A 57671-nucleotide genomic window follows, 5' to 3' on the forward strand; every position below is an offset into this window, starting at 1 on the left:
ATATAGCTCAAAGGCGGTAAATCAGTTTCCTAAGCCAGGAAGTTCGCAGCTGCCCTCCCCTCTCTGCAGACCGTAAAAATGATTCATGTCCTTATCAATGCTTCTAAAAATGTAAATGGATTTTTATATTGTTATATATATTACAATATATTCCCATAAGTGACAACCTTAAATTTATTAATTTCATTACAAACACTAAATTGGTATAATTAGTAAAAAAGGAGTCTCTATGAAAAGTTTAAGCAATTGGTCTATCGTTTTTGCAGTGATTGGTACACTATCATTTTGCTGTTCCCTTGCTTTAGCAAAAGCCTCCGAGCTGCTTATGATTTCAGGATTCGGTGCGTTGCTTATTGGTATGTTTTGCAGTTTAGGGGCCATGTTTATCAATGAAAAAGGAAAGTTGAAGTTTTTGGCTGTGGCTGCATTCTTTCTTTTAAGTTTCATTCTCGTTTGGAATGAGCCATTTCAAATTGTCAGGCTCTTGACCTGGATGAAAAATTAATCGAAATGAAAAACCCGTTCTTCATGACGGGTTTTTTGATGAGTTCAATCTTCATCGGCTATCGTTCGACTTGAATTCTTTATTCCAAGCCATAGCGTAAGTCCAGTGGTCCAGAGAATTAGGGTACATCCGAAGCCGAGCAATGATAACGGTGCAAGGATTTGATGCTCCCCAAACATGACGGTGTCTGGCACAATAAGCAATGTGATAAGCGCCAATAAACAGAGAAGCACTCCTGTTGCATAGTAAACCTTGATTTTGAAAAGTGACGCCAAAGGTAAAAAATGAATCCCAACAATAATGGCGATGATGCCTGGTATAAGATCAATCTGATCTATCAAGTTACAGATGGCAATGGCAATTCCAATCAGCAAACCTTCGGCAATGAAAACCATATTAAACAAAAATCCGATACGCTTCAGACGCCTAGCCCCATTTTCTGAAACTTGATTGGACATTTTTTGTGATGCATGAATTAATGATATGCCTCCGATAACCATTATGATTCCGACCAATATGGCTGCGAGTTCCACGTAGGGAAACCCCCACCCCTGCAATCCCATTACACCGGTACCTGCCCATAGTGTACCGAAGAACGCCATGAAAATGACTCCAATTCCAGAACCGCGAAACGCCTCTTTCATCATCAGTTTCCTTTCATCCACAGTATAATCGTACATAGAATAATATTGCACCACTTCCCCAATTATTCAGCTTTTAAAAAATGATTTTATTGCAAAAATTACCATATCTCGAACTTTAATAGATAATTTCCGCTTTCGGAGATATAACTGGATTTTCGAAGATATAACTGGATTTTCGAAGATATAACTGGATTTTCGAAGATATATTCCTATTTTCGGAGATATACCTGGATTTTCATACAAATCCCCATAAAAAACCTGAGTCCCCAAAGGGGTCTCAGGTTTTTTCCATTGGTATCAAGCCACATCTGATTTATCGAATTGACAATCTTTTAGTGATATTAATTTGGTCTTGTGATAAAACTTGTATCCTAACCAGACTACCAGGAATATCGGCAATCCGATATAGGAGACAGCGACGCCATACCAGTCGATGCTGCCGCTTAGGAATGCTTCATAATTCTGTCCTGCAATGACAAGCATGCACAGTGCGAATGAAAGAATCGGACCGAATGGAAACCATTTTGCTTTATATTTCAATTCGTTTAGGTCACCACCTTGTGCAACATAGGCACGTCTAAAGCGATAATGGCTTATGGCGATTCCAATCCAGGCGATGAAGCCAGTCAGCCCGGATGCATTCAATAGCCATGTAAATACATGGTCCCCGAAAATGGAGGTCAAGAAGGCGAGTCCTCCAATTAAGGACGTGATGATCAAAGCATTCATCGGGATTCCCCTGCGGTTGACTTTGGCCAGGAATTTGGGAGCTTGTTTATCTTTTGCCATCGACCATAACATCCGCGTTGATGCATATAGCCCCGAGTTCCCTGCAGATAGTAAGGAGGTTAACACGACAGCATTCATGACTGATGCCGCAAATGCCAGTCCTGCCCGTTCAAAGACTAGTGTGAAAGGGCTTACAGAAATGTTTTCGACATCTCCGTTCAACAAACTTGGACTCGTATAAGGTATTAAGAGACCGAGTATCAGGATGGCCCCGATGTAAAATAAGAGGATGCGCCAAAATACTTGGCGGATCGCATTCGGAACATTTTTTTCGGGTTCTTCACTTTCTCCGGCAGCAATACCAACCAGTTCTGTGCCTTGAAAAGAAAATCCCGCGATTAGAAAGATTGAGATGATCGATAAAAATCCTCCCTTGAATGGTGCCTCATCCATGGTGAAGTTTTCAAATCCGATCACCTTTCCGCCAAAAACCCCCAATATGGTCAATAAACCAATAATGATAAAGCAAATGATGGCGACGACTTTTATTAAGGCAAACCAATATTCAGATTCACCATAGCTTTTAATGGATAGGGCGTTGAGGGTGAAGACGATTCCAAGAAACAATGCGCTCCATATAAGGCTGGGTACATCAGGGAGCCAAAATTTCATGATGATGGCTGCTGCAGCTATTTCCACAGCAAGGGTTACTGCCCAGTTAAACCAATAATTCCAGCCAAGTGCAAAGCCGAATGCGGGATCAACAAAGCGTGTGGCGTAGGTGGAAAATGATCCCGACACAGGCATATATGTCGCCATTTCCCCTAAGCTCGTCATCAGGAAATAAACCATGATTCCAATGCAGGCATATGCAGCGAGGGCACCACCGGGCCCTGCACTCTGGATGGTTGCCCCGCTTGCCAGAAATAATCCGGTTCCTATTGAACCGCCGATGGCAATCATGGTCATATGCCTTGCTTTCAGTTGCCTTTTAACTGTCGGTTCTTGATTATCAATGAGATTCATGTCCATATGGTTCCTACCTCATTTTCTTTTAAAGTTAAAAGTTCAAGAAATAGTAAAAAGTTTTTTTAATAACCGCTTTTCGCTTTACTTGCTGGAATACTATCCAGTTTAATTGCCATTGCCTGGTATCGTCTCCCTATTCCCTGCCTGTGTGACCCCATCCTGCTCAGTCTCCATTCCGCACCATTGAATTAAAGTAAGGGCAATGATCTCCGTTGTGGAGAATACGTTGTCCAGCAGGATATATTCATTTGGATAGTGGGCAACCTCGGTTACTCCTGGCCCGAAAACGATTGCAGGCGTTTCACCGACATGTGTCAGCAATCCCCCGTCCGTTCCCCAAGGGGATGCTTCAATGACCGGGTCCTGTCCGGCAACTTGCCGATATTGATGAACAAGCGCATTCATCAGTTCATGCTCTACATCAATTGCACCTGGTACCCAGCGTGCCCCGAACCATTCCAATACGGCCGGGTTTTCCTTGAACCATTGGTCCACTTCCTCCAGCTGCAATAACCAGGCGGCCATTTCTTCCTTCGCCTGCTCCATCGTTTCCTCTGGCGCAACGCCCATCCTTCCTTCGACCTTCACAAGGTCGGGAACGGATGACGGCCAATTACCGCCTTCAATGACACCAAGATTGATCGGAATCGGAATAGGCGTGTTCTGATAAAGCGGATCAATGATACGTGCATTTCGCTTTTCTTCCAAGGCACGGATATGATTGATTACGGTCATGCTTTTTTCAATCGCACTAACGCCTTCATACCTTGTTCCGCCATGGGCTGACCGTCCTTTAACAGAGATTCGGAACCACATCGAACCCTGCTGTTTCGGGAAAATCCTCATATTCGTCGGCTCAGGGATCAGGGCAGCATCGGCTTTATATCCCCTCAGGACGGCTGCTAATGTTCCGGCCCCGCCGCTTTCTTCTTCAATCACACTTTGAAAAATGACATCTCCCTTTAATTGGATGCCATTTTCCTTCAATGCCTGCATCGCAAGGATCAGCGATACATTTCCACCCTTCATATCGGTTACTCCGCGTCCAAACATTCTTCCATTCTTAATGGCTCCGCTATATGGGTCGTCGTCCCACTGATCCCGGTCTCCATCCGGAACCACATCGATGTGTCCGTTCAGTATGATGGAACGTCCGCCTCCAGTCCCTTTCATGATACCTACCACATTGGGGCTGTTGGAAAATTCACTGCGCGGAGAATAAAAATAAGAATGCTTTTTCAGCTCGCCGCCGTCAGGTTCCCAACTATCGATCTGCAAACCCATTCCCTGCAGCTTTTGGGCGACGATGGCTTGAGCCCCTGCTTCATTTCCTTGCGTACTCGGGGCTTGTACCATTTTTTGCAAAAGGTTTGTTCCTTCTTCCCGATTATCCTTGATCCATTGGTTTATCCGTTTTTTTATATCCGGCACGTTTATCCTCCTTAATTACACATAATCTTATTCAATGGTGGTGACGGCAGCATGGATTTTCAATGTTGCCTCTGTATTCCTTATCACATCATCCACGGTATATGGCGTCATGACTTCCTTCAGCACCAATCCCTCCGGTGTAACTTCCATGACTGCCATTTCCGTAATGATTAAATCCACACTCTGCTTTGCCGTCAATGGAAGCGTACATGTCTTCAAGATCTTCGATTCACCCTGCTTATTCACGTGATTCATCAGGACGATCACCTTTTTGGCTTTCTGGGCAAGTTCCATTGCCCCGCCCATCCCCGGCACCCGCTTTCCTGGGACGATCCAATTCGCCAAATCCCCTTTTTCACTCACTTCCAGGGCTCCAAGTATGGTGATGTCGATGTATCCTTTCCTGATCATTCCAAATGCCGTTGCACTGTCAAAGTAAGAAGCTCCCGGTACAGTGGTGATCGGGAAACCTCCCGCATTACAGAGGGCAGGATCTTCTTTCCCGGGATCAGGACTTGGACCGGTACCGAGAACTCCATTTTCCGCATGGAACAGCACAGAGATATCTTGAGGTATGTGATCTGCCACCAAGGTAGGGATGCCGATGCCTAAATTGACGATCAGTCCATCATGGATTTCCTTGGCGGCGCGTTTCGCGATGCGATTTCGTACATCTACTGCCATGCCCATTTCCAATTCACCCCTTTTGTCGGAATCACCATATCTACATAAATGCCTGGTGTGGCAATACATTCCGGATCCAATTCGCCTGCAGGAACGATTTCCTCCACTTCAGCAATCGTGAAGGCTCCAGCCATCGCGACCAGCGGATTGAAATTACATGCAGTCTTGTCGTACACTAAATTCCCCAGCGAATCAGCCTTTTTGGCATGGACGATGCTTACTTCAGCCGTCAAAGCGGTTTCCACCAAGTATTCTTTTCCTTCTATCACAATCTTGTTCTTGCCTTCTTCGGCTATCGTACCAATCCCGACATCGACAAAAATCCCGCCTAAGCCTACACCGCCAGCACGAATCCGTTCAGCCAATGTCCCTTGCGGTGAAAATTCGACTTGCAGCTTCCCTTCAGTCATGAGCCTGCCGGCATTAGGATTGGATCCGATATGCGAGGCAATCACTTTCTTTGCCCTTTCAGCAGTCACAAGCCGGCCTATGCCAATGTCAGGAAATCCTGTATCATTGCCAATCAAGGTCAAATCCTTAACACCCTTGGCCAGGATACCCTGCACGAGCGTGGGGGGAGTCCCCACTCCGCCAAATCCGCCATACATGAGTGTGCATCCATCGGAAATATGCTCCAGTGCTTCTTCCAGGGTCACAATTTTGTTTTTCTTCGTAATGACCTGCTTCATACCGTTCCTCCTAAATAGCCTGCATGTCCTCAATCAAACCTTCCGAGTGCAATTCACGCTGCAACTCTTCAAGGGAAGCTTCCAGTATCTTGACGAGGCGATCGATTTCTTCAGTCGTAATGATTAATGGCGGAGATAGGATAACCGCATCACCAGCGATTCCTTCAATCGCACCTGCAGCAGGATAGATCAACAATCCCTTCGCAAACGCCTTATTGACAAGCCTAGTGGTCAGGCCGATTTGCAAGTCGAATGGCGTTTTTGACATCCGATCTGAGACAAACTCAAGTCCGAGGAGAAGCCCTTTCCCCCGTACATCACCAATGATGTCGAATTTCCCAGCCAACCCTTGCAGCTTCTTAAATAGATATTGACCTTTCTCTTCCGCTGCCTGAACCAGGTCATTTCCCTCAATGTAGGAAAGCACTTCCAATGAAACGGCTGCAGATAGAGGATTTGCACTATATGTGTGTCCAGCCATGATTGAATTCGAGCCTTTTAAAATGGGCTCCATGACACGGTCACTAACCATTGTGGCTGCCATTGGAGTATAACCGGCGCTCATTCCTTTACCCAATGCGATGATATCCGGGTCGACTCCCCAATGTTCCATAGCGAACATTTTTCCTGTCCGTCCGATTCCCGTCATTACCTCATCGGCGATAAAGAGAATGTCATAGTTTTCGCAGATTTCCTTAATCCTTTGATAGTAACCATCCGGCGGTGTTACAGCACCAGCGGATGCCCCGATGATCGGTTCTGCGATGAAGGCTGCGATATTCTCTGAGCCGACCCTTTGAATGGCTGTTTCCAGTTCATTTGCACACTGAAGCTTGCAGTCGGAAAATTCATTATTATAAGGACATCGATAACAGTAGGGAGCGGAAATGCTAGGGAAATCTTCCAATAGCGGAACAAAACGCTTTCTCCTCGGTACATGACCTGACATCGATAAAGCGCCCATCGTAATCCCATGATAACTCGTCCATCTGGAGACGATACGATTTTTACGCTCATATCCTTTTTCTTGCCAATGCTGAATCGCTATCTTCATCGCCGTTTCGGTCGCTTCGGATCCGCTATTCACGAAAAATGACCAATTCAAATCCCCTGGAGCCAAATCACTTAGCTTTTTGGCCAATGCCTCTGCGGCTTCACTCGTAAAATGAGACCTGTATGCAAAAGAAACTTTGCGGGCCTGCTCCGTCATTGCATCGACAACGTCCATTACACCATGGCCAATACTTGCCGTAACAGCACCTGATGATCCGTCTATATACTGCTTTCCATCTGTATCATAAAGATAAATTCCATTCCCATGAGAGATAGTGGGATAGTCATGATCTAAAGTAGGCTTAATCAAATAATTGCGTGTCATGTCATCTCTCCTTTTTAACGTTCGTACACATTATCTATCAATATATTAAGTTTTTAAAAGGAACCTATCCTAAAAGGCTCATCCTGAATCAGGATGGATTCTGTAGGGCAGCCTTCCATAGCATCTTGCATGTCATCATGCAGAATCTCAGGAACCTCGGCAATCCCTTGATTATCGTCCAAGATGACGAAAGCGATCCCTTGATCGTCATAGTCATAAATCTCAGGACCTGTTGAACCGCATGCCCCGCACGCAATACAGGTTTCTTTATCGACCCAAGTGTATTTAGCCATAAAAATAATCCTCCTACTTGAGGGATAAATCTTTACCCCAAATATTCATGTCCTCATACTTATCCCAAATATTGCAATTCTTCGTTAATCTGCCGCCATATTCATATCCCAGCTGATGAAAGACGGCGTTCATGCCCATTGACAATGAACGCGCTAACGAATAAGAGCAATAAATGTTTTTCCTGAACAATTCTTGTTCCAAGGCGGAGATGAGCACCTTCATGAAACCATGCTTCCGATGTTGGGGAATTGTTGCACAGTCCGTTAATTCAGCATTGTGATACATCTCATTCACTTCAGCGGATGCAGCACTCACGATGGTTCCTTCATATTCGATAACACTAAAGATCGTGCCTTCCTCCATCACTTTCTTGATATATCGCTCATCATTCATCGGTGTAGGATAGGTTTCAAAGATGGCACCATATAAATTCGCCAGCTCTTTTGCATCTTCAACCGTAGCAAACCGGAGGATATAATCCTTAGGTATTTGCTGAGATTCAATCAGTCTAGAAATCTCACTTACATCTTGGATTACTTTATCTTCCTTGACCCAAAAGTCGCTTGTTCGCCTTTCATCCGTTAAATAGAAGGCCATGCAATAAGCATCATTCCCTTTGAAATACTTGCTCAATATTCCTTCCAGCATGAATCCTTTACCCAACGCTGCTGATAAATCTTCTTTCCTCGCTTTAAGTATCACTTTTGTAAAGCCCTGCTCCTTTGCAATGGCAAGGGCCCGATCGATCCCTTTTTTGATATTTCCCCGATAATCATCCATACGCAAGCGCTGATTGGCATGATCATGATAGAGCTCCATCGTATAACAATCCCCGGTCTCCATTTGGGTGAAAAAAGGCAGCTTTTGAACAGGCATTATGTACCCCCCTTATTTAAAGAATTCGGGAGAAGAGATGCATATCATCCGCTTCTCCCGGCATTTTATTTCCAATTGAATAATTTTTTGACAGGTGCCTGAAGAAGCTGATCATACGTAAATTCGTCAGGATATTCACTCACATCATATATGGATAAGGCTTCATCCACCTTTTGATTCATCGAATCAGATACATAAATTCCACATTCAGGACAGTTCAAGGCTGGAACTTGAAGGACTTTTATTGAGCGTTTCCCGTCAGGCATGATCCAGTAACAATCCTTCTTTTCACTTTCTTCTACGTTTGGGGCATTGCACCATAAGCAGTCCATCTTCATTCCTCCTTGCCATCAGATTTCACCGAGCCACTGGCGGCCATGGCGTTCTTTTTTTCTTGGGCTAACCTTAATTTTTCCTTCATTTCATCCCGTTTATCACGGCGATCCTTCAAGGAAGCATGTTCATCAGTGCTTTCATACGCTTTTCTCTTGTCAAGACGACGAAGGCCCTCCGGCACCAAGTTGAATTTCTCGTCCGTCATAAGAGCGGAAATCCCGACGGCTTCTTTCCTATCCGCAGTACCATACACTTCATCAAAGTAAGCATCCGCACTGCCGGCAACATAATTCTTCGGCTCCGGATAGCTTGTGATTACTCCTTCAAAGTTCCGTAAAACGACTTTATCCGGACTTTGCGAAAGAAGGTAATTCGGAGTCAAGGCAATCTTTCCGCCACCGCCAGGAGCATCCACCACAAAGGTTGGCACTGCATATCCTGATGTATGCCCGCGCAGCGCTTCAATGATTTCCAATCCTTTTGAAACCGGCGCCCGGAAATGGCCAATCCCTTCAGATAGATCACATTGATAAATGTAATAAGGTCTTACCCTTGCTTTTACACAGTCATGCATAAGCTTTTTCATGATATGGACACTATCGTTGATACCAGCCAGGATGACTGCCTGATTCCCAAGCGGCACTCCTGCCATCGAGAGCATATCACATGCTTTTTTCGCTTCATCCGTCAGTTCAAGTGAATGATTGAAATGCGTATTCAGCCAAACCGGATGGTATTTTTTCAGAATATTACATAAATTTTCAGTAATCCTCTGCGGGAAAACGACCGGTGCACGTGTGCCGATCCGAATGATTTCCACATGCGGGATGGCACGTAAGTTACTCAATACGTATTCAAGGATCTTATCATTGATCAACAGGCCGTCTCCTCCAGAGATCAGTACGTCCCTCACTTCCGGAGTGTTCCGGATATATTCAATCGCCCCGTCAAGCTGCTTCTTGGGAACACCCATGCCAACCTGACCTGAAAAACGGCGTCGCGTACAATATCTGCAGTACATGGAGCATTGGTTCGTTACAAGGAATAGAACGCGATCCGGATAACGATGCGTCAATCCTGGAACTGGGGAATCCTCATCCTCATGCAGCGGATCCTCCAAATCATATCTAGTCTTGTTCATTTCTGCCGAAAGCGGTACCGACTGTAAACGAATCGGACAGCGAGGATCATCGGGATTCATCAAAGATGCATAATAAGGTGTAATGTTCAATGGAATCGTTTGAGTCGAAATCCGGACTCCTTCTTCTTCATCAGGTGTCAGGTTGACGACCTTTTTCAGATCATCCAGTGTTTTAATCGTATTGGTCAATTGCCAGATCCAATCATTCCACTGCTCTTCCGTTACATCCTTCCACAATTCGATATCATTATAATGCCTGCGTCCACCTAGGTATTCTTTATGTTTTACATCCATTCCCATCAAATTCATTAATAATGCCCCCTTATTATAAGAACTTATCTATATACTCTCGCAAGAATGATGCCAACATTGATAACAAGGAAATCATAAGCAAATGGGGGTAAACCTAGCTGAAAATCGCAAGATATTTTTCATTATGCATAATTTTTTGCAGCCAGATTCTTTGCACCAGGCAATAAAAAAAGAAGGCTCTCTTTACACAAGAGCCCTCTTCACGTTACATCATGATCAAGAAAGTGACAGCGTTTCCAAAAAACCTGAATTCACTTGGTTTCCTTCGACCCTGCCGTATAAACTTTTTCAATGCCGTACTTGTTTAACTTATATTGCAATCCCTGCCTTTTAATATTGAGGGCTTCTGCCGTTTTGCTGATATTCCCGTTATATTTCTCGAACATATTGATGATCATTTCCCTTTCCATTTCTTCAAGAACGACAGGTAAATCAATCCTGTTTTTCAATGGGGAAGGCTGGCTCTGCGCATTTGCTGCAGCATAATTTCCTGACGGGAAAAGATAAGCAGGAAGATGATGTTCATCAATCATATCTTCCCCAGCGTCCATGACGTTAAAGGTTAACTCGATGGCATGTCCCAGCTCACGAATGTTCCCTGGCCATGGATATTGAAGAAGCCGCTGCATCGCCTTATGACTGATCCCGCGCACTTCCGTAAAAAATGATTTGTTGAATTTTAGAATAAAGTGATTGACGATTTCCGGAATATCCGTTTTACGCTCCGAAAGAGAAGGCATCTGGATCGTCACGACATTGAGGCGAAAGAATAAATCCGAGCGAATGATTCCCCGCTCCAACGCCTCTTCTGGAGAAATGTTCATCGCAGCAATGATTTTCACACTAATCTTTTGCTCTTTCGAACCTCCAACACGGCGCACCTCACCTTCCTGTAGCACTCGGAGCAATTTTGCCTGCAGGCCGAGGTCGAGGCTATTCAGCTCATCAAGGAAAAGGGTACCGCCATTTGCCTGTTCAAAAATGCCCATGCGATCCATCGCTCCGGTAAAAGCCCCTTTCGTCGTACCGAACAGCAGCCCCTCCATCAATTCCTTGGGAACAGCCGCACAGTTTTGCGCGATGAATGGCTGATTTCGCTGAGCACTTACATTATGTATACTTTGAGCGACAAGTTCCTTCCCTGTCCCTGTTGGTCCATAAATCATGACTGGGGAATGTGTACGGGCCGCTTTTTTCGCCAAGGAAATCGCTTGCTGAAAAGCAGGGCTATTACCAATCAAATCACTAAAATGATAGGTCGCCGTCCCTTCAGAGAACTTATTTTTCCTATGGGTCTCGGCCAGCTGGGAACGCAAATCGACAATTTGGTCATACATATTCATGACCTTCGTAATATCCTTTGCGATTTCCACTGCACCAATGATTTCACCATCCTCATACAAAGGATACGTACTATTGATGGACGTTATCTTTTTCTCCTTTAAGTTGACATATGTTTGAATGGACTCAATCGTTTCATTGCCTTTTTCCAATGCTACATGCAGCGTACTGGATTCATCAGTCAATGAAGGATAAAGCTGAAAAATATTCTCCCCCAGCACCTGCTCACGATCAAGCCCGTCGATATGTGCCATCATTTCATTGTAAAAAACCGTATCCCCATCTTTATTCACAATATGGACACCCACATTGATCACATTCAATATCCATTCAAATTGAGTGGAAAACTGATTTACTGAAGATTTCATTTCTTCATCTCCGTTCTCTGCCATTTGATAGAATCACCTGTAAATTATAGCATTTAATGGGAAACATTCATCTCTTTAATCTTATTAAAATCAAACTTCAACACAAAGGCAATAGAATACTAAGGTCAAATAAAGGAATCTCGCATTAAGCCAAGAAGATTATATAAGAAAATATAAAATTCTAGGGGTGAGTCGGATTACAGAACGAAGCAAAGAAACGAAAATAGAAATTAAACCGTGGGAAGATAAAGACCTTGAATTACTATTTCAACTAAATGCCCCAGAAATGATGGAACATCTTGGCGGACCAGAAAGTAATGAACAAATCCTGAAACGCCATCAACGGTATCTACAGATTGGAGATAAAGGGTGCATGTTTAGCATCAACTCATTTCCAGAAGCAGAGGCGGCCGGCTCCGTTGGCTACTGGCAAAAAGTGTGGAACGATGAAAATGTGTATGAAATCGGTTGGAGCGTCCTCCCTTCCTTCCAAGGAAAAGGAATCGCATCTCATGCCGTGAAGGCACTGATAGAGAAAATCATAGCCGAACGAAAATACAAATATATTCACGCTTTCCCTTCCATCAATAATCCTGCATCAAACGCGATTTGCCGCAAGCTCGGCTTCATCCTCATCTCCGAATGTGAATTCGAATACCCACTGGGGAGCTTTATGCGATGCAATGATTGGTGCCTCGAACTTGAATGAGTTCTTGCCAGGGGAAGTCGAATTATGCTGGGTTTAGGTGAATTATTTCCCGGGAAAGTCGAATTATTCCCGGGTAGGACGGATAAGCTTGAAGTATGTCGAATTATTTCCGCGTGGGTCAAATTATTGCCGGGGTAGGTCGGATTTTTCCTGAGATAGGTCGGATTATTGCCAGGGTAGGTCGGATTTTTCCTGAGATAGGTCGGATTACACCCCATCCGCTAACCATTCATTTACTGCTCAAAGGATAAAACCTGAATATGAAGTTTTATATCTTAATGATGGTTAGGTTGATTCTCTGATTTTAAGTTTGGTAGGCAATTTAATAATGTCGCGCTTTAATTTCAAATCATTACTTAAATATTTTATCAATTCTATTACAGTGCGTTGTCCTAATTCCATAATTGGTATATCAATTGTGGTTATGGTGGGGGTTGTGACTTGGCAAATAGATTGATTATCATAACCAACTATAGCTAGGTATTCCGGTATTTTATAGCCCAACATGGCTGCCTTTTTAATAATTCCTGCTGCGACCTGATCATTTCCAGTAAATAAAGCAGTAGGTTTTTCTTTTAATTTTAATATTTCATCACAAATACGGAATCCATCTTCAATATTAAATCCATGCCCAAATATCCAGTCTTCATTATGTAGTAAATTATTATCCGCTAAAGCTTTTAAAAACCCCTCTTTTCTTTGAATCTGAGCCTGACTATAAGAAGTATCGTAGCAAAAACCTATCTTCCTATGGCCTTTTTTTATTAAATGATTAACAGCTTTGTATGTCGCTTCGAATTCATCATAACCAATAATTGGTATAGAGGCGGAATGATGGTATTCATTACACAGTAAAATTGGGCCGTATTTCAAATAAGGCTTGATTACATTCCATTCATTTTCTAACGCTCCTAAAATAACCCCATCTACTTCTCTATTCTTTAATTTTCCCATAACATCTAATTCATTTTTCGCATCATAAAAAGTTTGAAAAATAAGAACTTTATAATCATTTTCCAAGGCTGCTAGAGATACTCCTTTAACCAATTGGGCAAAGAATGGATGATCGAAACTTGGGACTGATATTGCAATGGTCTGGGTTTTATTTGTCCTAAAATTCCGGGCTAGTGAACTTGGTGCATAATCAAGCTCTTCCATGACCTTTAAGATTTGTTCCCTTTTATCTTTCGATACATATGGATGATTATTTAAGACTCTGGATACCGTTGTTTTAGAGACATTACATATCTTGGCTATCTCGCTAATTCTCGTCATTTAATCCCATCCTTGTAATAAGTGGTTGACATGTTATCGATTTCAGAAGTTATTATTAAACCGTTCCTAATATATTAACAAAATTTTACTGCTGAGTTGTATTTTAAAAAGTTATATTTTTAGCTAATGGAGGGATTGTTATGTTATTGAATAAAAAGGGCGGGTTTCAGTTATTGCCAAAGGTTGATGACCCAAAATACATTGTATTCTGTGATTTTGATGAAACCTATTATCCTCACTCCATGAGTCACGAGAGACAGGAAGATTTATATGAACTTGAAAATTACTTAGAAGCAAAAAGTAATGATGAAGAACTTGTCTTTGGCTGGGTCACAGGGAGTAGTATCGAATCAATATTACATAAAATGGAACATGGTGGATTCAGATTTTTTCCCCATTTTATTGCAAGTGACTTAGGTACCGAAATCACCTATTTCTCAGAAAATAACTTTTTGGAAAATGATCCAGATTGGCATTCACAGATTAATATCGAAGAATTTAATAAACGGAAAGTCGATGAAATTTATAATGTTCTACTCAACGGCAATATACCATTGATTCCTCAGACTCAAATGGGAAGTTCACGCTATAAAAGAAATTATTATTATCAAATACAACATGAATCTGTCGACAAGAAGAACTTATCCACCATCCAGAGGGTGGCTAAAGAGTATGGGATAGGGGTAAATATCAATCGTTGTAATCCCCTTGCCGGCGATCCTGAAGATAGTTATGATATAGACTTTATCCCATTAGGTACTGGTAAAAATGAGATTGTACGATTTATGCTAGACAAATTCGGGCTGAGTCGGGAGCAAGCCTTTGCTTTCGGGGATAGCGGAAATGATTTGCTCATGTTAAAAAGTGTTAAACATGGCTACCTTGTAGGGAATGCAACTCAAGAAGCCAAGGAAGCTCATACTAAAATAGCGACAGGTACGTACTCTAAAGGAATATTAAGAACTTTGCAATCCATAATTAATATTTAGTATAAGTAATGAAAAAAGGCAGTTGGTGCACTCTTGCCACAGCTTTAACTTTCTGCTAACAGTATGGTTTCTATATCAAGCAAACAAATCATTCCATGTTTCTTTACCTGCAAGCTTATCTGCGGATATCCCGCTTGCTCTTTGGTATTTGTATAATGCCGTCTCGGTATTTTTTCCGAATTCTCCATCAAGGGGCCCATTATATCCTTTCATATAGAGCGTTGCTTGCAGGATCCATGTGATATTGCAGCTAGCGCCTTTTTTTATGGTGACGATCGCATTTTTGGTTTTAGGTCCCCATTTCCCATCGACAACAAGCTTTTTATTGAATTGCTTATTCAATTCCGTTTGGAAACCTATTATAAGGGCCGTTCGAGTTTTGGGACCATAAAACCCATCACACTCAATATTCGTTTCATATCGGCCATTTAACGTTTGTTGAATCGAAATGATATAATTATCTCCTTTGCCGGTTTTCTGCATTTCCCTTTTTTCTAATTTGAAGGTAAGGCGGGGACCTTTTCCTGATTGTAACTGTGTATATGATAACCCGCCTGTCATCTCCAAGTGGGGGTAATCCTTGAATGAACTCCAATCGCCGCCCCATTTAAATCCTAAATCCTTACCTATGGCTGCCACTCGCTGCCATTTTGAATTAACTGTCCATATCGCTCTCCTGCCATCATCACTCACTATGAAGAAGTCAATAGCCAGTCCATAATTATGATAGGATTGCCCAGGCTTAGCCTTCGTCACAATCGGTTTAGCTAGATTACTATAGTTTTTTCCTTTGTAGCTGTAAACTCGTCCTTGACCATAAAGGTTGGCTTGTTCTTCCAAAGAGCGATAACCTGCACTTATCTGTACCGTGATTCCTTCATTATAAGCACGTTCGACCATTTCCAATGCTGATGCCTTCACAACAGGATTCATCCCTTTGCCCATCTTTTTCACTGATCGCTCCAATAATGTCCGTAATGCTACTTTCACTGTCATCCCTCCTTTTAAGTTCCCATCAAAGTTTATATAAGACTTTTTAACGAAAAAGTAGCAGAGTTGGAAAAGTTTGTTCTCATTTAATAGAGAATAGAAGTGATATGTTATTTATCCGCTCCCTTTCCGCCGACTGCCTGCCAAGCGTCTGCGGGGTCTCGGCTAGTCAGTTTTTCGGAAGAAGTGTCGCAATTTTCTTCTATCTATTGAGGGTTGCATCGGTATAGACTAGTAAAAAACATCAAGTTTACTTTTAAAATCTTGGTTCGGGGCGAGTGCAATTCGAAACTCCTTTTGTCGAAAAATTGATGAAACCGCCAGACTGTAGACGAATTGGAGAAGAAGAGCCAGTTTTCCTACAATATTTCTTAAAAAAGAAGCTCCAGTTGATTGGAACGGAAGGTACGAGACTCCTGCGGGAAAAGCGCGTCCAAGGGAGACCCCACAGGCGCGAAGCGTCGAGGAGGCTCCCGGACCGCCCGCGGAAAGCGAGTGCCTGGAGTGGAAATCATTACACATATCCTCTTTCAAAAATCCCCTCCCTTTCCGCCGACTGTCTGCCAAGTATTGATAACTGAGGTTAAAAGGCCTGTCGTTCTATCATTATAGAAAGGGAATTCCACAAAAAAAATTAGACTGCTTCCGTTCGCCCGTTTGCGAATGAAAGCAGTCTAATCATGTATTATTTTATTATTCTCTTTAATTTACGCTTTAATTTCAATAGAGGGGCTAACTGTAAAGTCGGCCTCTGTTTTGCTTTTCACTTCATCAAGTGTTACGCCATTTTGCAGTTCAATCAATTCCATGCCAGCTTCTGTAAATTGAAAAACAGCCAGTTCGGTAATCAGGCAATGGACGACTTTTTCTCCCGTCAATGGCAATGTACAGCTTTTTTTCACTTTGGATTCCCCATGCTTGTTCACATGGTCCATGATGACAACAATACGTTTTGCGCCTTGGACGAGGTCCATCGCTCCTCCCATTCCTTTTACCATCTTCCCTGGAATCATCCAGTTTGCCAAGTCCCCATTTTCGGAAACTTCCATCCCGCCTAAAATGGCTAGATCGATGTGGCCGCCGCGAATCATTGCAAACGATTCAGCGCTATCAAAAAATGATGCCCCTGCTTTTGCGGTTACTGTTTCTTTTCCTGCATTGATCAAATCCGGATCGACTTCATCCTTTTGTGGATAAGGGCCGATTCCGAGTAAGCCATTTTCCGATTGAAGCATGACATTAAAGTCATTCGGGATCATGTTGGCAATCAAGGTCGGCATTCCAATCCCTAAATTTACACACATACCGTCTTGGATTTCTTTAACGGCCCGTTCTAAGATTAGTTGTCTAGTCATTCGATACTCCTCCTTTTTTATGCGTTAGCAGTTGTAAGTCTTTCAATTCGTTTTTCATAGTCATTCCCTACAAGCACTTTCTGTACATAAACTCCTGAAGTATGAATTTCATCCGGATCGAGCTCCCCTGTGCCCACAAGCTCCTCCACTTCGACAAGCGTGACTTTCCCTGCGGTGGCAACGACAGGGTTAAAATTCCTTGCCGTTTTACGATATACAAGATTACCGAAATGATCTGCTTTCCAGGCTTTTACAAAGGCAAAATCTCCGACTATTCCTTTTTCCATAATGTATGTGCGGCCATCAAACTCTTTATGTTCTTTACCTTTTGCGACTTCCGTTCCTACTCCTGTAGCTGTATAAAAGGCAGGAATTCCCGCTCCGCCCGCTCTTAAACGCTCGGCCAGCGTTCCTTGGGGAACTAGCTCGACCTCCAGCTCGCCGCTTAAAAATTGCTGTTCAAATAACTTATTTTCCCCAACATAAGAAGCGATCATTTTTTTGATTTGTTTATTTTCAAGCAATAGACCCAGACCCCAGTCATCGACACCGCAATTGTTGCTGACAATCGTCAAATCCTTTACACCTTTGTTACGCAAAGCAATGATCAGTTTTTCTGGTATTCCGCTTAATCCGAACCCGCCTACGATAATGGTTGCTCCATCCTCGATTTGTTGAATAGCGCTATCAAAAGATGTTAATAATTTACTCATTTTCCATCATCTCCATTCTTAATACTATTCTATTAAATAAACAGTGATGTTGCAAAAGCTATGATGAACACGGTCACTGTTTTTAAAATCGTAATCGCAAAGATATCCTTGTAAGATTGACGATGTGTCAGTCCAGTAATGGCAAGTAAGGTAATGACGGCACCATTATGCGGCAGTGTATCCATTCCGCCAGATGCCATGGATGCAATTCGATGAAGCATTTCCGGGGTGATTCCGACACTTTGGGCCACCTGCAAATAGTGACCTCCCATTACTTCCAACGCAATCGAAAGTCCACCAGATGCAGATCCGGTAATCCCTGCCAGCACATTGACGGCAATAGCTTCGGATACAAGTGGATTACCGCTTGCATTGAACACCCAGTTTTGAATGACCGAGAATCCAGGTAGCGTTTTCACAACATTCCCAAAACCAACTTCAGAAGCGGTATTGAATATCGCAAGCAATGATCCCATTGCCGCAGCTGTTAATCCACTTGCCAATTTGACCTTGATGCGTCCAACATTCAGAAGCATCGCTGCAATGATACCGATTGTCAGTGCCACAATCAAAGACCAGGTTGAAGTGACAGTGCTTACATCTGCAATGTTGAAAGTTTCCTTCAACATCGATGCATCATACCAGTGCTTAACCGAAATGGCACTGCGGCTGAAAGCAAAATTAAATGCTACGACAAGGATGAGCGGTACGATGGACAGCCAAAAGTTAGGCAGGTTTTGCTGTTCTGCACTTTCTGGCTCATTAATATGTCCTTCCCCGTATCCTTCACCATTTGCCAACGCTTGTTTACGGCGACGCTCTAACCAGATCATTCCTCCTGTAAATACCATGATCGCGCCAATAATCCCCATTACTGGAGCTGCATACGTATCTGTTCCGAAATAATTCGTTGGAATGATATTTTGAATCTGAGGTGTTCCAGGAAGGGCATCCATCGTATAAGTGAAAGCACCTAATGCAATCGTTCCCGGCAATAATCTTTTTGGAATGTCTGCTTCTTTAAAAATTGCCGCTGCGAATGGATAAACGGCGAATGCCACTACAAACAATGAAACCCCGCCATATGTCAGCGCCGAACACGCCAGCACTACAGCAAGAATGGCCTGCTTTGAGCCTAGTGATTTTACGATGGTCTTGGCGATGGATGCAGCTGCACCGCTCATCTCCATGACTTTTCCAAATACGGCCCCTAATAAAAATATCGGGAAAAACGCTTTTATATAGTTAGCCGCAAACGTCATATATGTCTCTGTGTAACTCGGCAGCAAGTGTCCACCGGATAAGATGACCGCCAGTAAAGTAACAACCGGCGCTATGATAATGACCGGATAGCCCCGGTAGGCTAAAAAGATTAAAAGTCCCAGCGCCACAACAATGGCTAAAATTTGAATCACCAACTCAATTCCCCCTTTTCTCCCCTTGCCCCAAAATTATTTCGGCAGCATTTAAATAGAACTATTAATCTCCTAAATTCCACATTTTTAATCTTTCCGCTTTTACCATCCAAGCCTGCCTTCCCCAAGTCAGGCTGAATGATCTTCCAATTTTTGAGAACGCTTTCAACAATTTGCTGAATTACGAAATCCCTTTTCATTTTACGTGAAAAAACAGTATAAAATGACAGATAGGCCATTCACTAAGTAATTATGCAATTATTGTGCCAACTTTAATGCAATGAAAAATCTCATCTTTAAAGCCTTTTCCAACAGTTTATTTCCCTTTTAAGAGCTAAAGTCCCTTAAAACTGTCAAGGTTTCAGTACACCTAAGTATTAACTTTAAAAAAGTGTAAGACTTTTCTTACAACTTTCAAATTTCCTTTCGTTTTATGTACGGATTTCCTAACACACGCAAATATTTGCTAGTGAAAAATATGCACAAATGTGTATCTATTCTTAAGAGGAGGTTAAAAAGTATAAAAAAAGTGCCCTTGAGCTAAAGGGCACTTTCTGCAGTCATAAACCATATTTATTCATTTTTTCATACAGCGTTGTTCGACTAACTCCGAGTCTCTTTGCCGTTTCTGATTTATTGCCTGAGGTCATTTCCAAGCATGAAACGATTGCAGCCCGTTCCGTTTCATCCATTACTTCAGCCAAGGTACGGATCGATACTGATTCTTTATGACCCGTTATTTCTTTAGGGAGATGCTTGGAACGTATCATTTCCCCTTCTTCAACAATATTCATTGCGCGTTCAATGATATTCTCCAACTCACGAATATTCCCCGGCCATTTATAAAGACGAAGCAGCCGTAATGCTTGATCACTCATTCCCATTACGCGTTTTTTCATAAGGTTCTGATACTTTTCAACAAAATGATTTCCCAGTATTTCAATGTCCTCCGGTCGCTCCCTTAAGGAAGGAACCTGGATTTGCAAGACCTTCAACCGGTAATACATATCAAGCCGGAATTCCCCTTTCGAGACCATTTCCTCCAGATTACGGTTCGTTGCAGCGATTACCCGTACATCAATCGGAATACTTCCCGTAGAACCTACTCTCTCAATCTCTTTTTCTTGTAAAACACGGAGCAGCTTCACCTGCATATGCAGTGGCAGCTCACCAATTTCATCGAGAAAAATCGTTCCGCCTTCAGCCGCTTCGAACTTACCTGCTTTTCCGCCTTTTTTTGCACCAGTGAAAGAACCCTCTTCATAACCAAAAAGCTCTGACTCCAGCAGCTCTGCCGGTATGGCGGCACAGTTCACTTTGACAAACACGCCCATGGCGCGTCTGCTATCATTATGAATGGAATGGGCAAACAGCTCCTTACCTGTTCCGCTTTCGCCCAAAATCAACACATTCGAGTCGCTTTTAGCTGCAATTTTGGCTTGACCTTTCACTTCCATGAAAGCAGGACTTCTTCCCATCAAATGATCAAACGTATATGAGGCCTTATTTCTCTCGCGAAAATCGCCTTTGTACTTTTTCAGCTCTACTTCAAGTGAATTTATCCGCTTGGAAAGAGCGGTAAATTGCCCGACATTCTTAAAAAGGATCTTTCCGACCGCTCCTATTAATTTATCTTGTTTCCGTATCGGGGAGCGGGTCGCAATAATATAATTATCTTTAATTTTTTGTAATTCAGCGACCTCTTGCTTGCCAGTTTTGGCGACCACATGCATACGGGTGTTTTCAATGACCTCCGTTACATGTTTCCCTATCGAGCTTTCCTGATCGACCCCAAGAAAATCCGCATAAGCGTGGCTCAGCATTTGGACATACCCTTCCGTATCAACCATCACCAAGCCATCATAAGCAAACTCGATAATATCCTTAAACAGAAGTTCTTCATGATTATCGATATTAAGAAAATCACTTTTATTATTTGTAAACAATAGGAGGTAAATCTGATACTCCTCATCACCCATTTGAATGATGGCTTTTCTGACAATCCCATTATTATCATTCAAGCGGATCGGAGTATTTACAGCTGGTACAAGGTTTTTTTCTAAAATCAATTTTATTTGCATCTCAAATTGATTCTCAGCAAAAGCCTCAGATAATACGCGATTGCTTAGAACGATTTCTTTTTCGTTTTTCGTCACCAAAACACCAAAAGGCAATTCTTCCAATATCGCTTTCACTAATTCCAATTGAATAGTTTTATTATCGCTGACCATTCCTATTCTCCTTAACCCGTCTGAAGTTTCCTCCATTATATCATAGGAAAATGAGGCCAAGTCATTACCGCTCCACAATCAGCGCAGTTCCTTGCCCGCCACCGATACATAAGGTGGCAAGGCCGGTTTTTGCATCCCTGCGCTTCATTTCATACAATAAAGTCACTAAGATGCGGGCACCGGAAGCGCCTACCGGATGACCCAGGGCAATCGCCCCTCCATTCACATTCACTTTCTCCGGCTGCAGTTCAAGGTCCTTAAGCACGGCGAGTGACTGTGCCGCAAAGGCTTCATTCACTTCCATCAAATCAATATCTTCTATTGTCAATCCTGCTTTTGCCAAAGCTTTCCTTGTCGCAGGAACTGGACCGTATCCCATGATTTTCGGATCAAGCGCGGCGTTTGCATATGACTTGATGGTTGCTAATGCTTCCAATCCCAGCTCGTCTGCTTTTTCTCTAGACATCAGGACCAACATCGCACCCCCATCATTGATTCCGGATGCATTTCCTGCCGTAACCGTTCCATTTTCCTTAAAAGCAGGACGCAGCTTCGTAAGTTGGTCTAACGTCAGCCCATGACGCGGGTGTTCATCTTGGTCAACCAAGATCGTCTTTCCTCTGCGTTTATATTCAACAGGTACGATTTCATCTGCAAATCGTCCTTCAAGCTGCGCCTTTTCAGCTTTCATTTGACTCTCTAAAGCAAATTCATCCTGCTTTTCACGGCTGATTTCCCACTGCTCGGCGATATTTTCTGCAGTCACACCCATATGATATTGATTAAACACATCCGTTAAGGCGTCATAAGTCATTGAATCCACCGCTTCGGCGTTACCCATTTTCTGCCCAAAACGATAATTTGGAAGTAAATACGGAGCATTGCTCATGCTTTCTATACCCCCGGCAAGAATCACATCAGCATCTCCAAGGGCAATGAATTGCGCTCCCATTATGACTGTACGAAGGCCAGATCCGCAAAGTTTATTAATGGCCATGGCCGGCGTTGTTTCCGGAATCCCTGCATGAATCGCAACCTGACGTGCCACATTTTGCCCTAATCCAGCAGAGAGAATATTCCCAACCAATACTTCATCGATCAAATCAGCCGAGATATTTGCCCGCTTAATCGCTTCCTTAGCTGCCACGACTCCCAAGTCGACCGCTGAAACATTGGCAAGACTGCCTCCAAACGCACCAACTGGTGTTCTTGCTGCCCCTACAATCACTACTTCTCTCATAACACTTCCTCCTTCTCCATTTTTAATTTTCCCAGTTTAATAAAATTACGGTCCCGCTCATTGATTTTCTGGGAAACGGTAGATTCTTCATACGTAAAAATCCCTTCTCCCGACTTCGTCCCAAGCTTTCCCTCGGCCACCAAATCACTAATCAAATCAGGGGCTTCCTTACTCTGATCCAATGCCGGTGCAACATTATCGAAAACACGCTGCCAAGTGTCCAGACCGCCAAAGTCAGCAATCTCGATCGGTCCGGTGAATGCCCATCGAAAACCTGGTCCAGCCGTTATCGCTGTATCGATATCCTCAGCATTGGCAACGCCCTCTTTTAATAGATAAAAGGCTTCCCGCATCAAGGCAGTCTGGAGACGATTGGCAATGAATCCTGCTATTTCTTTTTTCAAGAGAATCGGAGACTTGCCGATTTTACGCATCAAATCCATTGTTGTCTTTACGATTTCCGGCTTTGTTTCGTCATGCTTAACAATTTCAACCAATGGAACCAAATGGCCAGGATTAAAGAAATGCGTGATGATCATTCGGTCCGCAAACGATGCCTTCTCCATCAATTGAGAAATTGGAATGGTCGATGTATTGGAGGCAACAATGGCATCCGGTTTGATTATTTCCTCCATTTGCTCATATAGATTCAACTTCAGCTCGATGACTTCCGGAATGGCCTCAATGATAAAATCAGCATCTCTTACTGCCCCTTCCAAATCCACGCTATATGTAATATGGGCTAAAGCTACTTGCTTTTCCTGATCAGTCAAAACCCCTTCCTCGATGAGCAATGATAGATTCTCAGAAATTCGATTTTGGGCACGGTGTAGCAACTCATCCTTAATATCGTTAATGGTGACGAAATACCCGCTAACTGCAAAAGACTGAGCGATTCCACTCCCCATTACACCAGAACCGATAATGGCTATTTTTTTAATCATCCAGCTTCCCCTTTCCGTTTCAATTACCTTTATTTACTCGCCTTTTTATATATGCAATATCCATGCCAACGATAAGGGGAAATAAAATTCTTTTGTTATCAAGAAAATCATGATAGACTCTTACTCATTAACCTAAATCATATTTTTAATAACCTTCCCTTTATATTTCCAATGGAGCTTACTCTGTGAAATATTCCCTGTTTACGACATAAAATGACAGACCTGGACCATTACATTTTTTATTGGAGGAATGTAATATGGTTAAAGATAAAGTGGCGATAATTACCGGATCCGCTAGAGGGATCGGCTTTGAGATTGGAAAGATATTTGCTGAAAATGGTGCAAAGGTCGTTTTGTCCGACCTTGATCAAAACACAGTTGAAAAAGCTGCTCAAGACCTTAGGAACAACGGCTTGGAGGTTATCGGCTTAAAAGCTGACGTAACAAGTGAAGATGATATTATCCAACTAATCAAACAAGCTAAAGACAAATACGGACGAATAGATATTTTCATCAATAACGCCGGCCTTCAGCATGTTGCACCAATTGAAGAGTTTCCAACTGAAAAATTCGAACTGATGATCAAAATCATGCTGACCGCGCCGTTCATTTCAATTAAGAACGTTTTGCCCATCATGAAAGAACAGGGCTTCGGCAGGATAATCAACATCTCTTCCATTAACGGTCTGATTGGATTCGCCAACAAAGCAGCGTACAACAGTGCCAAACACGGTGTAATCGGATTGACGAAAGTAGCCGCCTTGGAAAGCGCCTCTTTTGGCATAACCGTCAATGCCCTTTGCCCAGGATACGTGGACACGCCTCTCGTCCGCGGTCAACTGGAGGACCTGGCGAAAACAAGACAAGTTCCTCTGGAAAGCGTTTTGGAAGAGGTCATCTATCCACTTGTCCCACAAAACCGCTTACTCGATGTAAGTGAAATTGCCGACTACGCCATTTTCCTAGCAAGCGACAAAGCAAGGGGCGTCACAGGCCAGGCAGTCGTGTTAGATGGCGGATATACAGCTCAATAAAACGAAAATGCATTTTAAAAACCCCGAATAAATGGCACCAAAAAAGGTGCTCTGTATTCGGGGTTTTCTGTCCGCATGGAAATGTGGGAAAATTTGGTGGCGTAAAGAAATCCCCCATGTTACAGTAATATAGGGATACCTCCCATTTTTACAACTATTAAAAGGAGGCCTCGTCATGATTATTAAGTGGGTTAGACTGCGATAATTAAAAGCGCAGGCCAATCATCATGCTCCGGAAAGTATATATTGATCTGCGCCATGGTAACGGCTATTGGATAATATTTAATACGGAGGTAAAAAACATGAGTGAACAGATACTGAAAATAAATAAAGTGGATATATGTACTGAAAGTTTTGGAAACCCTAAGGACCCTGCCGTGCTTTTGATCATGGGAGCGATGTCTTCATTAGACTGGTGGGATGATGACTTCTGTCTCCGCCTTGCCGATTCGGGGAGATTTGTCATTCGCTACGATCATCGGGATCTGGGCCGGTCTACCGTTTATGAACCCGGTACCTCCAACTATACAATAACGGATTTGGCTGACGATGCCGCTGGTGTCCTGGACGCTTATTCCATAGGGCGGGCTTCTATCGTTGGAATGTCCCTAGGCGGTATGGTCGGCCAGATTCTTGCCTTAAGATATCCGGAACGCGTAAATACGCTTACGCTAATTGCATCAAGCGTGTTCGGGACAGTAATGGAAAAACTGCCTCCAATGGATCAGAGCATATTGGATCATCATGCAAAAAGTGCTTCCATTGATTGGTCAAATCGGGAGACGGTCATCGCTTATCTTGCGGATGGCTGGAAAACTTTAGCCGGTTCCAAACCTTATGAGCAGGAAAGAATGCATAAACTGGCAAAAAGAGAGGCTGACCGTGCCAAACAGCTACCGAGCAGATTCAATCATGCCATGCTTGCTGGCGGAGACGAATATTTCGATCGAATGGGTGAGATTTCCGTACCTGTCCTCATCATTCATGGCACAGAAGATCCAGCCCTGCCATACGAGCACGGACTTGCTCTTGCGAAAGCCATCCCTCACGCTGAATTAGTGACTCTTGATGGATCAGGGCATGAGATTCATAGTGAAGACTGGGATATGATTATCGAATCAGTCATAAAGCTTACTTCGCGATAGTATAAAATCAGCAATAAAAGAAGCCGACCAATAAAGGTCGGCTTTTCTTTATACATTTGTTAGCAGAAACCGCCATATCCTTGAACGGGATAACAGCCACCATTACCTCCATCGCCGCCGCCGAAACAAGCAGCTCCAACGATGATTAAAAGGATAAACAAAACGACTATAAAAGCGAAACCGCCACCAAATCCACCAACATCGTTACCGCAACCGCAATTTGATTCATGACCACAATTTGACAATAGAAACATCTCCTTATTTGTTTTAGGAGGAAAAAATTAAATGGGTTAATTCAACATATGTTCTAATTAGGATATTGACACAAAATCACCGAAAACTTTTTTAACCACCCTTAGTTGATGAGAAATAAAACAGTTTAACAGCGTATTTTTACTGTTTTGAAATTTCATACACCTTCACCTGACACAGCGTCGAACTGCCGGACACCTTATCACTAATAATACGAACATTCAAAAAGGATTTATCTCTGTGAAGATGATAATTGTTTTGTAATATCCTACTAACATCAGCTTATTGTACAATGAAGGTAAAAAGGTTCGAGGTATTTATGATAAAAGGAAATTCTTATATTCTTGTTTTCTCCATGCTTGTTCTGTTGACAATAGTACTAGTTTCAACTACACCGATCATAATTAAAACTTTACTTGCTTTAATAACGATTGCGTTTTTATTTCCTGTGATTAGAAAGCTTCTGTTTAAAGACCATTTCAGAAAAATTAAAGTGGCATTCTACTCATCATTAACCTTTACTATTGGTTTATTTCTTGTCTCGATTTTTGAAGAACCATCCTTTAAATTAGATGGAGATTTCTTTCAGATTATTCTTATTGTATTTTTTTATAGTTTAATGGGAAATTTCTTTTATGGCTTACCAGTCTCACTCATTGCTGAATTTATTTCAATGAAGTATTTCAATATTCGTTTCTGGTTATCTGGAGTAATACATATTGGTTTTGGATTGGCTACATACTTTATTGACCCAGGAGGTTTCTTTATCTTTGCGGTTATTTGCTCAATAATCTTTTTTGCACTAGATGAAATCACTAGAGTATATTCGGCTTCTTATTGGACTAACCTGCGCCGATAGAGTGGCCTGTGTGGAACAAAAAAAGAAAAGGATTAAAAGAAATTAATCTCTTTTATCCTTTTCAAGCATCTCAATTACTCTATCAAGTTTTTGTTCTATTTTATTGGTTTGTTTTGACCTTGTAAGAAGAGAACGAACAAAAAAGTAAACAGCAAATATCCCCCCAATCAACAAAACAAACATAATAAGTTGATATACCATATCACCGATATTGTAACCCAAAGAACTTCACCCCTTTCTTTTTTTGGTTTAACCATAGCTCATGTCTACTACACAGAACGTAGAGTTGACAAAATTATTCGTATAGTTTTTTAGATATCACTTTTAATTCTTTATATATTTGTGTAAGTAATATTAGTATATGTAATGGCAATCCAACTGCAAGTCCCACCAATGGAGAATAAGGTCCAGCGAAAGTAAGCGATAAAAGTGTAATAGTTAAATATATAGAGATAATTAGCGCGCTCAAATAAAATTATCCTTTTTTGGATAATTATATCACATGACTCTTACAAAGTTGGGAAACACTACGGCTCCCTAGCTAACCTGCCCCTTTAGTCTTCAAGAAAATCAACAATACTTTTTATCAGAGCTGATTTTTCAAAAAAAGTAATAATTTTACACTTTTACACTGGAACATTTGTTCTACCTGTGTTATTCTTATAAAAACAAATAAAAAGATCAAATCGCAGCCAAACGATTTGATCCGTAATTATAAATAAAGGCCGGTTGTATCCGCGGGCCTAACACGGTTGTACCGCTGAGCCGAGCCAATTGCTAATGTTCAGGGTGCCGGTGATAAAGAGACAGCTACGAACTTCAGCTAAAGCACCCATTAGTTCTATAACTACTTACCAGTTGTGTTTTCTCATGTAGTTCAATGTCACAAATGTCATAATTATTAAGTGTGATAGTTTGGTCAAATTCAACATTTCTTGCTTCTACCTGCTTTCTTTATGAACTGACCTGCCACTAACCTAGTTCATATTCTCGGCAATCTTTTTCAGTGCCTTTGCACGAGAAACGATAAATGCTCTCATATACTTCTCTAAAAACAACTTATCAGCTAAAACTCCAATCGGACCGAACGGTGACTTATATTGAAATTTATCCATCATTATAGTTCCGCCCTGTTCTTCTATAAACTGATGTGTGTGTATGAATGAATGGAAGGCACCCTTCACCATAATATCTACAAACTTATTTGGTTTTTCCATTAATGTCACTTTGGCTTTCAGCCTTTGTTTAATACCAAAGTGAATGGCTTCCCAAGTAACAGTATCTCCCTTTTCTAAAAGCCCTTCTGTCACACCATCAACAGCAATTTCCTTTGTTTTCGCTGTCGTTTTAGTATGGATATCCACGCTCCTCGCTAGGTCAAAACATAATTCAACTGGTGCTTTAATAAATTGTTGATACTCAATAACAGGCATTTTTCAATCTCCTTATATAAGCACTTTCTATCCATCATTATAGCTCGTTAAAGCAAATATTACCTAGCTCTCCCTCATTAACCTTCCTTTTTTTCCACAGGAAAAAAAGCTGCCTTAAGACAGCTCTTCGAATAAATCTTTTGCCTATATTTACTTTTTCATAACGGGGATCCATATTTCACTTCTAAATGTTGGTGAGGTTATATCTTTATTTTCATTCCAAAGGATTTCCGGCCCTTCTCTTTGTTCATAGTTAGAGGATGGAAACCATTCGGAATAAATCCTGCCCCATACATTTTGCAGTGTTTCAGGAAAGGGTCCGACTGCTTCGAATACCGCCCATGTAGATGCATCCACTTTCAGCTGTGTTAAGTTTTCTGGACATTCCCTCGTTGTTGCTGCGCCGATATAATGATCAAGCTCCCCTCTTTCCTCCAACCTGCCTTCGGAAAAGTTCGCAGATGCACTAAGCAGTCCTAATGGCTCGACATTCGATAGGTGTTTAAGTTCATTTATCGTTTTCTCGTCTAAACTTTTCCACATCGATGCAATCTCTGGATTAACCCCGTTAAAAATGATTGGAACTCTTTTTTTAATTCCAATTATGTGAAACGCCTCTTTTTCTTCAATTCGATAGTTCATTTCACTGCCTCCTTTAATGGATAATTGGAAGGACATCGGTGGATAGGCTTTAAGTGAATGGCCATTACTTCTCGCTTCAGATGGTGTGATGCCATGCAAATGTTGAAACGCTCTCGCAAAAGAGTCCGGTGAGCTGTACCCGTACTTTATCGCTATATCAAGGACCTTCATGTTGTTATCTTTAAGCTCAAACGCTGCAAGTGTAAGCCGTCTTCGGCGGATATACTCGGATAGTGAAATACCTGCAAGGAAGGAAAACATCCTTTTAAAATGATATTCCGAGCAATAAGCTATCCTTGCAACCTCCTTAAAGTCAATTTCGTTCGTAAGATTTTCTTCAATGAATTTAATGGCACCATTCATATTTTTGAGCAAATCCATTCAATATGACCTCCCTTATATCAACAGAATAGCAGGAGTTGAAACTAATCATCCGACATTCTGTGCACGATTATGCAGGATATAAACTTTTCCGTTAGTTTAATTACAAACCTTCACGATTTCTTATAGACTTTCAATGAAAATGCAATTACTTCCTTTTACAAAAGTAATGAAAACTAACACTCTGTAAGTCATTTTATTATTTCTAATTTTTATATAGGACTACCCTCAAAACCAATCCGCAAAATATTTTTTAACGAACCTCTGTCATATATCGGTTATATATATCATCACATTTTTCTAGGCATTCTAAATATAATTGTCTGATTTCTGATATTGGACATAGTTTTATGTAACTTTCATCTTTTATTATCTTAATTAGTGGGTTCATTTCATGATAATAACTATATTCTTGATTTTCTTTATTTAAAATGTTTTTATATCTTTTTAAAATAGTTATATAAGCATCGTCAATTAACCTGTAATCACATTTGGCTCTCTCTTGTTTATAAAATGTATAGATTTCTCTTCCGAAAAATTTACCTTCCGTAAAGAAAGAAGAATTTACTGGAGAATAATAAAGATACTGATCTTGATAAGGTCTCTTACTAATCTGCATTCTATGCCAATTTTTCACTTCTTTATACCGATCTCCTAAAGCTTTATAATCATTTGATATCGTTTTGGTTTGGAGATTCGATACATATTGAAAAATAGCAGAATTATTTTCATAGTCAGAAATAGGAGTTATAGAACACCAGCATATATAGTTATTATCTAATTTCCCAATAATGCAGACCTCTTGTTTGGGACTAATGTATATTTCAAAAGAAACTTCCTTATCATTTACTTTATAATTTGGAACTACATTATGATTTTGCTTGATCAAATTAATTTTTTCCATTTTAATTCCTCATATCTTTTCGTAAATTTACTGTATTCCTGCATATAAGTCAGAATTTCCACTTCAGCTAATGCCCCTTTTGCTCTATAAGAAAAGAGCAATTCGTCACTGCCCCTTAGAGAACTTTCGCACCTGTTAATGAAAATACTCTTATTGTTAAGATGGGGATTTACGGACTTTTTGCATAAATAGCTCTGGATTATCAATCTGGTTAAAACCGTATTTTTTATATAATGAATGTGCATCATTGGTAGCTAACATAAACCTGCGAACCCCTTCTAGTTCGGAATGATTGGTGATAACCTCCATTAACCATTTTGATAATCCTAATTTACGATAGTCAGGTAATATAAACACATCGCAAAGGTACGCATGGGTTGCTAAATCGGTTATTACCCTTGCAAATCCAACTTGTTCAATATCTTCATTTCCTATTTCACCTTTATAAACCCCAAAACATAAGGTCGTATTTTCAATTGACTTTATTACTGTTTCCTTGGGTATTCCCTTTGACCAGTAAGCTTCCTGATTCAAAAAATTATGTATTAAATCCACATCTAAATGCTTTTTATTAGTGGAAATCGAAAACCCTTTAATATTCATTTTACATCCCCCTGACCTTTTTTAATTTTCTGTAATTATACCAAATCACTGATTTTAATCTTCTGAACTAACCTGCCGAAATGTTAAAAGCTGCCTTAAATATAACTCGATCTTAAGTAAAGTTTAAGGAATTCTTGGAAGAATTTTAATACAACAAGTATAACTAAGTAACCCGAAACAAATATTATACATATTGCAAAATCAAAGGAGGTGGCTAAAATGAAAGCACAACGAGCAGAAGAAATTGCTTCTTCACCAAATATGGTTAATGTAACCTATAATGAGGAAAGCATCTATATCGAGCACGTCGATGAACAAAATGGAACAGCTACAATCCATCCCCTTGATGATCCAAATAAAAAACAAAGTGTTTCTGTAACCAGCTTAAAGGAACAGTAATTTCCTCGATTCAATTAATAAACCTCCACTTTCGGGTGGTGGTTTATTGTTCGATTAAGTTCATTGAACAAGCACCACGTCTATATAGCGTATATTCTCCCAGAAGCTAAAAAAAAGCCAACATCAATCGTTGACTTTAATTCCTAATAAAGTTACAAACTGCACTTTCAAAAACGAATTTCGATGGGCTAAGCAATCTTTTACAATAATTATTATTACTTATATATTTCATTCTCTAATATAATCACTTTTTCCCCATTCGCTGCTTTTCCAATTTGTTTCGTATTTTCAACCAACCGAAAAATATTATCACAGCATTGTTTTGCACCTATAACTAATAATGGTACACCTATAAAATCAATTTTTAATGCTCTTGATAGGTAACCCCCTATAGACATAGCAATAGGTACCGTTGGTGATGTATTGGAGAATACTATTTTTTCGTTAAAATGAAATTTTTCTTCTAGTAGTAATGTCAATTCTTTTAATGCTGGAACCACAAGCTTTTCTCTTTTATGTCCAATTGTATAAACTGAGTTGCCATCTTCATCGGTCCCGCGAAAAATCAGCTTTCCAAACTCTTTTTTCGTTAATTTATTGAAATATTTTACATTTAATATTTCTTCCTTTGTTAGTTTTCTTTCCGATTGAGGTAATTGTTTTAAATGATATGCGGCAGCCATAGACGTGGTATGTGTACCCCCATAATCATTATAGATATACATCATGAAATCATCCCTAATAGTTTTTTTAATACTATTATGGTCATATACTCCATTTCCAATTCGGTTGATTATTTTAGGGAAATATCCGAATTCAGGAATATGATCTTATTTGACATAATAAAGTTGTCCTATCTAAAAACAAGATCGTTTTGCAGTAGATAAGAATATTCCTGTGCTCGAATCATCAATAAAAATAAAAGAATACACCTATCAGTAATAAATGATAAGGGCACTCTTTTATTGTTTATATTATTTTTAAGCTGGGTATGTATAGACAGCAACGCCTCTGTTAGCCAGTCAGTGGTTTTCATTAGTAACGAGTCCTAAAACCCTCCCAATCCTAGGGATGGGACAGATAATTTAATTAGCTTATCATTGGTTGTTTCTTTTTTAATCGGGGCAGGCAATACTGTGTTCCTAACATCAGCGACCGTTTTAAGGTCAAAGGATTCTATTGCTTCCCCCTCTTGGTTCATGATTGAGAGAATTCCATCATTACCCGTTTTTAGACTAGGTTGATCACTGCTTGAATGAGTATAGTATAAGTCTTCGTTCAGCGTGTAGGAATGAGAGTAGTCCGCTGAATAAAGTTTGCTTTTTTTATCAATTTTACCTGATATAAAGTTATCAAAGCCATAGTTGAATAAAAGCTTGGTATCAGCGTAGGCAATCTTGTCTGAAGGAGCTTTTAGAGTGACAGCAATCAATTCCTGATCACCTCTGGTGGCAGTGGAAATCAGGGTGTAGCCGGATTGACTGACGAAACCGGTTTTCCCGCCGGTTATTCCCTTATAGGGGAGTTCTCCTTTTAACATTTTATGATGGGTAATTAGAGTCGTGTCCCATGTTTCCACTTCCCATGGTAAAGCCTTCTTCCCAAAATACTCACGGAAAGTTTCATTTTTCATTGCATATTGGGTAATTTTCGCAAGGTCACTGGCTGTAGTTAAATGGTCTTTGTCAAACAATCCATGGGGGTTCGTAAAATGAGTATCGGTGACGTTTACTTCTTTTCTTAAAAACTCATTCAAATCTTCCATAAACAGTTTTTCACTGCCAGACATATGCTCGGCAATTGCCATGGCTGCATCATTTCCGGAGTTGATTAGCATTCCTGCAATTAATTTGGAAAGCTCTATTTCCTCCCCAGGTTCAATAAATACCGAAGACCCGTCTGCCTTCGCTGCTTTCTTGCTTACAGTCACTAGTTCGTTCATATCTCCGTGTTCTATAGCATATATAGCCGTGGCAACTTTCGTTAGACTGGCTGGATACATACTTTTATTCATGTTTTTTTCGTATAATACTTTTCCACTTTTCGCATCAATAATGATACCGGCATCACTATTGAGAGGTAAGTCAGATTCTGCACTTACAGTTGTAGAGGCGAAGGGGATTAAAGCCAAAATGAAGATGAAGAAAAACTTTTTCATATGCCGCTCCTTTGATGATAGTAAAATCCTATATAGTCATAATAAAATAAATCTGAATGTTTAGAGTTGATTTATTGAAAGTGAAATACAAAAGTAATTACCCCTTAATAATTTTGGAAACATTTCGGGGAATGAACTTCATTTTCTTTCCTGAAATAACTTTATAAGGGTTGTAACCCTTTTAGTGGAGCCTCCATTTAATCTCCATTAAATAGATTTTTTGTAGATCACTAAATATCTGGCAATTTCTTTTCATGAAAAAAACCCTTCAAACTGAAGGGCTCAGACTGAAGACAAACTCGATGAAGAACAAGATTGTCTTAATTTGTATTTAGGTTTATAAAACCAGAACGTCGATTTCCACTCCAGGCACTCGCTTTCCGCGGGCGGTCCGGGAGCCTCCTCGGCGCTTTTGCGCCTGCGGGGTCTCCCCTTGACGCGCTTTTCCCGCAGGAGTCTCGCACCTTCCGTTCCAATCAACTTTGTTTTAAAATTTAGATAAAACCCTTTTGTCTACTAACTCAGCCCTTTAAACTGAAAGGCTATTACTTTATAGGTGTTGAAAATCTGTTATGTTTTCATTTTCATTCCTATTAACACACATTCCACTTTTACTATCGGTTTTCTTGATAATATAAATATAATGGTTACAGGTATGACTAATAAAACATAGTACTGGCCACTTTCTTTGATCCAATCATATATAAATGAGTTATAAACATATTCCAGAAAAAACATATGAAAAAGATAAATACCTAATGTAATTGATCCTATTTCAGTAAAAAAAGTATGTTTTTTAGGAACAATACATAAAAAACAATAAGTTGCTGCTCCCATAATTAAATAAACGAGAAACTTATATATAAAACCGAGGGCAATGGAGCCTTCCATTAATTCCTTATAACCTAAACGGCCATAAAACCATTCCCTCCAAGTCATTTCCCCATAGAAATAAATACCGATAAAGATCAACCCTAGTACAGCCCAGCCTATTAGGGCATTACTTTTCTTTTTAACCCATTCAAAATGATTTTTTTCTAAAAAATGACCAATTAAAAAGAAAGGAAAGAAAAAGAACGTTCTCGACAAACTTAACCATTCATTCACTTCACCAAAGTAACCGATTATTAGAGAGACAATTATTGAAAGAACGATTCCATATTTCCTCGAGGAAAATATAAACAATAATATATTCCAGCAGAATAAGCTTATTAAGAACCATAAAGCCCATCTTGGAGTCAAAATTGTGAATTCAATTGGTTCATCAAATACCTTCTGATAATAGAAGGTATAAATCATCTGGAATATTACATAGGGAATTAATATTTTCTTAATTAGCCCCCAGAGGTCCTTTTTACTTTTTATCTTTCTTGAAAAATAGCCGGATACTAAAATAAAAGCTGGCATATGGAATGAAAAAATAAACAAATAAATTGTTAAAATCCATTCGTTTTCTTCCACCATTCTTGCTAATGTGTGTCCCAAAACAACTAGTACGATTAAAACAGCTTTCGCATTATCAAAATACGGATCACGCTTCATGAAATCTTACCCCCTATAAAGAAACTGCTAGTTATATCTTCTGATCCTCAATTATGGTTTGAATGAAAAAGCCGGCGTTCCTCTAATATAGGATTGCCGGCTGTTTATTTACGGAACTTCATTGGAGTATCTACCATATCATAGCTTGTTTACAGTATAGTTAATGGAAAATAACAGTTTGATAACAGAGACTTAAACAAAAAACTCCACCCGCCAATCGAGACGCGCTATCGCACCCGTTAATGACTTGCCGGAACGGACAATCACTTTCAAAATCAAATCCCAAGCAGTTCCAGACGTTTTCGCCTTAGCAGAACGGGTAGTGTATTATATAAGCATGAGTATGATAACGTCTCTCTATAGGAGGAATGTTCATGAATCCGATCATATTATTTGATGGTGAATGCAACTTTTGCGATTCGAGTGTCCAGTTCATTATAAAGCGGGATCCGCAGGGGCTTTTTCATTACGCTTCGCTTCAAAGTGAGGCGGGACAAGAGTTGCTGAAGAAGTATGATGTTCCAGCAGATATAGATAGCATGGTCCTGATTGAAAGGGATAAGGCCTACTATAAATCGTCTGCAGCCTTGAGGATTTGCCGTCGCTTACAAGGGGCATGGAAACTGCTTTACGGCTTCATCATCGTTCCAAGCTTCATCCGGAACTTCGTTTATGATTTCATTGCCAGAAACCGTTACAAATGGTTCGGAAAGAAAGAAGAAAGCTGTATGCTGCCGTCGCCAAGTGTTCGAAAGCGATTTTGATAAAGAAAATGTATTTGTTGGATTGGAAATGGTCAACTTTCTAGTATCAACAAAAAAAAGGACGATCAGCGCTCACGGCTTTTCGTCTTTTTCATTGTGTAAATGTGGAGTATCTCCATAAATGATTGGCCGTAGGATGCGCCATCATTTCGAGCCCTTTGTTTTCCGCCAGGTGCAGGGGTGCCCAGTCTGGGTCATCTGCCTCCTTGAGGTAGACTTCGTGATGCGGTGCCTGATCATGAAAGCCTGCTATATTGATTTCGCCATTTCGGTAAAAGGTCCCAATCACTTTATAGTCCACGGCAGGAGAAATGATGATTGGGTTGCCTACAGAGTGTGTCAGCTGAATTGTCGTTTTTTCATGATTGGATAATACGCGCTTCACTACAATGTCTTCATCCGAGGCCACTCCTTCCTCAAGGAAATCGCCATCATGATTGTAGGCTTCACTTTTCCCGACAGCTTTGGAAAATTCAATCTCGGCCTTTCGTTCCTTTTCGTGAATATACACATCGACTCTAGTCCGGAAACGGGGTGATTCAGGATCAAACCCGCGATTGTCACCTTTAAAAATGGGAACCTTCGATGCAAGATTGGGGTTTTTAAGCCACTCTTCCGGTAAAAAGGTGGTATAGCGCAGCTGCCAATTTCTTTTCTTTTTACCGTCCACATCGTTTTCAACTGGCTGTAAAAGCTTTTTTACAGGCCCAATCTTTTTCGTATTCGTTATTTCCTCGATCGCTGCCTTTGCTTGGGATGAACCTTTTTTTACGGCTCCGACAATACTCGCTAGAAGGGATTTCACGGCATAGGACTCCTGCTCCGAACGCGGAAGGGGCCGCTTTGCTTTAATGGTATATGTGTATTCCTGATCTTCACTAATACTTCGATCACTGAAGGAACATCCATCCACTTTCCCAATATCCACGCCGTTTCGGTAAATCGTATACTCTTTTATTCCTTTGATGGGCTCCCATTCCAGGGTGGCTTGGCCTTTTGCGACAATCGTGGTGAATACCAAATCCAAAAGGATATTATCTTCTTTTTTATTCTCGGCGGTCGTTGATGTCTGTATTTTCATCCTGTTTACTGCCTGTTCTTTTTCATTCAAACTATCTATCGTGTACGTATAGATGGTTCCTGGAGTCAGACCCCGATCTGCAATCTTTGGCTCCGAGCCGCTGTAAATCAGCTTTTTCCCCCTGAATACCCGATAGAAACCGCCTTCATCCGGCCAAATAAGTTTTATGGAATCTTCTTTCCGTTCGATCTTGCACATCAATGAAGCCGTTTTGAATACCGCTTGATGCTTCCTCTTATTGGAGACCAGATAAGCGAATCCCGCAAGACCAAGAGCAAGCAATGAATGCCGTGCAGTGAATGTAACTCCGCCTACTTTTAAACGGGGAAATGAATAATGAGCAATCAACTTCTTCATCACCTCTTCCTTTTCTAGGTGTTATTCTTTACCCACTTTAATCTCCAAGCACACTTTGCAATGTGCTGTGCTGGGCATAACAAAACCGAGGGAATGGTTACTCCCTCGGTCATTTATAAGTTTCACTGGATTATATTTTAACGGCGGCTTTTTTCCCCGCCTTTGCGTCCTGCTTCTTCACGGCTCATTTTTCCATCATCGGAATCATCACGTTGATTGGCCCGTGCCTCTCCGCCTTTTTCGCCGATTTCCTGATAGAATTCCTTGCCATGACTGTCGGATGTCGCTTCTCCGCCTTTTTTACCAATCTCCTGATAGAAGTCCTTATCATGATTTTCGGATGTCGCTTCTCCGCCCTTTTGGCCAATCTCTTGATAGAATTCCTTATCATGATTTTCGGATGTCGCTTCTCCGCCCTTTTGGCCAATCTCCTGATAGAATTCCTTATCATGATTTTCGGATGTTGCTTCTCCGCCTTTTTGGCCAATCTCTTGATAGAATTCCTTATCATGATTTTTTGCTGTTGTTTCTCCACCTTTACGTCCTGCTTCTTCACGACTCATTTTCTCATTGTTGTTAGCCATTAAAAATTCCTCCTTATTATTTGGATTTTTCATGTACTAGCTACATGTGACATGTACTCGCTTGAACAGCTATAAAACTAGATTAAGCTAAAAACTTCAGATCGTTTTTTTAGCGGCGACTTTTTCCCTCGCCATTAAGTCCTGCTTTTCCCTGCTCATTTTTCAATCATCGGAACCATCACGTTGATTGGCTCTAGCCTCTCCGCCTTTTTTGCCAATTTCCTGATAGAAGTCCTTATCATGATTTTCGGAAGTGGCCTCTCCGCCTTTTTGACCAATCTCTTGGAAAAATTCCTTATCATGATTTTTTGCTGTCGCTTCCCCGCCTTTGCGGCCAGCTTCTTCCCTGCTCATTTTTTCATTGTTGTTAGTCATTAAAACTCCTCCTTATTATTTGGATTTTTTAAGAACTAGCTACAGTTTTATGTATACCCGATAGTTTTGATATAAAACTAGAATCTATTAAAATTTCAAAAGGAAAAGCATCATGAATGATATCACTCATGATGCTTCCTAACCTACTTCGGAATCCCTTCTCTCAAGCGATTTGGCAGCTCTACAAGGGTTTCATTCAAAGTATCCAATTTCGTTTCAATTCTATGAAGCAAATAGAGGGTAACAATGATCGGGAACCCAATATCACTGACAAATGGCAGAATTTGATCCACTTTTTATTCACCTCACTTCAAGTGTGTAACCTCCCGTTCGTTAAATAAGTTCCACTTCCTCCACATTCCGCTCGACAAGGCGCGCCGCCTTCAAATCGACGAAATTCCCGGAGGATGTAACGAACACATTCCCCGCAATGATTTTTTCCATTGCCTGTTTAACCGTGTTTACTCCGACCGGATCCTTCGGATTATCAACGGAAATCGTCGCTGACTTTCCTTCCGCTGTAACGAAAATCAATTCCAATACTTTAGCCATTTCAAATCACCTCCCCCTCTTCCGACATCTTTCGAAAACCGATTAGCCAATCAAAGAATACGTATCCACCCGGGTCACTTCACCCATTGGATAATCCTGTACACTTGCGATTGCAACTGCTGTCGAAAACAACTGGTCCGCCGTCGCCTCGACCTTGATGTTTGAAAATGTCCTCCGCTTGAAAACGAGGGCGCCTTTTTCATTTAACCCCGTCTCAAAATCGATCCGCAACGTACTTGATACTGGAATTTGATTTGCCATACCACTCACCCCCTTTCACACTCTATATAAACTTTTACAGGATGAAAGTAGCATGGTCTTGAAACTTTTTCGGGAAACGCATAAAAAGCTCCCCATCATTTGGGCAGCTCTATATCAGTATTTTTTAAAATCCATATTCTTTACTGTTTTTAAGGAAATCCTTTAAAACCACATTTTTATTATCTACTGGCAATTATTATTTGTCTTCTTCTCTCACTAAAAAATCTTTCTCAATTATTAACGGTTTTTCTACAAAATCAATTCTTCTCATTATTTGTTGTATTACTCTCGGGAAAAAGTAAGCTCCAAAGAAAGCACAGATAAAAGCCTGTGACCAAGTTTTTAACCAAGTAGCTAGGAATAGATGATCATAACCCCTATTTATTGAGACTAATATGAATGAAATAAAAAAGGACATACTAAATGCCATTAAAAATGCATAAATAATATTTCTGTATTTAACGTTTATATTCATTATTTTTCTACTTCAACTCCTGATCTAATTTTAGGTTCTTGATAATTGTCTGTTGTTTTGTTCCCAACTATATTTTATTTCTTCCATTTACATTAGTAAAACCAATTTTTATAATAGGTCTATTAGAATTACTAATACAAAGGGGTTAGTCAGATTGAATTCTTATTATGCATTTATTAAAACTATAGAAACAGGCAGTTTTACAAAAGCTGCTGAAGAACTTGGCTATACGCAGTCCGCCATTAGCCAAATGGTGCATTCATTAGAGGAAGAGCTTTCCACCACTCTTATTTTACGTTCTCGAAAGGGTATTACTCTGACACCAGATGGCGAGGAATTTTTGCCATATATCCGGAAGATTTGTAATTCACATAGGGAACTGACTGAAAAGCATAAAGAGATGGAGGGACTGCAAAGCGGTCTTATTCGAATTGGCACCTTTTCCAGTGTTACATGTCATTGGATACCGGGATTGATCAAGGATTTCAAGGAACTTTACCCGACTGTTCATTTTGAATTACATCAAGGAAATTATTCGGAAATCTCAAACTGGATTAAAGAAGGCAGCGTAGACTTTGGCTTTGTGAATTCAAATGTTACGGATTTAACTACGATTCCCTTGCAAGAAGATGAAATGTTGGCTGTAATGCCAGTAGATCACCCTTTAGCATCATCCACAGAAGTCTCCTTGGAGGAATTGCTAAAAGATCCTTATATCCTGTTGGATGAGGGAGTTATACATGAACCATTAATAATTTTTAAACAGTACAATTTTGAACCTGATACACAATACCGGGTCTATGATCCTTATGCGATTATGTCGATGATTGAACAAAAGCTTGGCATTTCGATTTTACCGAAACTGCTCTTAACTAAATGTCCCTATAATATTGTAACGAAAGCCATCTCCCCTTCTATTATCCGAACAATTACATTGGCATACAAAGATAAAAGGGTATTGCCAATAGCAAGCAGGTTTTTTATTGACTTTATTATTGAAAGGTATCGGAAGCTTAATAAAAATTCCCTTCTAAAATGATGAAGAGAATTCCTAACCTCTCCAAACTTTTACCTTTGAACTTTTGCATTCCTAAATAAAAACCTCTTAACTATGTTACTGCAGAAGTCCTGAGCCTTATCCTGCCTAGTTGCTTGTTTCATAAATCCTGGATATCGCTCTTGCTTTTCATCTAATTTTCCCTTTAAATTATTTTTTATAACTGACCTTTTTGATGCGAAGATAAATAGCAGTTGGCTTTAAATGGCACGTCAAATTCGCCTTTTCTGGGAAATAATAATCACGAAAGGAAGTGGATGTTGATGTCATTAGAATGGTTTGACAGAGTAAGCGGGGAATTGCAGGATCATCTTAAATCAATTTGTGAAAAATACGACCGCAATGGCAGTTTGATCGTGGAGCGCGGGTCTAAGCATCCACGCATCGAGTTTTATACAGAGCTGGATGACAATGAGCGGGATTATTTTGCCACGCTGTTTTTTGATCCGTACAATGAAGAATTTTATATGGAATCGTTCGAGCCTGATTTAGGGCAGATCAGCAAGGTCATCCTTTCGGACATTGAAGATATCGTCGATGCTGTCCATGAGAGTTTCCATAACTATTTGGAAGAGGAAGATGATGATGATGATTACGAATATGATATGGATGATGATAATGATGATTTGTATGATCCAGACGGCAACGATTCCGAAATATACGAAATCGATGTAGATTGGGAAACGCCTGAAGTGACTGCCTATATCCAGGATAATGAGGTCGAGGTCACCTATCAATTCGGTATCGTCCAGGTAACAGGTGATGGTGTACTGAAACGGATCAATCGGATTCGGACAGCTGATGATGACCTGATAAAGGATGAAACGAATTTCATTTTCAGCAAAGAAGAAGCAAGCACGATCATCGCCATGATAGCCAGTCATATGGATTCACTTAGTGAAATGGAATAAAACCAATAAAACCTTGTCCATGATCATCATGGACAAGGTTTTATCATATAATAATCAGTTCATATACCTCTGATAATTGCGTGACCCGTTCCGTATCACTAGCTTCCTTCGCATGTTTAATTTCCTGAGGAAGAATATGGTTAAGGAGACTGGCTTCTTTACCGGATAGTTTATTGACGAGTTCTTCTTCAGAATGAAAATGTCCGCTTTTGATTTTATTATAAATTTCCTGCGCTTCAGGATATTGGTCCGTATAGTTAGACAATATCTCACGTAAGTAGCCAATCGTACGATCCATCAAACCATCCCTCTCGAATGTTAGATTTTTGCTTACATGCTATACCTTCCCCCATTTTTTGATGATAAATTCCTAAAAAAAAGATATCCAAGTCAATGGATACCCTAATCAGTCTTCCTCCCAAAATAAATCATCCAATGTGCGGGATAATGCTTTACAAATTCCGACACATAAACTTAATGAGGGATTATACTTTCCGGATTCAATCAATCCTATCGTTTGCCTGGATACCCCGACAATCTTGGCCAGTTCTTCTTGTGACAAGTCCTTTTCTACTCTCGCAAGCTTCAGTTTTATATTTTTCAAGGGAAAGCACCTACTATTTCTTATTATCTTAGCTATTCTTCATTCCGATTTTCTTCGCCAGCAAGTATATACCACCAAAAAACAGAAGTAAAATCGGCAAATAGATCATAACGGATACAAACGATACCAATACAAAATACCATACGCCCTGGGAACTGCTATCGGCATAGGATACAGCACTATTCACCCCCATGAATATAGCGATGATGAGTGCTAAAGCAACCGTCCCAAGAATCGTCTTCCTGCTCATCGGTGTTTTGCTTGTGCGGTCATGCATCTCCACCTCATCCCAGAATACACCTAAGAAAATGGAACGAGCTAAGTAATACAGCCCTCCTGCAACAAGGATCGCGAACTCCAGATATAACTCCCCGCTGCCTGCACCATATTTATATAGTTTGAAAAGTCCACTCACCAAGCAAATGGCCAAAATGACGTAATACATTTCTTTATAAATTTCATTTCTAACATTCTCAACCCGCTCATCCGTGATCTTTTTCGTTCGTTTGAATAGATTCATCTCTGATCGACCTCCATAATTCCATCGCTTACCCTTATTATATGATTTATTTAACTTTTTGCAACATATATATTACATTTTATATTTTATAAATTGCAATATGTGTAAAAAAAGGTACCCATACATCAAGTATGGATACCTTACTAGCCTTATTTAGGGTTTTACTCGTGAGTTTTGGGGATTTACTCGTATATCTCCATTTTCGGAGATATACATGCAGTTTTCGTCGATATATCTACTTTTTCGGAGATATACCTGCAGTTTTCGTCGATATATCTACTTTTCCGGAGATAAACCTGTAGTTTTCGTCGATATATCTACTTTTTCGGAGATAAACCTGTTGTTTTCGTCGATATATCTACTTTTTCGGAGATAAACCTGCAAGTAACGTCGATATATCTCTATATTCGGAGATAAACCTGTTGTTTTCGTCGATATCGTGAATTCACCATTTTATATAATACCAAACCAAGTATAGAGGGCAATGATGACAAAGACAGCCAATGATTTAATGATGGTGATCATGAATATGCTTCCATAATGTAGTTTTATATTGCAACTTATTACATAGTATTAAAAGATTGAATCCAAAAACTAAGGAGACTCGCGATGAAAGCAATGATATGCACAAAATACGGAACACCCGATGTACTGGAACTCAAAGAGGTAGCAAAACCAACTCCCAAGGAAAACGAAGTTCTGGTGAAGGTTCATGCGGCAACAGTGGCTTCAGGGGACATAAGAGTCCGAAGCTTCAAGAGTCCCTTCTTTTTATGGCTGCCGATGCGGATCTTTCTGGGGCTTAGAAAACCGCGAAAACCGATACTCGGAGTGGAGCTAGCCGGGGGGATAGAGGAAACAGGGAGCAATGTGAAAAAATTCAAAAAAGGCGACCGGATTTTTGCCATGACTGGAATGAATTTTGGGGCCCATGCCGAATACACATGCTTACCTGAAGACGGGGCAATCGCAATAAAGCCCGTCAATGTGACCTATGAGGAAGCCGCAGCCGTTTCTTTTGGTGGAACGACTGCTCTGCATTTTTTTAGAAAAGCCAATATCCAGGACGGACAAAAAGTCCTCATATACGGTGCATCCGGTTCTGTAGGGACTTCCGCGGTACAGATTGCCAAATACTTTGGAACAGAAGTTACCGGAGTATGTAGTGCCGCTAACTTTGATTTGGTGAGATCATTGGGAGCAGATAAAGTGATTGATTACACAGAAGAGGATTTCACGGAAAGACAAGAGCGATATGACATCATCTTTGATGCAGTCGGGAAAAGCTCAAAAGCCACATGCAAAAAAGCACTAACCCCGAACGGGCGATACGTGTCCGTTGAAGGGCAAGGAATAGCAAAGGTACTCACGGAAGATTTACTATTTCTCAAGGAGCTATTCGAAACTGAAAAGATAAAATCGGTCATTGATAAACGCTACCCGCTGGAACAGATACCCGAGGCTCATAGATACGTTGAACTAGGACATAAAAAGGGAAATGTCGTGATAACTTTGGTTGATGATGATAAGCGCTGATAGCACTTTGCACACCGCCGCTTTTTAAGAACTTTTTATAACCAATGTTTCATTTTTCCGATAATCGGAAAACCAAACCTCATACTCCTATGGATTTTCCCGTAGGAGTTTTTGCAATTAGTCCTAAATATTAATTAACACCATCTAGGTATTCTTAACTATAAATCTCTATTATTTTTAATGGTTTTAATATAGCATGGTAAGCATAACCTTAGTTTCCATGTAATAATAAAAATTGTGATAGGATATGATGGTAAAATATGGACAAGTTATCCAATAGCGTAAAATTTGAATATGAGTTTACAACTGATAAAGACTCTATTCCCTTTGATTTAAGGCATTCTCCTGCCGTTGCATTAAGGGTTGAGGGGATTCTTACAATTAAAATAAATAATGATATATATTTCCAAGCGGATATTGCATTGTTAGAATTTTATCTCTATTTACTAAAATGGGTACAAACAAACAAAAAAGGTAGGGACGTACAAGAATTCAAATATTATTCTTTGGAATTTGATGAAGATGAAGCAATAATTTCTTTACTTCCCTTTGGAAATAGCGCAAGACTAGCATCCATTTGGGAAGTGAATAAATTATACAATGTTTTTGAATTAAGCTATATAGTACAAAAGCTCACCCAACTTACAAACAGGCTTGGGAGGGATATTGAAAATCATTATGATATTCAAATGAATACTTTCATAGGGAAAGTACCTTTAAAAGGTTAACTATTTTAATAAAGAATTAGAAGCTTTTTGGCCTCATCCCTATATGGTTCGGGATGAGGCCATTCCCCCCCCCTCTCCAGACTATAGTCAAACTAGATGAATAGTCAGTTTGACTATATTTTTTTATTTTAAAAACGTTCCAGTTGATTGGAGCGGGTGTTCGAGACTCCTGCGGGAGAAACGTGTCCAAGGGAGACCCCGCAGGCGCAAGCCGAGGAGGCTCCACGACCGCCCGCGGAAAGCGAGTGCCTGGAGTGGAAATCAACGTTATTATCGAATTAGACCCCCTTAAACACGAACATTAAATTATATTTATTTTTTAATGTTCACTTTTTCCATTGATTATCTATCGTTTATTTGTTATATTAGCAAAGTAATAATCGTACATATCATTACTCGTATATGCTCGGAAATATGGTCTGAGCGTTTCTACCTGGTTCCCAGTGAAAGAACTAGACTACGAGTTAAAGTATTCGGCCGCCCGCTTTTTGAGTAGCTAATGATTTAGCATTGGCTTCATTTTTGCTTAATTATCTATACTTTAACTATCGTAGGTCTAGTATGCAGTAATCATTCTGCGGTTCTGGACCTTTTTCTTTGACCACAACTGCGAGTGCTTCAAACAATCGGATAATTCGTTTTAAGGAGAGAAAAATCATGTTAAAAAAGTACACTCTATTAGGAATCATTACATTACTTTTCGTGTCGGTAATTGCAGCATGCAGTTCTGCTTCCAAAAATGAAACGGTCGAAAAAAAGACTCAAAGGCCTATCATGATTCAAGGTCCAATGCCAATTGAAGCTGAAAATTTCGCGAAAAGGTTAAAAAATGTTAAAGAAGAAAAATCAGGAGATTTTGTATTTTATATTGGAACTTTAGACAATTATCCTGTAATCGTTGCAAAAACAGGTAAAGGGATGGAAAATACAGCTGCCGCTACAGCATTGGCCATTGAAAGATATAACCCTATTGCCATCATCAATCAAGGAACATCAGGCGGACATGATCCAAGCTTAAACGTTTTTGATATTGTTTTAGGAAAAAGAACGGTAAACCTAGGTTCATTAAAAACGGCTGATAAAGCTGAAAACGAAGGAATTGATCCAACCATATGGAAACCAATGGACCTAATGGCTTCTGAAGGAAGTGCAGGAGAAGATCCTAACGCTGAAAAACCACGCTTCTACGAGGGAGATAAGGATCTACTCGCAGCTGCTCATGCAGTTAAAGACACTTACACAAAAGGTAAGGTTGTCGATGGTACTATCGGTTCTGCAGACGTTTGGAATAATGAAGTGGATCGGATTAAGTGGTTCCATACGAAATATGGTACATCTGTTGAAGAAATGGAAGGAGCTTCGGCAGCACAAATCGCCAAAGCTTACGACGTTCCCTTCTTAGGTATACGAGTACTATCCAATAATAAAGTGAACGGCGGTAAATATAACCCTAATACAGCAGCAGCCAATCAAGAATATGTGTATGAAGTGGTTAAAAAATATATCTCTACGATGCCAAGCAAATAAGAGCGGGCTCGGAGCATATATAAGAATTAGAATCTTTTTGGTCACCTATCCCTATAAAAAAATAAAAGAAGAGCACATATTATATACGATAATATGTGCTCTTCTTTTATTCGCGGATGCCCAAATTAGCGGACTATTGATTCTTCCTCCTTGCAAAAGGTTAAGCTGAGACTATTCAATGTGTAAAGTCTAGCGGTGAAAATGAATAAATCGCTGTAGTTATTTTCAACGTACTCTTCAATGATCTCCATCCCTTTTCTGAATCTATCAACTAATAAATGCGTGTAGTTTTCATCCCAGGTAAACCGATTGATTCGTTTAAGTTCATCTGCCAATACTTGAAATTTAAACTCGTCAACAAGAAGCTTCAATTGATACAATTTATCTTTATTTAAACAAAAGCAGTTGTTTTCATTTTCATGATTTTCCCGGACAAATGTAATGAACCCTTTTAAATTATCAGCTAACATATTCGCTATTTGCATCTCGAAGTTCATTTCTAACATCTCCTCAATGTCTAAAAATCTATATGAAGAGTGTATGATTTGAAATGATATTTTAACACCAACAATTCTTTTTTCGAGATAGATTCCTTGTGCATTTCCTTTTATGATAGAATTTTCAAAAAAAATTGCCCCCTTCCTTCCAAGGGGACAATCTCACATCGAATCCAGAACCAAAGATATAAGCAGGCCAGCAGCGGTGAATATGCCCGTGATCGGCCCTCCGTCTTCATATGCTTCAGGCATCATCGTTGAGGCGATCATTGCGATGATTCCCCCGCCCGCAAAGGCTGCCATCGCTGCCAGGACATAGTCCGGGGCATGATCGAGGAATAGATAGCCCGACATCGAGGATAATGCCGAAATGATCAGGACGGAAAACCACAGCAGCATGATTTTCTTCTTGGAGTAATCACTTTTGAGCAAACCTGTTGTACTTGAGAGCCCCTCCGGAATATTACTGATGAAGATGGCAATGACCAATAGCCAGCTTACCGAGCCACCGCTTATTAAGCTTGCGCCGATCATGATCGACTCCGGTATGGCATCCATCACGGTTCCGATGAAAATGGCTAGGCCCGCTTCCTTCGAAGAGCTATTATTGGACCGTTTCCTTTTATCCGCACCTTTTTTGGAAATAAGAAAATCCAAGGCAGTAAACACGCCTGCCCCTGCTATGAATCCGATCCCCGTCGCCCAGATTCCACCATCACTCACCGAATCAGCAAGCAGCTCATATGCCGCGGCACCAATCAATACACCCGTACCAAAAGCCATGATATAGCCAATGATGTTTTTCTTGATCGGTATGAAGATTGCGGCAAGTGCGCCAAGCAGGACGGCAGAACCCGAAACCCCTCCCCAAAAGACCGCATTCCACATAGAACTCCCCCATTTCCTTTTTATAGGATAGTGTACCCGGGTTGATGTTAGAGTAAACAAGGGGGCCCTTTTGGCAATTCCAGCAAAAAAAAGCAGTTATATTCGCTGCCATGGTTTTTGTGTATAGATATGGTAGAGTATCCTGCTCCTCGCTGCCTTATATGACTGATATTTGCGGTTTTCCTTCTTCTCTTTCACTAACCTTTTCAATTTTATCGACAAACATTTGAAAAACTTTTCTCTTTTCTTCCAGCTCTTTTATCGATTCTTTCAATTCGTTCAATTTTTGTTCAAAAGGTTTATGATAGAGCTCGCGGATGCTTCGAATAATTTCATCATTAATAGTGGATTGTACAACCTGTTTGGTAATATTGAATTTATAGGAATAAACCTGAAGTTCACGCTTAACTTCATCATACTCTTTTTCTATCCCATTTAACACATCACTAATTTCTTCATTCCATTCTACTAAAGCCTTTTTCACATGTTCCTCCACCTTTATTCCCCCTCTTTAACTAACAAAAATCCATCTCCATAAAAACTTATTTTATCAAATGTTCATTTCGGTTTCTTTTCGGCTTAGTTACTTAACATATAAGTTTTATTAAAAATAGATAACAGCTTACGACGAGTTACGAAACACTTTTGAAAAATCACATAGAATGAAACATGACAACTATAACCTATGGAGGTGTTCAGACTGATTCATACAGTTAAACCAGGTGAAACACTGACACAGATATCCAGGGACTACCGGAAACCGCTATCGGCAATCATCGCTGCTAACCCGACAATAAACCCAAATGTCATTTATCCTGGTCAACCCATCATGATCCCTGGTTTTCCTCCTGCTGATACCATTCCATTTCAGATCGATGTGTCCGTTAATAATCGTAAGCTAAGGCTGCTTAAAAATGGAGTACTGCAGAAACAATATCCAATCGCCGTTGGAAGAATGCTGTTCGGTACACCAGTAGGACAATTCATCATCATTAATAAAGCCCCCAACCCCGGAGGCCCATTCGGTACAATGTGGATGAGTCTATCCAAGGAGCACTACGGCATTCATGGAACGAATGACCCCAGCTCGATTGGTAAAGCCGTCTCAAAAGGCTGTATTCGCATGCATAATCGGGACGTGGAGGAATTATCAAGGATTGTTCCAATCGGGACACCGGTTACGATTCATCCTTAATGTGTTCAGGGAAACCTGGACACTTTTTTCAGTCAAAAAAAGGCAGGGATCTCCCCTGCCAGTACATGAGTATATGTCATTCAATTCATATTAATCGGCCAATAATAAAACACCAGTGTAACCATGATGATCATGACGCCGCTGATCATTAAATAGGTTGGGTATCTGCGGGTGATGTTCATTTCTTTTTGCTCGTCTATTTCAATGGGGGTTTGAAGGATATTTGCTTGAAACTCCCTTTCTTCGATGGTGATCGTTCCATACTTGGAGCCAATGATAAGTGCGCCTATGCTTAAGATTAAACCTATGATGACAGGATTGAAGTAAACGGGAAGGCTTATACCGAACATGCCGAGGCTTTCTCCGAGAATCACTCCAAAGAAGCCGAATACGATGCTCCAAAAGGCTCCTTCTTTCGTTACCTTCTTTGAAAATACGCTTGATATGGCAATCGGCCCCCATGATGCCGCAAATAATGTAGCAGCAAAGTAGCCGATCCACATGACGGCAGGCGGCTGGAACAATCCAATCAATAGAATGATCAAGCTGATCACGACCATGGAAATGCGGCTGGCCCGCAATAGATGGTGATCTGTGTATTCCTTTTTCCGTGATTGTTCCATGATATCCCGTGTAATGCTGCTTCCTATTATTTGCAGGAAGCTCGAACAGGAAGATAATGCCGCAGCCATGATGCCGCTAACGATGATGACTCCAAGCCATGTCGGGACAATATTCATCGCTGCCCAAATGAATACCTTTTCCGTCGGGGCGATATCCGCTTTAATGGTGGTGATTGTCGATATGCTGATATGGAGGAACAAATAGACGGTCAAAATGGATATGGTCGCCCATACGCCGGCCCTGATGGCTACGTGTTCATTTCTTGCCATCAAGTATCGGCTGCTTTGCCATGGACTCACTGCGATGACAATGCCCCAGACCAAGCCCATGATGACAGCCCAGGCCAATGCTTCCCAAGGAGTTCCCATCGTTGCGGCAGGCCCGGTAATGCCATGCCAGCTTAATAAATCAGGCCGTTCTGCCAGGTGTGCCGCTTTCGTAACGGCATCAGGGAAACCACCTGCTGATTTGATAATATAAGGAAAGCTAAGATACGTTGCGATCGAGAATAAAAAGAACATCACGGTATCATTCACCATGACCCCCTTCGCACCTGAGAGAATGGTAAAGGATGAATACACGACCCACATGATCACCAGGGCCATTGGATAGGAAACCCCGGAAACCTCGGCCAATAAAACAGCTGCCCCTTGGGTAACGGCAACCAAGTATGCTGCGATTCCGAGAATCGTCGTGATGGCAGCTGCCAGCCGGACCTTCATGGAATGAAAGCGATTACCGAAAAATTCAGGAACGGTCAATGATTTGCTTCTTCTTAAATACCTGCCAAACAGGAACACCCCGAAAATATAGCCGCTTGCATTAAAAATAACGAGGATCAGCAGCAGGATCGGATATCCTTCATAGGAAAATCCTGCTTCTCCCATGAAGGATACGGTACTTAGGAAAGAGGCAACTAGCGTACCGGTTATCATCAATGTGTTTCCGCTCCGTCCAGAAACGTAATATTCCTCTGAGCTTTTCACTTTCCTGAATAAAAAGATGCCGATCGAGACATAAACACAAAAGGATATGATAATACCAAGCAGAAAGGCCACTTACATCCCCACCTTTTCAATCGGATCTTTTGCTTTTATTTCTTCTTGGCTCTTTTTCATTTTCACTAGGAACACCTTCGTGATCCACCCCATGACAATTAAGGAACCCCCATAACTTAAAGAGAAAATCAACTCACCCATTTCTTGACCCCCTAAATAGAAATAATCAATAATGAAATATGCAATATCCATACCAAATTTTCGAATATTCAGATTTCTATGGAGGTTTGTTTTATTTATCGTCATCATAGCTAAATTGGTATTTGCCTAGTTTGCGCATGATCGTCGTTTGACTGACCTCCAGGGCTTTGGCCATTTTTCGGGTTGATTTATAGGTGGAAAGGGCCTGGGACAATAATTGCTTTTCTGTTTCCTCTAACGCTTTTTTCAAGGGAATGATTCCGGTTAAATTGACTAGCGCCGTATCTTTGTAGGTTAAATCGGAAGGCAAATCCTCTATCGTTACGATAGGTTTTCTAGCCGTCACGACAATTTGCTCAATTACATTTTCCAATTCCCGAACATTACCCGGGTAATCCTGCAGCTGAAGAATTAACTTGGAATGATCATCGATAGTGATTGATTGACCGTATTTCTCATTGAATTTCTTCAGAAAATAATCGGTTAATAATAGAATATCTTCCTTCCGCTCACGCAGGTGCGGTATTTCCAGTGGAACGACATGCAACCGATAATATAAATCTTCGCGAAACTGATTATTTTTGATCATTTGCTTCAAGTCTTTATTCGTAGCGGAGATAATGCGAATATTCACCTTTTTCTCCTTCGTTCCTCCCACCTTCATGAATGTTCTCTCCTGGACCAGATGCAGGATTTTCACTTGAATGTCGAGCGGCATTTCCCCGATTTCATCAAGAAACAACGTGCCGCCATCAGCACTCTCAACAAGTCCTTGTTTCCCGTGTTTATTGGCTCCCGTGAATGCACCGCTTTCGTAGCCAAACAGTTCGGATTCAATTAAAGCCGATGGAATCGCGCCGCAATTCACTTGAATGAATTTCTTATCCTTTCTGCTGCTGAGATCATGAATGACCCTTGCTAAAACCCCTTTTCCGACTCCTGTTTCCCCATGAATGAAGATCGATGAATCCATCGGTGCCACTTTTTCAGCTAATTCCAAAACCTTTATCATCTTATCCGAATTTGTAATGAAGTTATTGAACGAAACGGTTCTCGAATTCTCATGCTGGGCCCGCTGGTTTCGAAGGTTCACTCTGTTCAATTTACTCTTCATCTCAACTAATTCCGTAATATCCCTGGAATTCGAAACGATTCTATATAAGTTCCCCTCCTCATCAAAAATCGGCTTCGCTGTGCTGAATACAGTCAGCCCATGCGGATAGGTTTGTTCCGCTGAATGGATCGCCTTCGTTTTCATGGTTTGTAATGTAACCGAATTGTTGATCAGTCCCTTTTCCACCAACTCTTTTATGTTCTTATTAATAAAGGCCTCCGGCGGCAGACCAGTAAGCTTCTTACACGCTTCACTCACGAATAACGTGTCCCCGTTAGCATCCGTCACGAAAATTTCATCATAACTGGAATCCAGGATTTGCGTCAGCTCTTTGACCTTCTTTCTTGTCACCTCCAGCTCTTCATGCAGTGATTCATTTAGATTTATTAAGCTCTTAATCTTCTTTTTAAGCAGCATTTCCCTGACTTCATAGATCGGATAGCATCTATATTGGTTATCATTATGTTGAATCACAAAATCATAGGTGCTCAGATCCTCTTCACTTAGCCTATCTAAATTCTCCACAACGACAAAAGATGTATTAAGATAAGCCGTGATTTTCTGATTTTCCCCCTCAATATCCAATCTCTTCAAAAAGAGGCCTTCATCTAATATACCGAGGATCTCCAAGTGATTTTTCATGACAATAAAAGGCGAGGAATGTATTTTCAGTAAGGATTTTACATCCAAAATAGAAATATCGGAAAATACAATTAGTGATTCTTTTTTTACTTCCGTATCCACACAATCACCCCATATTTTGATTTCGAACCGAATTTGTTACACTTTTTGGTGCGCAAAAAAATAAGTGACCCTTTCATAAGCAACGAATGTCCATATATCAACCGATTCGAACCTGAACCTATTATGAATCACCACTTTTCAAAAAAGGTTCAGTTATCTATATATAAAATACTCGATTCATAGGCCATACCCTCCTTATAAAAGTAAAAAAACGATTATGAACCCAAATTCCCCATCGGCATGATTATTGCATATTGAACCTGTATAGGGATAGGTAGAGGGCGATTGGTGCCCTCTATCCTCTCATTCTATCTAAAATTAGGGAGTGGTCATGATCATGGCTCAATTCAAGAATCTGTTTACCCATTTAACGATCGGTTCTACTGAATTAAAAAACCGGATCTTAAGTACAGCACATCAAACAAATCATGTCACGGACGGAATTCCCACTTCGGATATGGTGGCCTATCATGAAGCCCGCGCTAAAGGGGGTGTCGGATTGATCATCCTTGAAGCGGCATCCGTACATCCATCCGGCATGCTTACGTCCAAAACGATTGCAGGCTATGACCAGAGAATTATCAATGCCTACAAAGAACTTTCCGAAACGCTCCATAAATATGGAACGAAGGTTTTCTCGCAGCTATTTCATGGCGGAAGGGAAGTTGTATCGAGCGACTATCGAAATGCAGCATGGGCGCCATCCGCCGTTCCCAGTCTGCGTTTCGGCGTTATGCCAAAGCCAATGAGCTTAGAAGATATTGAAGGAGTGATTGAAGGATTCGCCCATTCAGCACAGCTGGCAAAGGAAGGCGGACTTGATGGAGTCGAAATTTGCTGTTCACACGGATATCTTCCTGCCCAGTTTTGGTCGGTGCATACAAATAAGCGCACCGATCTCTATGGCGGATCATTCGAAAATCGGATGCGATTCATCGTGGAAATTTTGGAGAAAGTATGGGAAAGAGTCGGAGAAGACTTTACGGTTGGCATTCGCATGAGTTCAGATGAACTGACGATGGACGGGACAACGATGAAGGATTCCGTACAAATCGTCGAATATCTCGCGGAAAAAGTCCGATTGGATTTCATCAATGTCACAGCCGGAGATTCAAGTACCTTCGAGGGATCAACACATATCGTGCCGCCATCACCTATAAAGCACGCTTACCTATCTCCACATGGATTCAAAATCAGAATGGCAGGAGCCGTACCGGTCTTTGTCGGCAATCGAATCGTCGACCCCGTTGAAGCGGAACAGATCGTATCAACCGGAAAAGCCGATGTGGTCGGAATGACCAGGGCCTTAATCGTCGACCCTGACATGCCCAACAAAGCAAAAAACGGCGACCTGCAAGCAATCGATGCATGCATAGGCTGTTTACAAGCCTGTATCGGCCACTATCATAAAGGACTGCCGATTGGCTGTGTCCAAAACCCGACAACAGGTAAAGAAGCATGGATCTTACCAGAATTAAAGAAAACGAGAAACAAACAAAATGTCCTGGTGATTGGCGCCGGACCTGGCGGATTACAGGCAGCGATAACAGCAGACACACTCGGTCATTCCGTTACACTGATCGATCAAAGCAAATCAATCGGCGGACTGCTCCGCACCATGCGCAAAGCGCCAATGCGGCATGAACTCGCGGAATCGATGCTCGATAACTACTCCCGGAAATTAATGAGAAGCAATATAAATGTGCAATTAGGAAAAACGGCAACCGCCCAAGAAATATCCGAAGCGAACCCGGACGCCATCATCTGTGCAACCGGCTCAAGGCCTTATACACCAGCCATCGAAGGAATCGATGACCCACGGATCATCATGAGTGATGACCTCTTCAGCTCAACTAAAAAAGTTGGCGACAACGTACTGGTATTCGACTTTGGCGGAGACTGGCCCGGCATGGAAGCAGCCATCTATCTAGCCGAAAAAGGACATCGAGTCACACTCATATCATCACGACTCCACATCGGCGAAACCGTCCACCAATATCTCAGGAATGAATACCTAAAAAAACTATACAACCTAAACGTCACACTCCTTCCCCACTACGATATCGGGGCAATCAAAGAAGATCACGTCATCATCCGGAATCTATTCACCCAACAAAAAGAAGAACTAACCAATTGGGACTCCATCGTCCTCTCCCTTGGCCGCATTCCCAATACAGAACTATTCGAAGAAATGAAAGGTCATGCTCCCGTCGTGAAACAAATAGGAGACTGTCTTGGCCCGCGTACGATAGAGGAAGCCACGCATGAGGGGATGATGAGTGCTATAAGTTTATAGGGGAAAGAGACATTCCTTGGGGGGATGTCTCTTTCCTCCTATACCCACATTTCATCCTTTTTTGCATCGTTTTATTTACATATCAAGACAAAGACATCCACCTTTAATAGATCCATTTTGTATTTAAAATACGATTTTCAAAAAAACACATTTAGTTATTAATCCCTTTCATATAAAAATTTAGAGGTGTAAGGCTGACCTATTATCACTTTTAACCTCATCTATGTTTTCTATGATAGATGCATAGAAGGGTTTCTTAGAAAAGCGTTGATAATCACCAATTACATAAAACTCTTTTTTAGCTCTTGTAACCGCTACATTTAGTAAATTAGGCTTTGAACATGACCAATTTGCCGCTCCATCACTATTTTCATCTGTACCGGTTACCAAATAAACAATGTCAGCTTCTTTCCCTTGAAATGTGTGAACAGTACCTACAGATTTTTCCAACCAATCCTTAATTTCTTCATTAGAAATTTGCATATTTTTCAGCCTCTGTTTTAGGACCTGTTTGATACCATCTTTCACTGCAGTAAAAGGTGAGATTATATATACATCAGGAGGAGTGGAGGCCTTTTCCCATAACTCAACAATATGATCTGCAACTAAATCTCCCTGCTCTGTTACGAACTGACGATTTACAGCCACTCCTTTACAATCAAACCAGGCACTCTTCCCTCGACTCTTTTGAGCTAATACCATTTTGTTATCATAGGCTATTTCATTCGCAATGGTAAACATAGGATCTAAGCATCTTCTGTGAACCCATAATGGTGTTCCAATCCATTGGTCATTATTGGTGATCATTCCGTACGGATTTGCTAGATCTGCTAATGTTTGAACAGAGGCACCCGTACCAATATATTTATCATCTACATTGGAGTACTTTCTGATATCCCCTAAAATTGTTTCATCGATTGTTACAACTGGTTCAATTTGAATTGGGTCACCTACTACTATTACTCTCTTTGACCTCCATATAGCACCTGCTGATTGCTGGGGACTTGCTTGTCCTGCCTCATCTATAAACAAGTAATCTATACATTCTTCTTCTACACCTTTATACATAGAGCTAAAACTTGCAAAAGTTGTACTGACCAACGGTGTAATTAAATGAACTGACTTCCAAATATTCTTGAGATATAATCTATGATCCTTATCATTAAGATTCAATTGTTTACGATTATTTAATAAGCGCAAAGTAGATTTGATTGCTTCAAAATTAAAAGCTAGCATTAATTTATGGAGTTTCATGGCCTTTAAAAACAGTAATCCCCTTGTGAAATTTAGTTCGTCGGTAAGCCAAATTGTATTTAATTGGCGACGTTCGTATGCCTGCTTCGAATTTGACCAGTAGACTTCCTCAGGTAAAGCTAGTCCTTGATCTTTATAATAATCTAACTGCTCTGCAAAAGTAGCTAGTTTTTCTTTTACTCCTTCTACCTTCCCTTTAGTCTCCTCAAGTTGTTTTCTCCTTAGGTAAAGCTTTTTTTCTTCTTCTTTTAAGAATGAAATAATAACATTTAATTCCTTTTCTAACTCGATTTTTTTTATATTTTTTTTGAATAGGATTCTTTGCAAAAAAGATTGCTTAGGTAGGGTTTTAATTTGTTGTTCCGTCAATCGCTTTTGCTGTTCTAAATGTCTCTTCTCATTCTCTATATTCATTTGTTCTTGCTCATGTATAGGTAGCTGATTCTCTAACTCTTTTAATAACATAACTGAAGCTTGTGTGCTTTTGTAATCATTGGAAAATTTTTGAAGCTTCTCTTTTTTTTCTCTTACTAATTCAAAAATATTCTGAAAATCCTTTACAGCATCTTCCCAATCTTTTAATTTTACTTGCTTACTATCCTGTTCTAATTGTTGAAGAAAAGCATCTCCATTGTTATTACTACCATATAGCTTCCAACCAAATTTAGATATATTATCAGATTTTCCAAGAGCGCCAGAAAAAAGTCCCCATGTATCACTATTGTCACCTAAAAGATCTTTTGCTGCTGATGGGTACATAGATAAATCTTTCGCCTCTTTAGCATACAATTCATCGTAATCTTTGAATTTACTTTTTCCAGCAGGACGAATAATTTCACCCTTTTTAGGAAGGTCCTTTGAAATATTTTCAACAGCCCCATTATTGCTAGAAGCAACAACCATAGAATATTTATTTAATGTTGAATCTAATAAATAGATAGGATAGTGATAACCATTTAGATTAATTGTTTTCACTTTCTTAAAACATTCAGTAGGATTATTAAATCGCACCATTCCTTTTCCTCTTTCAACTACAATATTAGCAAAAATATCTTTTAATAACGTAGTCTTCCCTGTTCCTGGCGGTCCATTGACGGAACTAATTTTCTGGTCATTCTTTAAGATTTGATTTACAGCTACTTGCTGCATTAATGACAATCTATGATCTACTGGTGACGGCCAGCGACCATCTGGCATGTTATTAGGCTGTAAGATTTCTTCAATATATTTTTGGTTTTCATTAATATCTATTCGTTCTTCAATTCTTTTTCCTTCAATAAACTGACCAAGTGCTTCGTTCTCTCCTTTCTTTAGTATTTGTTCTAAGTCATCTTGGTAGAAGCTGTTAAAATTCTTAGATGTAGGTTCTTGGTCTACTTTAGTAACTTCCATCCCCAAATAGTTTAGTTGATCATTATCTAATCGATGAAAATACTGCTGGTAAACTTGCTGAATCTCTATTAAAGACTCTTTTGTTACTCCATTAATAAAGATGGTCTGTGCCTGTTCCTCAAACAGTTCCAATTGGCTCCGAAAAGGTGTGCTGAGATCCTGGTAA

The 57671-nt window shown here is 40.6% G+C and carries 60 protein-coding genes, 1 pseudogene and 1 riboswitch (1 of these 62 running past the window's edge); of the genes and pseudogenes, 15 read left to right on the forward strand and 46 right to left on the reverse strand.

Annotated features, from left to right (window positions below; all coding sequences use genetic code 11):
• The first annotated feature begins 229 nt into the window (after positions 1–229).
• Positions 230–505: a hypothetical protein gene (locus ACIROD_RS08175; protein ID WP_402939422.1), complete on the forward strand. Its 276-nt coding sequence runs from the start codon at positions 230–232 to the stop codon at positions 503–505.
• Between the two features lie 44 nt (positions 506–549).
• Here ACIROD_RS08175 and ACIROD_RS08180 read toward each other — a convergent pair whose 3' ends face one another.
• The 11 genes from ACIROD_RS08180 to ACIROD_RS08230 form a co-directional block, all read right to left on the reverse strand.
• Positions 550–1185, reverse strand: coding sequence for a DUF7010 family protein (locus ACIROD_RS08180; protein ID WP_402939425.1), 636 nt, complete (start codon positions 1183–1185; stop codon positions 550–552).
• 261 nt (positions 1186–1446) lie between these two features.
• Positions 1447–2910 (reverse strand): amino acid permease, encoded by a 1464-nt coding sequence (locus tag ACIROD_RS08185; protein WP_402939427.1) that lies wholly within the window; start codon positions 2908–2910, stop codon positions 1447–1449.
• A 102-nt stretch (positions 2911–3012) separates the two neighbouring features.
• Complete coding sequence (locus ACIROD_RS08190) at positions 3013–4338, reverse strand: peptidase (RefSeq protein ID WP_402939430.1); 1326 nt, start codon at positions 4336–4338, stop codon at positions 3013–3015.
• 27 nt (positions 4339–4365) lie between these two features.
• Positions 4366–5028 carry a 3-oxoacid CoA-transferase subunit B gene (locus tag ACIROD_RS08195; RefSeq protein WP_402939433.1) on the reverse strand — a complete coding sequence of 221 codons (663 nt, stop codon included), beginning with the start codon at positions 5026–5028 and terminating at the stop codon, positions 4366–4368.
• Positions 5013–5711: a CoA transferase subunit A gene (locus ACIROD_RS08200; protein ID WP_402939436.1), complete on the reverse strand. Its 699-nt coding sequence runs from the start codon at positions 5709–5711 to the stop codon at positions 5013–5015. The genes ACIROD_RS08195 and ACIROD_RS08200 overlap by 16 nt, the downstream gene beginning before the upstream one ends.
• 10 nt (positions 5712–5721) lie before the next feature.
• Positions 5722–7089 carry an aspartate aminotransferase family protein gene (locus ACIROD_RS08205; RefSeq protein WP_402939439.1) on the reverse strand — a complete coding sequence of 456 codons (1368 nt, stop codon included), beginning with the start codon at positions 7087–7089 and terminating at the stop codon, positions 5722–5724.
• A gap of 53 nt (positions 7090–7142) precedes the next feature.
• Positions 7143–7382, reverse strand: coding sequence for a ferredoxin (locus tag ACIROD_RS08210; RefSeq protein WP_328177501.1), 240 nt, complete (start codon positions 7380–7382; stop codon positions 7143–7145).
• A 13-nt stretch (positions 7383–7395) separates the two neighbouring features.
• Positions 7396–8259: a putative beta-lysine N-acetyltransferase gene (ablB, locus tag ACIROD_RS08215; protein WP_402939443.1), complete on the reverse strand. Its 864-nt coding sequence runs from the start codon at positions 8257–8259 to the stop codon at positions 7396–7398.
• A gap of 65 nt (positions 8260–8324) precedes the next feature.
• Complete coding sequence (locus ACIROD_RS08220) at positions 8325–8591, reverse strand: YokU family protein (protein WP_063232442.1); 267 nt, start codon at positions 8589–8591, stop codon at positions 8325–8327.
• Between the two features lie 2 nt (positions 8592–8593).
• Positions 8594–10030: a lysine 2,3-aminomutase gene (kamA, locus tag ACIROD_RS08225; RefSeq protein WP_214745095.1), complete on the reverse strand. Its 1437-nt coding sequence runs from the start codon at positions 10028–10030 to the stop codon at positions 8594–8596.
• 269 nt (positions 10031–10299) lie between these two features.
• Positions 10300–11781 (reverse strand): sigma-54 interaction domain-containing protein, encoded by a 1482-nt coding sequence (locus ACIROD_RS08230; RefSeq protein WP_230178220.1) that lies wholly within the window; start codon positions 11779–11781, stop codon positions 10300–10302.
• 172 nt (positions 11782–11953) lie between these two features.
• On the opposite strand from ACIROD_RS08230, the gene ACIROD_RS08235 reads away from it, so the two are divergent.
• Positions 11954–12466, forward strand: coding sequence for a GNAT family N-acetyltransferase (locus tag ACIROD_RS08235; RefSeq protein ID WP_402940158.1), 513 nt, complete (start codon positions 11954–11956; stop codon positions 12464–12466).
• A 285-nt stretch (positions 12467–12751) separates the two neighbouring features.
• On the opposite strand, the gene ACIROD_RS08240 is transcribed toward ACIROD_RS08235, so the two are convergent.
• A complete protein-coding gene (locus tag ACIROD_RS08240; RefSeq protein ID WP_402939448.1) occupies positions 12752–13741 on the reverse strand; it encodes a LacI family DNA-binding transcriptional regulator in 990 nt (329 codons plus the stop codon).
• A 140-nt stretch (positions 13742–13881) separates the two neighbouring features.
• Between ACIROD_RS08240 and ACIROD_RS08245 the strand changes: the two genes are divergently transcribed.
• The gene (locus tag ACIROD_RS08245; protein WP_402939451.1) at positions 13882–14730 is read left to right on the forward strand and encodes an HAD-IIB family hydrolase; all 849 of its coding nucleotides are present in this window, start codon (positions 13882–13884) and stop codon (positions 14728–14730) included.
• Between the two features lie 75 nt (positions 14731–14805).
• Here ACIROD_RS08245 and ACIROD_RS08250 read toward each other — a convergent pair whose 3' ends face one another.
• From ACIROD_RS08250 to ACIROD_RS08285, 8 genes are all read right to left on the reverse strand, one after another.
• On the reverse strand, positions 14806–15726 hold the full coding sequence (locus tag ACIROD_RS08250) for a M15 family metallopeptidase (protein WP_483878372.1): 921 nt from the start codon (positions 15724–15726) through the stop codon (positions 14806–14808).
• Between the two features lie 225 nt (positions 15727–15951).
• A complete protein-coding gene (locus tag ACIROD_RS08255; protein WP_402939456.1) occupies positions 15952–16254 on the reverse strand; it encodes a hypothetical protein in 303 nt (100 codons plus the stop codon).
• A 173-nt stretch (positions 16255–16427) separates the two neighbouring features.
• Positions 16428–17075 (reverse strand): 3-oxoacid CoA-transferase subunit B, encoded by a 648-nt coding sequence (locus tag ACIROD_RS08260; protein ID WP_101223188.1) that lies wholly within the window; start codon positions 17073–17075, stop codon positions 16428–16430.
• A 17-nt stretch (positions 17076–17092) separates the two neighbouring features.
• The gene (locus ACIROD_RS08265; RefSeq protein WP_034309718.1) at positions 17093–17788 is read right to left on the reverse strand and encodes a CoA transferase subunit A; all 696 of its coding nucleotides are present in this window, start codon (positions 17786–17788) and stop codon (positions 17093–17095) included.
• 32 nt (positions 17789–17820) lie between these two features.
• Positions 17821–19206 (reverse strand): GntP family permease, encoded by a 1386-nt coding sequence (locus tag ACIROD_RS08270; protein ID WP_402939459.1) that lies wholly within the window; start codon positions 19204–19206, stop codon positions 17821–17823.
• A 557-nt stretch (positions 19207–19763) separates the two neighbouring features.
• Entirely contained in the window at positions 19764–21434 is a 1671-nt protein-coding gene (locus ACIROD_RS08275; RefSeq protein WP_230178211.1) for a sigma-54 interaction domain-containing protein, read from the reverse strand.
• Positions 21435–21498: 64 nt separating this feature from the next.
• Positions 21499–22674: an acetyl-CoA C-acetyltransferase gene (locus tag ACIROD_RS08280; protein WP_402939463.1), complete on the reverse strand. Its 1176-nt coding sequence runs from the start codon at positions 22672–22674 to the stop codon at positions 21499–21501.
• Entirely contained in the window at positions 22671–23618 is a 948-nt protein-coding gene (locus tag ACIROD_RS08285; RefSeq protein ID WP_402939466.1) for a 3-hydroxyacyl-CoA dehydrogenase family protein, read from the reverse strand. The genes ACIROD_RS08280 and ACIROD_RS08285 overlap by 4 nt, the downstream gene beginning before the upstream one ends.
• 257 nt (positions 23619–23875) lie before the next feature.
• On the opposite strand from ACIROD_RS08285, the gene ACIROD_RS08290 reads away from it, so the two are divergent.
• Positions 23876–24652, forward strand: coding sequence for a 3-hydroxybutyrate dehydrogenase (locus ACIROD_RS08290; RefSeq protein ID WP_101223195.1), 777 nt, complete (start codon positions 23876–23878; stop codon positions 24650–24652).
• A gap of 302 nt (positions 24653–24954) precedes the next feature.
• Complete coding sequence (gene mleCBF / locus ACIROD_RS08295) at positions 24955–25797, forward strand: CBF family alpha/beta fold macrolide esterase (protein WP_402939469.1); 843 nt, start codon at positions 24955–24957, stop codon at positions 25795–25797.
• 59 nt (positions 25798–25856) lie between these two features.
• Here the strand turns inward: mleCBF and ACIROD_RS08300 are convergent, their stop codons facing one another.
• Positions 25857–26042 (reverse strand): YjcZ family sporulation protein, encoded by a 186-nt coding sequence (locus ACIROD_RS08300; RefSeq protein WP_286141416.1) that lies wholly within the window; start codon positions 26040–26042, stop codon positions 25857–25859.
• A 326-nt stretch (positions 26043–26368) separates the two neighbouring features.
• Here ACIROD_RS08300 and ACIROD_RS08305 point away from each other — a divergent pair, with 326 nt between their 5' ends.
• Positions 26369–26908 carry a hypothetical protein gene (locus tag ACIROD_RS08305; protein WP_402939473.1) on the forward strand — a complete coding sequence of 180 codons (540 nt, stop codon included), beginning with the start codon at positions 26369–26371 and terminating at the stop codon, positions 26906–26908.
• A 42-nt stretch (positions 26909–26950) separates the two neighbouring features.
• Here the strand turns inward: ACIROD_RS08305 and ACIROD_RS08310 are convergent, their stop codons facing one another.
• The 5 genes from ACIROD_RS08310 to ACIROD_RS08330 form a co-directional block, all read right to left on the reverse strand.
• The gene (locus ACIROD_RS08310; protein WP_402939475.1) at positions 26951–27130 is read right to left on the reverse strand and encodes a DUF4083 domain-containing protein; all 180 of its coding nucleotides are present in this window, start codon (positions 27128–27130) and stop codon (positions 26951–26953) included.
• 755 nt (positions 27131–27885) lie between these two features.
• Positions 27886–28341, reverse strand: coding sequence for an SRPBCC family protein (locus ACIROD_RS08315; RefSeq protein WP_101223199.1), 456 nt, complete (start codon positions 28339–28341; stop codon positions 27886–27888).
• Between the two features lie 150 nt (positions 28342–28491).
• On the reverse strand, positions 28492–29364 hold the full coding sequence (locus ACIROD_RS08320; protein WP_402939479.1) for an AraC family transcriptional regulator: 873 nt from the start codon (positions 29362–29364) through the stop codon (positions 28492–28494).
• Between the two features lie 253 nt (positions 29365–29617).
• Positions 29618–30268 (reverse strand): hypothetical protein, encoded by a 651-nt coding sequence (locus tag ACIROD_RS08325; RefSeq protein ID WP_402939482.1) that lies wholly within the window; start codon positions 30266–30268, stop codon positions 29618–29620.
• A 156-nt stretch (positions 30269–30424) separates the two neighbouring features.
• Positions 30425–30871 carry a GNAT family N-acetyltransferase gene (locus tag ACIROD_RS08330; RefSeq protein WP_101223202.1) on the reverse strand — a complete coding sequence of 149 codons (447 nt, stop codon included), beginning with the start codon at positions 30869–30871 and terminating at the stop codon, positions 30425–30427.
• Between the two features lie 219 nt (positions 30872–31090).
• Here ACIROD_RS08330 and ACIROD_RS08335 point away from each other — a divergent pair, with 219 nt between their 5' ends.
• Entirely contained in the window at positions 31091–31270 is a 180-nt protein-coding gene (locus tag ACIROD_RS08335; RefSeq protein WP_101223203.1) for a small acid-soluble spore protein H, read from the forward strand.
• Between the two features lie 215 nt (positions 31271–31485).
• On the opposite strand, the gene ACIROD_RS08340 is transcribed toward ACIROD_RS08335, so the two are convergent.
• The 3 genes from ACIROD_RS08340 to ACIROD_RS08350 all read right to left on the reverse strand — a co-directional run bounded on the left by ACIROD_RS08340 (position 31486) and on the right by ACIROD_RS08350 (position 34970).
• Positions 31486–31998, reverse strand: coding sequence for a DUF3189 family protein (locus ACIROD_RS08340; RefSeq protein WP_101223204.1), 513 nt, complete (start codon positions 31996–31998; stop codon positions 31486–31488).
• A gap of 320 nt (positions 31999–32318) precedes the next feature.
• The gene (locus tag ACIROD_RS08345) at positions 32319–33428 is read right to left on the reverse strand and encodes a D-alanyl-D-alanine carboxypeptidase family protein (protein ID WP_402939486.1); all 1110 of its coding nucleotides are present in this window, start codon (positions 33426–33428) and stop codon (positions 32319–32321) included.
• A 570-nt stretch (positions 33429–33998) separates the two neighbouring features.
• Complete coding sequence (locus ACIROD_RS08350) at positions 33999–34970, reverse strand: acyltransferase family protein (RefSeq protein WP_101223206.1); 972 nt, start codon at positions 34968–34970, stop codon at positions 33999–34001.
• Positions 34971–35344: 374 nt separating this feature from the next.
• Here ACIROD_RS08350 and ACIROD_RS08355 point away from each other — a divergent pair, with 374 nt between their 5' ends.
• Entirely contained in the window at positions 35345–35734 is a 390-nt protein-coding gene (locus ACIROD_RS08355; RefSeq protein WP_402939489.1) for a thiol-disulfide oxidoreductase DCC family protein, read from the forward strand.
• 91 nt (positions 35735–35825) lie between these two features.
• On the opposite strand, the gene ACIROD_RS08360 is transcribed toward ACIROD_RS08355, so the two are convergent.
• The 7 genes and pseudogenes from ACIROD_RS08360 to ACIROD_RS08390 all read right to left on the reverse strand — a co-directional run bounded on the left by ACIROD_RS08360 (position 35826) and on the right by ACIROD_RS08390 (position 39419).
• Positions 35826–37172, reverse strand: coding sequence for a DUF3238 domain-containing protein (locus ACIROD_RS08360; protein ID WP_402939492.1), 1347 nt, complete (start codon positions 37170–37172; stop codon positions 35826–35828).
• 137 nt (positions 37173–37309) lie between these two features.
• Complete coding sequence (gene gsiB, locus ACIROD_RS08365) at positions 37310–37756, reverse strand: glucose starvation-inducible protein GsiB (protein ID WP_402939495.1); 447 nt, start codon at positions 37754–37756, stop codon at positions 37310–37312.
• A 177-nt stretch (positions 37757–37933) separates the two neighbouring features.
• A pseudogene (locus tag ACIROD_RS08370) lies at positions 37934–38131 on the reverse strand (KGG domain-containing protein); the annotation flags it as partial.
• Between the two features lie 143 nt (positions 38132–38274).
• Positions 38275–38424: a YvrJ family protein gene (locus ACIROD_RS08375; protein ID WP_101223211.1), complete on the reverse strand. Its 150-nt coding sequence runs from the start codon at positions 38422–38424 to the stop codon at positions 38275–38277.
• A gap of 40 nt (positions 38425–38464) precedes the next feature.
• The gene (locus tag ACIROD_RS08380; RefSeq protein ID WP_230178192.1) at positions 38465–38683 is read right to left on the reverse strand and encodes a DUF2922 domain-containing protein; all 219 of its coding nucleotides are present in this window, start codon (positions 38681–38683) and stop codon (positions 38465–38467) included.
• A 42-nt stretch (positions 38684–38725) separates the two neighbouring features.
• Positions 38726–38944, reverse strand: coding sequence for a DUF1659 domain-containing protein (locus ACIROD_RS08385; protein ID WP_101223213.1), 219 nt, complete (start codon positions 38942–38944; stop codon positions 38726–38728).
• A gap of 196 nt (positions 38945–39140) precedes the next feature.
• Positions 39141–39419, reverse strand: coding sequence for a DUF2798 domain-containing protein (locus tag ACIROD_RS08390; RefSeq protein ID WP_260358506.1), 279 nt, complete (start codon positions 39417–39419; stop codon positions 39141–39143).
• A gap of 154 nt (positions 39420–39573) precedes the next feature.
• Here ACIROD_RS08390 and ACIROD_RS08395 point away from each other — a divergent pair, with 154 nt between their 5' ends.
• Together ACIROD_RS08395 and ACIROD_RS08400 are read left to right on the forward strand one after the other, a co-directional pair.
• Positions 39574–40458, forward strand: a complete 885-nt coding sequence (locus ACIROD_RS08395; RefSeq protein WP_402939500.1) for a LysR family transcriptional regulator — start codon at positions 39574–39576, stop codon at positions 40456–40458.
• A 281-nt stretch (positions 40459–40739) separates the two neighbouring features.
• Positions 40740–41387 (forward strand): hypothetical protein, encoded by a 648-nt coding sequence (locus ACIROD_RS08400; RefSeq protein ID WP_402939503.1) that lies wholly within the window; start codon positions 40740–40742, stop codon positions 41385–41387.
• A 43-nt stretch (positions 41388–41430) separates the two neighbouring features.
• Here the strand turns inward: ACIROD_RS08400 and ACIROD_RS08405 are convergent, their stop codons facing one another.
• The 3 genes from ACIROD_RS08405 to ACIROD_RS08415 all read right to left on the reverse strand — a co-directional run bounded on the left by ACIROD_RS08405 (position 41431) and on the right by ACIROD_RS08415 (position 42511).
• Positions 41431–41685 (reverse strand): sigma-G-dependent sporulation-specific acid-soluble spore protein CsgA, encoded by a 255-nt coding sequence (locus tag ACIROD_RS08405; RefSeq protein WP_101223217.1) that lies wholly within the window; start codon positions 41683–41685, stop codon positions 41431–41433.
• A 108-nt stretch (positions 41686–41793) separates the two neighbouring features.
• On the reverse strand, positions 41794–41991 hold the full coding sequence (locus ACIROD_RS08410) for a helix-turn-helix transcriptional regulator (RefSeq protein ID WP_034309784.1): 198 nt from the start codon (positions 41989–41991) through the stop codon (positions 41794–41796).
• 28 nt (positions 41992–42019) lie between these two features.
• Positions 42020–42511, reverse strand: coding sequence for a DUF6773 family protein (locus tag ACIROD_RS08415; RefSeq protein ID WP_402939505.1), 492 nt, complete (start codon positions 42509–42511; stop codon positions 42020–42022).
• 609 nt (positions 42512–43120) lie between these two features.
• On the opposite strand from ACIROD_RS08415, the gene ACIROD_RS08420 reads away from it, so the two are divergent.
• The 3 genes from ACIROD_RS08420 to ACIROD_RS08430 all read left to right on the forward strand — a co-directional run bounded on the left by ACIROD_RS08420 (position 43121) and on the right by ACIROD_RS08430 (position 46302).
• Positions 43121–44047 carry an NAD(P)-dependent alcohol dehydrogenase gene (locus ACIROD_RS08420; protein WP_402939508.1) on the forward strand — a complete coding sequence of 309 codons (927 nt, stop codon included), beginning with the start codon at positions 43121–43123 and terminating at the stop codon, positions 44045–44047.
• A gap of 260 nt (positions 44048–44307) precedes the next feature.
• Positions 44308–44775 carry a DUF7878 domain-containing protein gene (locus tag ACIROD_RS08425; RefSeq protein ID WP_268937692.1) on the forward strand — a complete coding sequence of 156 codons (468 nt, stop codon included), beginning with the start codon at positions 44308–44310 and terminating at the stop codon, positions 44773–44775.
• A gap of 376 nt (positions 44776–45151) precedes the next feature.
• Positions 45152–45255: riboswitch (purine riboswitch) on the forward strand.
• Positions 45256–45432: 177 nt separating this feature from the next.
• The gene (locus ACIROD_RS08430; RefSeq protein ID WP_402939511.1) at positions 45433–46302 is read left to right on the forward strand and encodes a 5'-methylthioadenosine/S-adenosylhomocysteine nucleosidase; all 870 of its coding nucleotides are present in this window, start codon (positions 45433–45435) and stop codon (positions 46300–46302) included.
• 125 nt (positions 46303–46427) lie between these two features.
• Here ACIROD_RS08430 and ACIROD_RS08435 read toward each other — a convergent pair whose 3' ends face one another.
• The 3 genes from ACIROD_RS08435 to ACIROD_RS08445 form a co-directional block, all read right to left on the reverse strand.
• Positions 46428–46799 (reverse strand): hypothetical protein, encoded by a 372-nt coding sequence (locus ACIROD_RS08435; protein ID WP_101223516.1) that lies wholly within the window; start codon positions 46797–46799, stop codon positions 46428–46430.
• 162 nt (positions 46800–46961) lie between these two features.
• Positions 46962–47687 (reverse strand): ZIP family metal transporter, encoded by a 726-nt coding sequence (locus ACIROD_RS08440; protein WP_402939514.1) that lies wholly within the window; start codon positions 47685–47687, stop codon positions 46962–46964.
• A gap of 157 nt (positions 47688–47844) precedes the next feature.
• Positions 47845–48183: a hypothetical protein gene (locus tag ACIROD_RS08445; RefSeq protein ID WP_101223228.1), complete on the reverse strand. Its 339-nt coding sequence runs from the start codon at positions 48181–48183 to the stop codon at positions 47845–47847.
• A gap of 204 nt (positions 48184–48387) precedes the next feature.
• Between ACIROD_RS08445 and ACIROD_RS08450 the strand changes: the two genes are divergently transcribed.
• Positions 48388–48882 carry a L,D-transpeptidase family protein gene (locus tag ACIROD_RS08450; protein WP_101223517.1) on the forward strand — a complete coding sequence of 165 codons (495 nt, stop codon included), beginning with the start codon at positions 48388–48390 and terminating at the stop codon, positions 48880–48882.
• An 80-nt stretch (positions 48883–48962) separates the two neighbouring features.
• Here the strand turns inward: ACIROD_RS08450 and ACIROD_RS08455 are convergent, their stop codons facing one another.
• The 3 genes from ACIROD_RS08455 to ACIROD_RS08465 form a co-directional block, all read right to left on the reverse strand.
• Entirely contained in the window at positions 48963–50564 is a 1602-nt protein-coding gene (locus tag ACIROD_RS08455) for a sodium:solute symporter family protein (protein WP_402939517.1), read from the reverse strand.
• On the reverse strand, positions 50565–50705 hold the full coding sequence (locus ACIROD_RS08460; protein ID WP_179085980.1) for a hypothetical protein: 141 nt from the start codon (positions 50703–50705) through the stop codon (positions 50565–50567). It lies immediately after the preceding gene.
• A gap of 91 nt (positions 50706–50796) precedes the next feature.
• Positions 50797–52563: a sigma-54 interaction domain-containing protein gene (locus ACIROD_RS08465; RefSeq protein WP_402939522.1), complete on the reverse strand. Its 1767-nt coding sequence runs from the start codon at positions 52561–52563 to the stop codon at positions 50797–50799.
• A 337-nt stretch (positions 52564–52900) separates the two neighbouring features.
• On the opposite strand from ACIROD_RS08465, the gene ACIROD_RS08470 reads away from it, so the two are divergent.
• On the forward strand, positions 52901–54859 hold the full coding sequence (locus ACIROD_RS08470) for an oxidoreductase (RefSeq protein WP_402939525.1): 1959 nt from the start codon (positions 52901–52903) through the stop codon (positions 54857–54859).
• 180 nt (positions 54860–55039) lie between these two features.
• On the opposite strand, the gene ACIROD_RS08475 is transcribed toward ACIROD_RS08470, so the two are convergent.
• Positions 55040–57671 carry the 3' portion of an AAA domain-containing protein gene (locus ACIROD_RS08475; RefSeq protein ID WP_402939528.1) on the reverse strand. 419 nt of this gene lie beyond the right edge of the window, so the window shows 2632 of its 3051 coding nt (coding positions 420–3051); the start codon falls outside the window, past its right edge; it ends in the stop codon at positions 55040–55042.

The organism is Peribacillus sp. NPDC101481, assembly GCF_044767165.1.
Lineage (GTDB): Bacteria > Bacillota > Bacilli > Bacillales > DSM-1321 > Peribacillus.

Bases quoted from the DNA above. Each gene is read 5' to 3' on its own strand.
- ACIROD_RS08290 (WP_101223195.1), top strand. From the start codon at position 23,876: ATGGTTAAAGATAAAGTGGCGATAATTACCGGATCCGCTAGAGGGATC.
- ACIROD_RS08180 (WP_402939425.1), bottom strand. From the start codon at position 1,185: ATGTACGATTATACTGTGGATGAAAGGAAACTGATGATGAAAGAGGCG.
- ACIROD_RS08390 (WP_260358506.1), bottom strand. From the start codon at position 39,419: ATGAATATAAACGTTAAATACAGAAATATTATTTATGCATTTTTAATG.
- mleCBF (WP_402939469.1), top strand. From the start codon at position 24,955: ATGAGTGAACAGATACTGAAAATAAATAAAGTGGATATATGTACTGAA.
- ACIROD_RS08405 (WP_101223217.1), bottom strand. From the start codon at position 41,685: ATGGATCGTACGATTGGCTACTTACGTGAGATATTGTCTAACTATACG.
- ACIROD_RS08185 (WP_402939427.1), bottom strand. From the start codon at position 2,910: ATGGACATGAATCTCATTGATAATCAAGAACCGACAGTTAAAAGGCAA.
- ACIROD_RS08335 (WP_101223203.1), top strand. From the start codon at position 31,091: ATGAAAGCACAACGAGCAGAAGAAATTGCTTCTTCACCAAATATGGTT.
- ACIROD_RS08275 (WP_230178211.1), bottom strand. From the start codon at position 21,434: ATGGTCAGCGATAATAAAACTATTCAATTGGAATTAGTGAAAGCGATA.
- ACIROD_RS08280 (WP_402939463.1), bottom strand. From the start codon at position 22,674: ATGAGAGAAGTAGTGATTGTAGGGGCAGCAAGAACACCAGTTGGTGCG.
- ACIROD_RS08340 (WP_101223204.1), bottom strand. From the start codon at position 31,998: ATGATGTATATCTATAATGATTATGGGGGTACACATACCACGTCTATG.
- ACIROD_RS08305 (WP_402939473.1), top strand. From the start codon at position 26,369: ATGATAAAAGGAAATTCTTATATTCTTGTTTTCTCCATGCTTGTTCTG.
- ACIROD_RS08315 (WP_101223199.1), bottom strand. From the start codon at position 28,341: ATGCCTGTTATTGAGTATCAACAATTTATTAAAGCACCAGTTGAATTA.
- ACIROD_RS08200 (WP_402939436.1), bottom strand. From the start codon at position 5,711: ATGAAGCAGGTCATTACGAAGAAAAACAAAATTGTGACCCTGGAAGAA.
- ACIROD_RS08345 (WP_402939486.1), bottom strand. From the start codon at position 33,428: ATGAAAAAGTTTTTCTTCATCTTCATTTTGGCTTTAATCCCCTTCGCC.
- ACIROD_RS08380 (WP_230178192.1), bottom strand. From the start codon at position 38,683: ATGGCTAAAGTATTGGAATTGATTTTCGTTACAGCGGAAGGAAAGTCA.
- gsiB (WP_402939495.1), bottom strand. From the start codon at position 37,756: ATGGCTAACAACAATGAGAAAATGAGTCGTGAAGAAGCAGGACGTAAA.
- ACIROD_RS08205 (WP_402939439.1), bottom strand. From the start codon at position 7,089: ATGACACGCAATTATTTGATTAAGCCTACTTTAGATCATGACTATCCC.
- ACIROD_RS08220 (WP_063232442.1), bottom strand. From the start codon at position 8,591: ATGGACTGCTTATGGTGCAATGCCCCAAACGTAGAAGAAAGTGAAAAG.
- ACIROD_RS08240 (WP_402939448.1), bottom strand. From the start codon at position 13,741: ATGACGAGAATTAGCGAGATAGCCAAGATATGTAATGTCTCTAAAACA.
- ACIROD_RS08385 (WP_101223213.1), bottom strand. From the start codon at position 38,944: ATGGCAAATCAAATTCCAGTATCAAGTACGTTGCGGATCGATTTTGAG.
- ACIROD_RS08350 (WP_101223206.1), bottom strand. From the start codon at position 34,970: ATGAAGCGTGATCCGTATTTTGATAATGCGAAAGCTGTTTTAATCGTA.
- ACIROD_RS08195 (WP_402939433.1), bottom strand. From the start codon at position 5,028: ATGGGCATGGCAGTAGATGTACGAAATCGCATCGCGAAACGCGCCGCC.
- ACIROD_RS08175 (WP_402939422.1), top strand. From the start codon at position 230: ATGAAAAGTTTAAGCAATTGGTCTATCGTTTTTGCAGTGATTGGTACA.
- ACIROD_RS08320 (WP_402939479.1), bottom strand. From the start codon at position 29,364: ATGGATTTGCTCAAAAATATGAATGGTGCCATTAAATTCATTGAAGAA.
- ACIROD_RS08360 (WP_402939492.1), bottom strand. From the start codon at position 37,172: ATGAAGAAGTTGATTGCTCATTATTCATTTCCCCGTTTAAAAGTAGGC.
- ACIROD_RS08285 (WP_402939466.1), bottom strand. From the start codon at position 23,618: ATGATTAAAAAAATAGCCATTATCGGTTCTGGTGTAATGGGGAGTGGA.
- ACIROD_RS08325 (WP_402939482.1), bottom strand. From the start codon at position 30,268: ATGGAAAAAATTAATTTGATCAAGCAAAATCATAATGTAGTTCCAAAT.
- ACIROD_RS08250 (WP_483878372.1), bottom strand. From the start codon at position 15,726: ATGACAGTGAAAGTAGCATTACGGACATTATTGGAGCGATCAGTGAAA.
- ACIROD_RS08415 (WP_402939505.1), bottom strand. From the start codon at position 42,511: ATGAATCTATTCAAACGAACGAAAAAGATCACGGATGAGCGGGTTGAG.
- ACIROD_RS08420 (WP_402939508.1), top strand. From the start codon at position 43,121: ATGAAAGCAATGATATGCACAAAATACGGAACACCCGATGTACTGGAA.
- ACIROD_RS08470 (WP_402939525.1), top strand. From the start codon at position 52,901: ATGGCTCAATTCAAGAATCTGTTTACCCATTTAACGATCGGTTCTACT.
- kamA (WP_214745095.1), bottom strand. From the start codon at position 10,030: ATGGATGTAAAACATAAAGAATACCTAGGTGGACGCAGGCATTATAAT.
- ACIROD_RS08440 (WP_402939514.1), bottom strand. From the start codon at position 47,687: ATGTGGAATGCGGTCTTTTGGGGAGGGGTTTCGGGTTCTGCCGTCCTG.
- ACIROD_RS08265 (WP_034309718.1), bottom strand. From the start codon at position 17,788: ATGAGTAAATTATTAACATCTTTTGATAGCGCTATTCAACAAATCGAG.
- ACIROD_RS08460 (WP_179085980.1), bottom strand. From the start codon at position 50,705: ATGGGTGAGTTGATTTTCTCTTTAAGTTATGGGGGTTCCTTAATTGTC.
- ACIROD_RS08330 (WP_101223202.1), bottom strand. From the start codon at position 30,871: ATGAATATTAAAGGGTTTTCGATTTCCACTAATAAAAAGCATTTAGAT.
- ACIROD_RS08245 (WP_402939451.1), top strand. From the start codon at position 13,882: ATGTTATTGAATAAAAAGGGCGGGTTTCAGTTATTGCCAAAGGTTGAT.
- ACIROD_RS08430 (WP_402939511.1), top strand. From the start codon at position 45,433: ATGTTAAAAAAGTACACTCTATTAGGAATCATTACATTACTTTTCGTG.
- ACIROD_RS08435 (WP_101223516.1), bottom strand. From the start codon at position 46,799: ATGAACTTCGAGATGCAAATAGCGAATATGTTAGCTGATAATTTAAAA.
- ACIROD_RS08210 (WP_328177501.1), bottom strand. From the start codon at position 7,382: ATGGCTAAATACACTTGGGTCGATAAAGAAACCTGTATTGCGTGCGGG.
- ACIROD_RS08355 (WP_402939489.1), top strand. From the start codon at position 35,345: ATGAATCCGATCATATTATTTGATGGTGAATGCAACTTTTGCGATTCG.
- ACIROD_RS08230 (WP_230178220.1), bottom strand. From the start codon at position 11,781: ATGGCAGAGAACGGAGATGAAGAAATGAAATCTTCAGTAAATCAGTTT.
- ACIROD_RS08260 (WP_101223188.1), bottom strand. From the start codon at position 17,075: ATGACTAGACAACTAATCTTAGAACGGGCCGTTAAAGAAATCCAAGAC.
- ACIROD_RS08400 (WP_402939503.1), top strand. From the start codon at position 40,740: ATGTCATTAGAATGGTTTGACAGAGTAAGCGGGGAATTGCAGGATCAT.
- ACIROD_RS08425 (WP_268937692.1), top strand. From the start codon at position 44,308: ATGGACAAGTTATCCAATAGCGTAAAATTTGAATATGAGTTTACAACT.
- ablB (WP_402939443.1), bottom strand. From the start codon at position 8,259: ATGCCTGTTCAAAAGCTGCCTTTTTTCACCCAAATGGAGACCGGGGAT.